54 protein-coding genes (2 of these 54 running past the window's edge) are annotated in these 57070 nt (G+C 64.4%); 34 read left to right on the top strand and 20 right to left on the bottom strand.

The window, feature by feature from the left end; translation table 11 throughout:
• On the top strand, positions 1-1142 hold the end of the coding sequence (locus tag ACEN9T_RS22690; protein WP_413707121.1) for a kelch repeat-containing protein. Its footprint begins 4528 nt before the window's first position; 1142 of the gene's 5670 nt are visible here — the last part of the coding sequence; its start codon lies off the left edge, out of view; the stop codon is at positions 1140-1142.
• A gap of 1176 nt (positions 1143-2318) precedes the next feature.
• On the opposite strand, the gene ACEN9T_RS22685 is transcribed toward ACEN9T_RS22690, so the two are convergent.
• The 10 genes from ACEN9T_RS22685 to ACEN9T_RS22640 form a co-directional block, all read right to left on the bottom strand.
• Positions 2319-2579 carry a hypothetical protein gene (locus ACEN9T_RS22685; RefSeq protein WP_024976699.1) on the bottom strand — a complete coding sequence of 87 codons (261 nt, stop codon included), beginning with the start codon at positions 2577-2579 and terminating at the stop codon, positions 2319-2321.
• A 23-nt stretch (positions 2580-2602) separates the two neighbouring features.
• Complete coding sequence (locus ACEN9T_RS22680; RefSeq protein ID WP_092973388.1) at positions 2603-3064, bottom strand: hotdog family protein; 462 nt, start codon at positions 3062-3064, stop codon at positions 2603-2605.
• Positions 3061-3864 (bottom strand): beta-ketoacyl synthase chain length factor, encoded by an 804-nt coding sequence (locus ACEN9T_RS22675; protein ID WP_413707120.1) that lies wholly within the window; start codon positions 3862-3864, stop codon positions 3061-3063. Before ACEN9T_RS22675 ends, ACEN9T_RS22680 begins: the two co-directional genes overlap by 4 nt.
• The gene (locus ACEN9T_RS22670) at positions 3861-5078 is read right to left on the bottom strand and encodes a beta-ketoacyl-[acyl-carrier-protein] synthase family protein (protein WP_413707119.1); all 1218 of its coding nucleotides are present in this window, start codon (positions 5076-5078) and stop codon (positions 3861-3863) included. Before ACEN9T_RS22670 ends, ACEN9T_RS22675 begins: the two co-directional genes overlap by 4 nt.
• A gap of 72 nt (positions 5079-5150) precedes the next feature.
• A complete protein-coding gene (locus ACEN9T_RS22665) occupies positions 5151-6014 on the bottom strand; it encodes a polysaccharide deacetylase family protein (protein WP_413707118.1) in 864 nt (287 codons plus the stop codon).
• Positions 6011-8431 carry an MMPL family transporter gene (locus tag ACEN9T_RS22660; RefSeq protein ID WP_413707117.1) on the bottom strand — a complete coding sequence of 807 codons (2421 nt, stop codon included), beginning with the start codon at positions 8429-8431 and terminating at the stop codon, positions 6011-6013. The genes ACEN9T_RS22665 and ACEN9T_RS22660 overlap by 4 nt, the downstream gene beginning before the upstream one ends.
• Positions 8432-8444: 13 nt before the next feature.
• Positions 8445-9041: an outer membrane lipoprotein carrier protein LolA gene (locus ACEN9T_RS22655; RefSeq protein ID WP_413707116.1), complete on the bottom strand. Its 597-nt coding sequence runs from the start codon at positions 9039-9041 to the stop codon at positions 8445-8447.
• Positions 9038-10000 carry an acyl-CoA synthetase gene (locus tag ACEN9T_RS22650; protein ID WP_413707115.1) on the bottom strand — a complete coding sequence of 321 codons (963 nt, stop codon included), beginning with the start codon at positions 9998-10000 and terminating at the stop codon, positions 9038-9040. Before ACEN9T_RS22650 ends, ACEN9T_RS22655 begins: the two co-directional genes overlap by 4 nt.
• Positions 9997-11694, bottom strand: a complete 1698-nt coding sequence (locus ACEN9T_RS22645) for an AMP-binding protein (RefSeq protein ID WP_413707114.1) — start codon at positions 11692-11694, stop codon at positions 9997-9999. The genes ACEN9T_RS22650 and ACEN9T_RS22645 overlap by 4 nt, the downstream gene beginning before the upstream one ends.
• Before the next feature lie 26 nt (positions 11695-11720).
• The gene (locus ACEN9T_RS22640; RefSeq protein ID WP_092973372.1) at positions 11721-12395 is read right to left on the bottom strand and encodes a hypothetical protein; all 675 of its coding nucleotides are present in this window, start codon (positions 12393-12395) and stop codon (positions 11721-11723) included.
• A 411-nt stretch (positions 12396-12806) separates the two neighbouring features.
• Between ACEN9T_RS22640 and ACEN9T_RS22635 the strand changes: the two genes are divergently transcribed.
• Complete coding sequence (locus ACEN9T_RS22635) at positions 12807-13067, top strand: phosphopantetheine-binding protein (RefSeq protein ID WP_092973370.1); 261 nt, start codon at positions 12807-12809, stop codon at positions 13065-13067.
• A gap of 54 nt (positions 13068-13121) precedes the next feature.
• Positions 13122-13892, top strand: a complete 771-nt coding sequence (locus ACEN9T_RS22630) for a glycosyltransferase family 2 protein (RefSeq protein ID WP_092973368.1) — start codon at positions 13122-13124, stop codon at positions 13890-13892.
• Between the two features lie 15 nt (positions 13893-13907).
• Here the strand turns inward: ACEN9T_RS22630 and ACEN9T_RS22625 are convergent, their stop codons facing one another.
• Positions 13908-14486, bottom strand: coding sequence for a TetR/AcrR family transcriptional regulator (locus ACEN9T_RS22625; RefSeq protein WP_413707113.1), 579 nt, complete (start codon positions 14484-14486; stop codon positions 13908-13910).
• A 328-nt stretch (positions 14487-14814) separates the two neighbouring features.
• Between ACEN9T_RS22625 and ACEN9T_RS22620 the strand changes: the two genes are divergently transcribed.
• On the top strand, positions 14815-15396 hold the full coding sequence (locus tag ACEN9T_RS22620; protein WP_092973364.1) for a tetratricopeptide repeat protein: 582 nt from the start codon (positions 14815-14817) through the stop codon (positions 15394-15396).
• A gap of 153 nt (positions 15397-15549) precedes the next feature.
• Positions 15550-16383: a hypothetical protein gene (locus ACEN9T_RS22615; protein WP_092973362.1), complete on the top strand. Its 834-nt coding sequence runs from the start codon at positions 15550-15552 to the stop codon at positions 16381-16383.
• Positions 16384-16467: 84 nt separating this feature from the next.
• On the opposite strand, the gene ACEN9T_RS22610 is transcribed toward ACEN9T_RS22615, so the two are convergent.
• From ACEN9T_RS22610 to ACEN9T_RS22595, 4 genes are all read right to left on the bottom strand, one after another.
• On the bottom strand, positions 16468-17277 hold the full coding sequence (locus ACEN9T_RS22610; protein ID WP_092973360.1) for a c-type cytochrome: 810 nt from the start codon (positions 17275-17277) through the stop codon (positions 16468-16470).
• A gap of 52 nt (positions 17278-17329) precedes the next feature.
• On the bottom strand, positions 17330-17743 hold the full coding sequence (locus tag ACEN9T_RS22605; protein ID WP_413707112.1) for a DUF6691 family protein: 414 nt from the start codon (positions 17741-17743) through the stop codon (positions 17330-17332).
• A 1-nt stretch (position 17744) separates the two neighbouring features.
• Complete coding sequence (locus ACEN9T_RS22600) at positions 17745-18179, bottom strand: YeeE/YedE family protein (protein WP_092973356.1); 435 nt, start codon at positions 18177-18179, stop codon at positions 17745-17747.
• Between the two features lie 120 nt (positions 18180-18299).
• The gene (locus ACEN9T_RS22595) at positions 18300-19397 is read right to left on the bottom strand and encodes a DUF2855 family protein (protein WP_413707111.1); all 1098 of its coding nucleotides are present in this window, start codon (positions 19395-19397) and stop codon (positions 18300-18302) included.
• Positions 19398-19430: 33 nt separating this feature from the next.
• Between ACEN9T_RS22595 and ACEN9T_RS22590 the strand changes: the two genes are divergently transcribed.
• From ACEN9T_RS22590 to ACEN9T_RS22580, 3 genes are all read left to right on the top strand, one after another.
• Positions 19431-20111 (top strand): TetR/AcrR family transcriptional regulator, encoded by a 681-nt coding sequence (locus ACEN9T_RS22590; protein WP_092973352.1) that lies wholly within the window; start codon positions 19431-19433, stop codon positions 20109-20111.
• 120 nt (positions 20112-20231) lie between these two features.
• Positions 20232-21203: an alpha/beta hydrolase gene (locus ACEN9T_RS22585; RefSeq protein WP_092973350.1), complete on the top strand. Its 972-nt coding sequence runs from the start codon at positions 20232-20234 to the stop codon at positions 21201-21203.
• Between the two features lie 57 nt (positions 21204-21260).
• Entirely contained in the window at positions 21261-22055 is a 795-nt protein-coding gene (locus ACEN9T_RS22580) for a hypothetical protein (protein ID WP_092973348.1), read from the top strand.
• Positions 22056-22074: 19 nt separating this feature from the next.
• Here ACEN9T_RS22580 and ACEN9T_RS22575 read toward each other — a convergent pair whose 3' ends face one another.
• Positions 22075-22584, bottom strand: coding sequence for a gluconokinase (locus ACEN9T_RS22575; protein ID WP_413708501.1), 510 nt, complete (start codon positions 22582-22584; stop codon positions 22075-22077).
• A 232-nt stretch (positions 22585-22816) separates the two neighbouring features.
• Between ACEN9T_RS22575 and ACEN9T_RS22570 the strand changes: the two genes are divergently transcribed.
• From ACEN9T_RS22570 to ACEN9T_RS22550, 5 genes are all read left to right on the top strand, one after another.
• On the top strand, positions 22817-24532 hold the full coding sequence (locus tag ACEN9T_RS22570) for an AMP-binding protein (RefSeq protein ID WP_413707110.1): 1716 nt from the start codon (positions 22817-22819) through the stop codon (positions 24530-24532).
• A gap of 702 nt (positions 24533-25234) precedes the next feature.
• Positions 25235-26524: a hypothetical protein gene (locus tag ACEN9T_RS22565; RefSeq protein WP_092973344.1), complete on the top strand. Its 1290-nt coding sequence runs from the start codon at positions 25235-25237 to the stop codon at positions 26522-26524.
• 123 nt (positions 26525-26647) lie between these two features.
• Positions 26648-27082, top strand: coding sequence for a hypothetical protein (locus ACEN9T_RS22560; RefSeq protein WP_413707109.1), 435 nt, complete (start codon positions 26648-26650; stop codon positions 27080-27082).
• A 16-nt stretch (positions 27083-27098) separates the two neighbouring features.
• A complete protein-coding gene (locus ACEN9T_RS22555; protein ID WP_413707108.1) occupies positions 27099-27782 on the top strand; it encodes a C39 family peptidase in 684 nt (227 codons plus the stop codon).
• A gap of 41 nt (positions 27783-27823) precedes the next feature.
• The gene (locus ACEN9T_RS22550) at positions 27824-28357 is read left to right on the top strand and encodes a hypothetical protein (RefSeq protein ID WP_413707107.1); all 534 of its coding nucleotides are present in this window, start codon (positions 27824-27826) and stop codon (positions 28355-28357) included.
• Between the two features lies 1 nt (position 28358).
• On the opposite strand, the gene ACEN9T_RS22545 is transcribed toward ACEN9T_RS22550, so the two are convergent.
• From ACEN9T_RS22545 to ACEN9T_RS22530, 4 genes are all read right to left on the bottom strand, one after another.
• Complete coding sequence (locus tag ACEN9T_RS22545; protein ID WP_092973338.1) at positions 28359-29681, bottom strand: acetate kinase; 1323 nt, start codon at positions 29679-29681, stop codon at positions 28359-28361.
• A gap of 224 nt (positions 29682-29905) precedes the next feature.
• Positions 29906-30742 carry an NADPH-dependent 7-cyano-7-deazaguanine reductase QueF gene (queF, locus tag ACEN9T_RS22540; protein ID WP_413707106.1) on the bottom strand — a complete coding sequence of 279 codons (837 nt, stop codon included), beginning with the start codon at positions 30740-30742 and terminating at the stop codon, positions 29906-29908.
• The gene (gene ilvA / locus ACEN9T_RS22535; RefSeq protein ID WP_092973334.1) at positions 30742-32262 is read right to left on the bottom strand and encodes a threonine ammonia-lyase, biosynthetic; all 1521 of its coding nucleotides are present in this window, start codon (positions 32260-32262) and stop codon (positions 30742-30744) included. The genes queF and ilvA overlap by 1 nt, the downstream gene beginning before the upstream one ends.
• Positions 32263-32392: 130 nt before the next feature.
• Positions 32393-32842 carry an Lrp/AsnC family transcriptional regulator gene (locus ACEN9T_RS22530; protein WP_092973332.1) on the bottom strand — a complete coding sequence of 150 codons (450 nt, stop codon included), beginning with the start codon at positions 32840-32842 and terminating at the stop codon, positions 32393-32395.
• 117 nt (positions 32843-32959) lie between these two features.
• Here ACEN9T_RS22530 and ACEN9T_RS22525 point away from each other — a divergent pair, with 117 nt between their 5' ends.
• From ACEN9T_RS22525 to clsB, 21 genes are all read left to right on the top strand, one after another.
• Positions 32960-33619: a LysE family translocator gene (locus tag ACEN9T_RS22525; RefSeq protein ID WP_092973764.1), complete on the top strand. Its 660-nt coding sequence runs from the start codon at positions 32960-32962 to the stop codon at positions 33617-33619.
• Between the two features lie 177 nt (positions 33620-33796).
• On the top strand, positions 33797-34714 hold the full coding sequence (locus ACEN9T_RS22520; protein WP_092973330.1) for an ion channel: 918 nt from the start codon (positions 33797-33799) through the stop codon (positions 34712-34714).
• 31 nt (positions 34715-34745) lie between these two features.
• Entirely contained in the window at positions 34746-35993 is a 1248-nt protein-coding gene (locus tag ACEN9T_RS22515; protein WP_413707105.1) for a nucleoside recognition domain-containing protein, read from the top strand.
• Positions 35994-36050: 57 nt separating this feature from the next.
• Positions 36051-36632: a YqaA family protein gene (locus ACEN9T_RS22510; protein ID WP_092973326.1), complete on the top strand. Its 582-nt coding sequence runs from the start codon at positions 36051-36053 to the stop codon at positions 36630-36632.
• A gap of 201 nt (positions 36633-36833) precedes the next feature.
• Positions 36834-40871 carry a DUF3683 domain-containing protein gene (locus tag ACEN9T_RS22505; RefSeq protein ID WP_413707104.1) on the top strand — a complete coding sequence of 1346 codons (4038 nt, stop codon included), beginning with the start codon at positions 36834-36836 and terminating at the stop codon, positions 40869-40871.
• Positions 40872-40873: 2 nt separating this feature from the next.
• Positions 40874-41311, top strand: coding sequence for an HIT family protein (locus ACEN9T_RS22500; RefSeq protein WP_413707103.1), 438 nt, complete (start codon positions 40874-40876; stop codon positions 41309-41311).
• 115 nt (positions 41312-41426) lie between these two features.
• On the top strand, positions 41427-43271 hold the full coding sequence (locus ACEN9T_RS22495; RefSeq protein ID WP_092973320.1) for an ABC transporter ATP-binding protein/permease: 1845 nt from the start codon (positions 41427-41429) through the stop codon (positions 43269-43271).
• Positions 43272-43304: 33 nt separating this feature from the next.
• The gene (locus ACEN9T_RS22490; protein WP_092973318.1) at positions 43305-43721 is read left to right on the top strand and encodes a gamma-butyrobetaine hydroxylase-like domain-containing protein; all 417 of its coding nucleotides are present in this window, start codon (positions 43305-43307) and stop codon (positions 43719-43721) included.
• A gap of 52 nt (positions 43722-43773) precedes the next feature.
• Positions 43774-44505 (top strand): bifunctional demethylmenaquinone methyltransferase/2-methoxy-6-polyprenyl-1,4-benzoquinol methylase UbiE, encoded by a 732-nt coding sequence (gene ubiE / locus ACEN9T_RS22485; protein WP_413707102.1) that lies wholly within the window; start codon positions 43774-43776, stop codon positions 44503-44505.
• Between the two features lie 127 nt (positions 44506-44632).
• Complete coding sequence (locus tag ACEN9T_RS22480) at positions 44633-45682, top strand: Tim44 domain-containing protein (protein ID WP_413707101.1); 1050 nt, start codon at positions 44633-44635, stop codon at positions 45680-45682.
• Between the two features lie 145 nt (positions 45683-45827).
• Complete coding sequence (locus tag ACEN9T_RS22475) at positions 45828-46484, top strand: SCP2 domain-containing protein (protein WP_092973314.1); 657 nt, start codon at positions 45828-45830, stop codon at positions 46482-46484.
• The gene (ubiB, locus tag ACEN9T_RS22470) at positions 46481-48058 is read left to right on the top strand and encodes a ubiquinone biosynthesis regulatory protein kinase UbiB (protein ID WP_413707100.1); all 1578 of its coding nucleotides are present in this window, start codon (positions 46481-46483) and stop codon (positions 48056-48058) included. Before ACEN9T_RS22475 ends, ubiB begins: the two co-directional genes overlap by 4 nt.
• Positions 48059-48081: 23 nt before the next feature.
• On the top strand, positions 48082-48711 hold the full coding sequence (locus ACEN9T_RS22465) for a methyltransferase domain-containing protein (RefSeq protein WP_092973310.1): 630 nt from the start codon (positions 48082-48084) through the stop codon (positions 48709-48711).
• 231 nt (positions 48712-48942) lie between these two features.
• Positions 48943-50382, top strand: coding sequence for a sodium:solute symporter family protein (locus ACEN9T_RS22460; protein WP_413707099.1), 1440 nt, complete (start codon positions 48943-48945; stop codon positions 50380-50382).
• 247 nt (positions 50383-50629) lie between these two features.
• Positions 50630-50980 carry an FmdB family zinc ribbon protein gene (locus ACEN9T_RS22455; RefSeq protein WP_413707098.1) on the top strand — a complete coding sequence of 117 codons (351 nt, stop codon included), beginning with the start codon at positions 50630-50632 and terminating at the stop codon, positions 50978-50980.
• A gap of 31 nt (positions 50981-51011) precedes the next feature.
• Positions 51012-51749 carry a DUF502 domain-containing protein gene (locus ACEN9T_RS22450; protein WP_037027596.1) on the top strand — a complete coding sequence of 246 codons (738 nt, stop codon included), beginning with the start codon at positions 51012-51014 and terminating at the stop codon, positions 51747-51749.
• A 51-nt stretch (positions 51750-51800) separates the two neighbouring features.
• A complete protein-coding gene (aspS, locus tag ACEN9T_RS22445) occupies positions 51801-53672 on the top strand; it encodes an aspartate--tRNA ligase (RefSeq protein WP_092973306.1) in 1872 nt (623 codons plus the stop codon).
• A gap of 160 nt (positions 53673-53832) precedes the next feature.
• A complete protein-coding gene (locus tag ACEN9T_RS22440; protein ID WP_413707097.1) occupies positions 53833-54693 on the top strand; it encodes a hypothetical protein in 861 nt (286 codons plus the stop codon).
• 116 nt (positions 54694-54809) lie between these two features.
• The gene (gene nudB, locus ACEN9T_RS22435; RefSeq protein ID WP_413707096.1) at positions 54810-55295 is read left to right on the top strand and encodes a dihydroneopterin triphosphate diphosphatase; all 486 of its coding nucleotides are present in this window, start codon (positions 54810-54812) and stop codon (positions 55293-55295) included.
• Between the two features lies 1 nt (position 55296).
• Complete coding sequence (locus tag ACEN9T_RS22430) at positions 55297-56043, top strand: endonuclease/exonuclease/phosphatase family protein (RefSeq protein WP_092973300.1); 747 nt, start codon at positions 55297-55299, stop codon at positions 56041-56043.
• Positions 56040-57070, top strand: partial view of a cardiolipin synthase ClsB gene (clsB, locus tag ACEN9T_RS22425; RefSeq protein WP_092973298.1) — the 5' portion only. 238 nt of this gene lie beyond the right edge of the window; 1031 of the gene's 1269 nt are visible here — the first part of the coding sequence; the start codon lies at positions 56040-56042; the stop codon falls past the right edge of the window. The genes ACEN9T_RS22430 and clsB overlap by 4 nt, the downstream gene beginning before the upstream one ends.

Here is a 57070-nt window from a genome sequence, read left to right as displayed (position 1 = left end):
GCTATACCTACGACGCCAACGGCCAGCGCACCAACATGGGCGGCAGCCTCGCGCAGGTCAATCCCGGCACCGCAGTCGGCAGCACCCAGTTCAATGCCAACAATCAGCTGACGAACTGGAACGGTCGGAGCCTGACGTATGACGCCAACGGCAACCTCACGAGCGATGGCACCAACACCTACGTGTGGGACGAGCGCAATCAGTTGCGCAGCATTGGCGGGGCCGTCACGGCCAGCTTCCAGTACGACGCACTGGGACGGCGCACCGGCAAAACCATTGGCAGCAATTCCACCGGATACTTGTACGACGGGGCGAACTTCGTGCAGGAGCAGAGTGGCGGTGCTGTCACGGCCAATGTGGTTACTAGCCGCAGAATGGACGAGACCTACCTGCGCGAGAGTAGCGCGGGCACGCACAGTCTGTTACCGGATGGGCTGGGCAGCATCTTGCTGGCAACGGATGCCACGCAGGCGACCGTGACGAGCTACAGCTATGACATCTACGGCGGAACCATGCAGATGGGGACGAACGACAATAGCCAGCAATACACGGGGCGGGAGAACGACGGGACCGGGCTGTACTACTACCGGGCGCGGTACTACAGTCCGCAGTTTGCGCGGTTCATCTCGCAGGATCCGATTGGATGGGCCAGCGGACAGACGAACAACTACGCATATGTGCGTGGGAACCCAGTTTCTCTGACTGATCGTCTGGGTCTAGCCACGAGTGAACAAATCAACCTCGCAGTCCAAATACTCCATGATACGTTTCCTGAGGTCTTGCCTGTGTTGCCAAATTCGGTAACAGGGGTCGCTGGTCTTTCCGGTGTAGTGGGAAATACTCTTGCGGGGAAGACAGACTTGTCAGGAAATATCCAATACAACGCAGACCTATATGGCGGTGACGGGGTGCCAGTCAAGGATTGTGAGCTAGACAATTTCCTGCAAACTATGGCTCACGAGATGCAGCATTTAAATGAGGGATGGCAGGATCGAGCTGGGTTAAATATCGGCGAGATGCTTAGAAATCTTACCCGGGATGATCGTTGGAGCATTGAAGATCAGATTGACCACAATGCGGATATGATGTACCAGCGAACCCGAGAGAGATTCAGGCAGCAGCTTGGTGGTTTCCGAAACTAATTTGATGTGAAGTGGGTTTTGTGACGAGATTCGTATGCGTGAAAGGATGCAAGGGAGGTTAATGTCTCGCGGTATGGTTTTTGCACTTGTCATCATAGGGGCGCTCGTCTGGGTGGTTGTTTTTGGGAATTTCGAGAAACCTATTCCGGACGATCGTGCCGCGGCAATGGTTTTAATACACAAGATGGGCGATTCGAATTCGCTTCTATCAGGCTGTGAGTTCGATTCAGCTGGTCATTTATCTAAGTGCCAAGAGCTTGATAAAAAGTTGGGGCTGATCAGAAAGGAGGGGGAGGAAATCATCGCCACAAGGGGCGGGGAACTGGTAGGCGTGAATTTCCAACGTCGGGTGGTAGTGGTGCTTAAACCGATAAGGGGATCCGATGGGCGCATCGGTTTATCCTGTTCAGTGTGGCCCGAAAATGCCACACCGCGGGGATGTGGGGACGCGGAGCGAAAATAGGTACACGGAGGGGGCTCAGTTGTGCGGGAACAGCGGAATGTTCGCGGCCACGCGCTTGTCTGCTCATCCAGGAAAGGTTGCAGGTACAAGGTTCCGGAGGCGACAGAGGGTCCTGTGGCTTCTTGTATGCTACCTGCGCTGCTTTGGTGTCGTCTGGGCCACCGGCTTGGGCATAGCCGATTTTTGAGATATCATGCTTTTAGCCATTGGATTGGCAGGGTCTCGCGCCCAAATCTACTTCCTTGCAACACGGCGCCGCCGGCGCCTATTGCGTTCGGAATGTGTCTTGCAGCGGGTTGGCAGTGGGTAAGCTTGGTGCGGTCCCCCGCGATATCACAAGTAGCCTCGATCGGTCCTGAGGCTTAGTTCCGTTGATCGGAACTAGGTTCGCAGTTCAATCGACTAGATCGGCTGTTGAACTACCTATTTGACTTACTGTGGGTCGCCCACGCGCTGTCACCGTTCGCCTCGGCCTACCTCGGGCCGTTGGACAGGCGCAAAAGTGTAAACAAGAGCAAGCTCAAGCCGCCCGTTGTTTACAATTTCGGCGCGGCGATTAGCGCAGGAGAGCGTCCCGTCTCACGACGCGACTTTGTTTACGTCTCGTAGTGCCCACAACCCTTTTAAGTCCATCTCGCCCGACAACAAAAACCCGGCAGTCCGCCCAGGACGCCGGGTTTTTGTTGCCTTCAGCGGGCAGACCTGCCGCCGTTCTAGTCACTCTCACACGGCTTCTTGAAGACGTGCTTCACCCCGCATTTGGTCGCGTGCGCCGCGTTCTTCACACCATGCCCCACGGCTCGTGCAGCGTTGGCCGTCGCATGCCCAGCTTCCTTTGCCGCATGGCCGGTCTTGCGGGCGGCTTCCTTCGTGTCCTGCTTGATGTTCTCCTTGGTCTCAGACAAATCGGCATGGGCCAGGGGGCTGAGCAGCGCCAGCAGCAGCGCAGGGATCAAAAGTAGACGACCTTTCACGGCGGGAATCCTCACAAACAGGTTCATGCAACGGACGCGTCGAGCACCACAGCGGCGCGGCCGGTCAACAGGATGCGTGCGCCGCTGCGCACGGTGAATCGGTACAGCACGTTGTTGCCGTCGCCACCGATGCGTTCGGCTTCGATGTCGAGCGGCGAGTCGATGGTGTCGAGCCGGGGGACGTGGGCTTCAACGCTGCGCACGCTGGCGAGAAAGCCGGCGCGTGGGCGGGCTTGCGCAGCATCGCACAGAGCGCCATGCACGGCCATCGCCTGAGCGGCGTATTCGATGCCACAGACCGCGGCCAATTGACCGTGCGAGCGCAACGGGTTGGCAGTGTCACGATGGCTCGTGGCGCTGCAATGGATGTGTGCGTCGTCCCATGCGACGACCGCGTCCAGCAGGCACATCGTGCCGCTGTGCGGAATGCGCGCTGCGATCCAGTTGCGGTCGAGCGGCGGAGATGGCTGCGCGCTTGACGTCATGGCGTGCCGAAGATGATGTCGACCTGCACGCGGGTCTCGGGCAGACAGTCGAGCACGACGTTGGCTGCTCGCCCTGCGGCCAACGCTTCCAGCAGCGGTAGCGCGCGCGCCGCGGCGTTGCCGTGCCACAGCGCTCCGAGCCCGGGTTGTGCCAATGCAGTCGACGCCGCGTCGGTCAGCGCGACGTCAATGCGCGCGAGCGTGCGCGGGCCAGCTTCGGGCGCAAGGACCATCGCCACCGCAAACGTATCGGGCACGGGCCGCACCGCGTTCAACGGTTCCGGGTACTCGCCGTCATATGCGATCAGCAGGGTGGGCGTGGCGTCAATCGCGACCTGACAGAGGCTGTCCAGCAGCCCAGCGGCAAAACTGCCGTCGTACGCGCACAGCACATTGGACGGCGCCATCGCGTGTGTGGCGATGCTCCAGTAGCCGGCCGGCGCGTTGTGCACGGAGTTGTGGAAGCGCGTGGGCGAAAGCTTGCGATCGTCGCCCGCCAGGGTTTCGCAGATGGCGTGGCAGTTCTGGCCATCGCCGCCGGACGAACTGAAGACCGTGGCCAGCGTGGCGGCATCGCGTCCGCTGGCTGCGACGGCTTCGTGGCCGACTGCCAGCGCCAGCTTGACTACGGGCCCCGTGCGGCGGCGCTCGACCGCCGGCAGCCCGGCCGGCGGCGGCAACTCGGTCGGTGCGTGCGCGTATGGTGTTCGACCGGTGAGCACGTCAGCGGTGTGCGGCCAATCCCGCAGACCGGGGCCCAGCACGCCGATGCTCTCGATGAAGGCGCTTAGTCGGGTCATGATGACAGGCCCACGTGGTCTGCGCGGCCGAAGACCAGGCTGCAATTCGTGCCACCAAATCCAAAGGCGTTGCTGAGCGCTGTGCGAACAGGAGCGTGGCGGCTCGACGTCAGGTAGTTGATGGCCAAGGTCGGGTCCGGCTGCGTGGTGTTGATGCCGGCCGGCATCAATTGATGGCGCAGCGCCAGCGCTGCGATTACCGCTTCCAATGCACCCGCCGCGCCCAGTGTGTGGCCGGTCGCACCCTTGGTCGAGCTGCACGCCGTGCCGTCGAACATCGCCTGGATGGCGCGCGCCTCCGCTGCGTCATTGCTGGGCGTGCCAGTGCCGTGCAGGTTGATGTAGTCGATGTCTGTTGCGGCCAAGCCGCTTGTGGCCAGCGCTTGCATCATGGCAGCACGTGCGCCCAGCCCTTCTGGATGCGGCGATGACATGTGATGCGCGTCGCTCGATTCGCCAATGCCGAGCAGCAGGATGGCATCGTCGTCCAACGCGCCTTTCGCCTCGGGGGGGCGCTCCAGCAGCGCAAAGGCTGCGGCCTCGCCGATGGAGATGCCATCGCGCGCCGCATCGTACGGCCGGCACGGTTGCCGCGACAGCAGTTCCAGCGAGTTGAACCCGTACAGCGCAGTCAGGCACAGCGAATCGACGCCGCCCACCACCGCCGCATCGATGAGCCCCGCGGCCAGCATGCGCCGCGCCGAGGCAAACACCTTGGCCCCCGACGAACACGCCGACGAGATCACCATGGCCGGTCCGCTCAATCCAAAGTACGCCCGCACAAACGCGGCGGACGAATAAATGTTGTGCGTCTGCGCGTAGTGAAAGCTCGCCGGCAGGGCGCCCGTTTGCGGATCGCGCTGCTGGTAGGCGCGTTCGGTTTCGAGAATGCCCGACGTGCTGGTGCCAAGGAACACGCCGACGCGTGCGGCGCCATGGCGTGCCTTGGCGGCTTCAACAGCTTCGGCAAAACCGTCTTGTGTGAGGCCGATCTGCGCAAGCCGGTTGTTGCGGCAGTCGAACTCGCGCAGGTCTGCACGCACGGGCGTGGCATCCGCGCCAGGCACTTCGCCGATCCACGTGTCGAGTTCGGCGCGCGGGAAGTGACACGGCGCGAGCCCGCCACGTTGCCCGCGCAACGCGTCGAGCGTGGCGTCAAGGCCACGTCCGAGGCAGCTTGTGGCGGTGAAATGTGTGAGCAGGACGGGCTTCACTGGAGAGATTGTCGCGGCAATTGTGGGGTGAGCTGACGGAGCAGACGGGGCGCCAATCGTTGACAAATTTTATCAAATGGCCATTTGCGAGCGGGTGGCCTGCGCGGGCTCCTGCGCGAGGGCAGCTCGCAAGGTCGTGCACTGCAATCGCGCGCGGGCGGCGGCTTCGAGCACCTTCGGCAATACAGTCAATATGACGGGCGTGCCGTGTGCATCGCGCGCCGCATGCCCATCGTGGAGCAGCAGGATGTCTTGCGGCGCCAGACCGTGCAGCAGGCGCTCGGCGATGGCGTCGGCGTTATGCGAGCGGGTGTCGAAGCCGCGGCGCGTCCAGCTCGCCAGCTGCAAGCCAAGCTGACACAGCACCGGTTCGAGAAACGGATTGCGCAGTCCGGCCGGCGCCCGAAAAAACAGCGGGCGCGTGCTGGTGATCTGCGCGAGCGTGTCCTGCGCGGCAGCAATCTCGCGCCGCAACGCGCCCGGCCCCTGCAGCGAGAACGTATGCCGATGGCGCTGACTGTGGTTTTCCACCGCATGCCCACGGGCGACGATGGCCTCGACGCAGCGCGGGTGCCGCTGCGCCAATTCACCGATGCAGAAGAAGGTGGCTTTGGCGCCGTGCTGGTCGAGCACGTCCAGCACGCGTGGCGTGACATCGGGGTCAGGACCGTCATCGATAGTCAACGCGATCTGCTGGCCGGCCGTGGCGGGCAGATGCGTCCAGTTCGGGCCGAGCCATGCGCTGCGCGGCCACAGTCCACCGGCCATCAGCACCAGATGCGAGGCGATGACGCTGCAGCCCGCCCATGGCCATGTTGAGGGGGCGGCCGCAACGGCAACCGCCGCGCCCGCGTGCAGCGCGAGCGTGCCGCTGATCAGCGGCGTCGGCGTCCAGCGGCGGGCGGTGCCAAGTGGTGGGGTGATCGGCGTGTTCATGCTGCAGCGTGCTGTTCGTGATTGGTGCGTGGCGCGAGGATGGCAGCAAACACCAGCGCGAGCATGGCGCCGGGCCCGACGGTCAACCCGAACGTTTCCAACATCGGCACCCGCGAGAATGCCAGCAGGCCGAAGCCGGCCACGGTCGCCAGGTTAGCCACCAGCAATGACACCAGCGTCTGCGGCGCAATGGCCTGCGTGCGTTGGTTGAAAAACAGCGCGTAGTTCGATCCCACCGCCACGATCAGCAGCATGCCCACCAGATGCAGGATGGTCAGCGGCACGCGTGCCAGCGCAAAGCCGGCCGTCACCACCAGCACCGCCGCCACCAGGGGCGCCAACGCGCGGAGCGTCCGCTGCGGTGAGCGTAACGCCACGAGCAGCAGCAAGGCGATCGCCGCGAAACCGGCCAGCGACAGGCGAAGGTCTTCCCGCACGTAGTTCACGTACAGCCGATCAGCCTCGGCCTTCATGTCGACGAAGAGCGCGCCCGGCACGGCTGCATGCTCGACGGCGGCACGAATCGGCGCGGCATCCAGGCTGGATGAGTTGGGTGCGTTCTTCGTGGCGGCCGGCGCGGCTGATGGTGCGCGCAATGGCAGCATGGCGCTCCATTGGCCGGCGCGTTCTGTCAGCAGTGCGTCCACCGCCAATGCCATCGATGTGCCCTTCAGGTCTGCGCGCCGCAATAGGGGCTGGGTGCGTGCCGCGTCCACATCGGCGATAAACGGGGCGAAGAGATCAGGCTTCACGCGGATCGGCTGATCTTCAACGGCGCTGCGCATGCGGGCGGCCAGTGCATCCGCAGGGGGCAGGCTTGCGAGGCGCGCGCGCTGCGTAGCAGCGCTCGGCAGATAGCGCGCAGGGTTCTCGACGCCGGCCAGCACGCCGCTGTCCACCAACGGTTGCAGTTGCGCGGCGACCTTTTCGGCGCCTTCAAGCGCGGCCTGCTCGGTCGCGGCCGGAATCACCACCAGATAGCGCACGTCGGGCGCCCCCACGTCGGCGCGCAGACTGGCGTCGAGCGCCTGGCTTTTCGCGGGCACGGGGCTCAGCGCAGCGAGTTCGCGGCTCCACAGGCCATCGCGATGCAGCGCGAGCGCCGCACATGCGCCCACGAGCACCATCGCCAACACCCAGCGCAGACGTGGCGCAGCATGCGTGGCCCGTGCGAGCCACGCCCCCACACGCGACACATCCCGCGTCGCCACTTCTGCACCACGCAGATGCGGCAACACGTAGCGCGTGACAAGTGCCGCCGTCACCAACCCGACAATCGAATACAGCCCTAACTGCACGAGCCCCGGAAAGCCTGAGAACAGCATCGACGCAAAGCCGCATACCGAGGTCAGCACACCCAGGCGGATGGTCGGCCAGTACGTGGCAATCCATGCACGCAGGCTGTCATTGGAAGTGGCAACGCGCAGGCGGGCGGATTGCACGAAAAGGTAGATCGAATAGTCGACCGCCTCGCCGATGAGCGTGGTGCCGAATCCGAGAGTGAGCCCGTGCACGGCCCCAAACGTGAGGCTGACCGCTGCCACGCCGGCCGCCACGCCGGACAGCACCGGCAGCAATCCCAGCAACACCGTGCGCGGCGAGCGGTACACCGTCAGCAGCAGCGCCACCACGAGCACGAGGCTGACGGTGGAAAGCCGTTCGACGTCGCGCTTGATGGTGTCGCGCGATTCAACGGAAAACACGCCTGGGCCGGTCAGGAGGATGCGCGCGGATGCGGCGTTCGGCACCGTGCGTGCAACCGCATCGAACGCGCGGTGCACGGTATCGATGGCCTGCGCCTGAGCGTCGGTGTCGGACCCGGCGGCCGTTGTCTGCACGACCAGCACGGCACGCTGGCCATCGCGCGACGCCCACACGCCATGCATGGACGAGGGTAGCGCGGTGTTGTCCAACTGGCTGACGAGCGCCGCCACCTCGCCGGTCGGATCGCGCGGCAGCATGTTCTTGGCAAATAGCCCGGCTGACGAACTGAGCAGGTCCAGGCTCTCGCCCAGCGCCGCGTGCAGACCTTCGGCGGAAAAGCGCTGCGGCGTGACAGCGGGACTGAGCACGTAGCGGTGGTCGAAGACGAACTGCCGGTCGCGCGCTTCGCTCACGGGCTGCCCGTTATTGACGGCACTGAACCGTGCGTCGGCACGCAGCGTGGCGGCGAGCTGCTTCGACAGCGTTGCACGGGTGGCCGCGTCACTGCCCTCGATGCCGACGAGGATGAGTCGTGACACCAGCCCCTCGCGCAACTGGTCGACCAGCACGCGTTGCTCGGCACTCGGCGAGCGCGGAAGAAACGCCGACAGGTCCGCTGTAAAGCTTGTACGCCCGATCACGATCGCGCACAGCAGCAGGCCGGTCAACCAAACCAGCAGAGCGGGCCGTCGCAGGGCGTGCAAGCGTTTCATGTGCGCGGCGTCCTTAGTTGCCCGGCACGCGTTGAAGGCGCATCAGCGAATGATCGCCATCGGCCTGGCGGATGGCGACGCTGCGCAGCACATCGCGCGTGCCCTCCAGCGTGATGGTGCGGACCACCTGCTGCATGCGCGTGTCGATGGGCGAAAGCGTGAGCGTCCAGTCATCGCCGTGGCCAGCGATGGCGACCTTGTAGATCGCTTCGAGCGCGTAGCGGTTACCGGCCAGCGTGGCGCGGATGCTTTCGATGAAGGCGCCCAGTTCCGGGTATTGCGACAGCGGCATCGTGAACTTGCGCTGGTTGCGCTCGACGGTCAGCTTGTCGCCGTCAATCACGAGGTGTTCTGGCTTGGGAGCCAGCGTGTGCTTTTCCAGATGATCGGGCGCCACGAACACCAGCTCGCCGGACGATTCAATGGGCTGTGCCGCAATCGACAGCGTCTTTGTTTCCGTGAATGTGGCACGCCCCGACTTGTTGCGTGCGAGCGTGGACATGAGGCGGTCGAGCGTCCAGGCGGTATCCGCGGCGTGGGCGGCTGTTGCCAACATGCTGGCTGCGAGCAGGGCCAGAAGGGCGTGTAGGAAGGGGCGCGTTGCAGTCATGGCGTTTGGGTGGTCTGGCGCTCGGCCGGGGTGGGATTCTGCGCGCCGGCCGCGTCGGCATCCTGCCAGAAGTCGAAGTAATTGAACCAGTTGTATGGCGCGGCGCGGCAGTAATGTTCAACGCGTTCCACATAGCGGCCGAGCGCGGCTTGCACGGCGGCGGCGCGATCTTCGCGGTGCACATCAGTGAAATCCGCCAACGGATCGAAATGCACGGCGTAGCGATTGCCGCCCAGGTGCAGCCCCGTCATGAATAGCACGGGGCGCTTCAGCATGGCGGCCATGTGCAGCGGCCCGAGCGGAAACGCTGCCGGGCTGCCGAGAAAATCCCTGCGCTGGATGGATGGCCCCGCGTCGCGCAACAGCGTGCGATCGGCCAGCATGCCGACCAGCCGGTTGTCGTCCAGCGCCTCGCGCACTTGCAGCATGGCGTCTACACGCCCCAGCGGAATGACCTCCGGCGCCGCCGTCGGGTTGATGGCGGCAACCGCGGCGTTGATGTTGCGCGCGTTCTCTTCATACATGGCGACGGCCACGCGCAGGTTTGGCACCGTACGGCCAAGCGCACGCACCACCTCGAAGCTGCCCAGGTGCGCGCCGAGCAGGAATGCACCGCGCCCCCGCGCCAGCACGTCGTGTATGTGCTGCTGGCCCTGCAACTCGACGTCGAACAGGTCGAAGCGCCCGCTGATCAGGTAAATGCGGTCGTGGATGGTCGTGCCAAAGGTGAACATGTGATGGAATACGTCGCGCAGCGTTGCCGGCCGGCCGAGCGCGCGGCGCAGATAGTCACGCGAGGCACGCCGCGCCGCCGGCGAGGCCGCCACGAAATACACCGCAATCAGCCACAGCAGAGCCCTGCCGAATGGCCGCCCAAGCCGCAGCGAAAGCCACGTCATCACGCGCAGCAGCGCGAGGTTGCTGCGCTCCGGACGCTCGGCCCAGTCGGTGCGCTTCATGCAGCAACGCCCTCCGGCGCTGATGCGGACAGTACGCCGCTGGCCACTTCGCGCTCGCCCGCGCGGATCGTGAAGCGGACGGCGTTGCTCGCCGTCGTCTCGAACGCGAGGTCGAGCAACTCCCCGGGTGCCGCAGGGCTGAGAAACTTGGCCGAACTGATCTTGCAAGCATCAAGCGAGCGGCCCAGCGCCGCACCGATCGTGTGGAGCGCGTGGTCAAGCAGCACCACCCCCGGCACGATTGGGTGGCCGGGAAAGTGCCCCGGCAGCGCCGGGTGATCAGCAGGAATGGTGAAGCGCATGGCGGGCATTTGTGCGTTGCGGTGCGAATGTTGTGCGACCAGCGCGGCTAGCACATCGCGCGCCAGTTTGCCGGTTTCGTTGCGCGGCAGCGCGTCTACCAGCAGCAGCGGGCGTGGCAGGAATGCTGCATCGATGCGGTCATGCAGGGCACGCAGTACGTCCGCCGCGCTAAGGCTCGGCGCCACAACGAGTGCCACTAGGCGCGTGACTGCGGCGCTGCCCTGCGTATGCGGGGCGGCAGGCGCATCGTCCGGCATGTAGAACACGCCGTCCTCCACACCTGCGATCGCGTTGAGCTGATGGTTCAGATACGCCAGCGACGAGCGCTTGCCGGCAATGTTGATCAGATCGGTCTTACGGCCGTGCAGCAGAAAGTGCGTGTCGTCGATCAGTTCAATCACATCGCTCATCGGCACCGCGGTTTCGACGTGCCCACCCTGGACCCACACCGTTGGGCCGTCGTCTTCCGGCGTGCCGGCGCGCGATTCCATGCGGACGCCGGGGTATAGATGCCACGCGGTTTCCTGCGCGGTACGGCGCGTCGCGACCTGGCCGGTTTCGGTGCTGCCGTAGATTTCCAGGAGCGGTGCAGACAGGCGCGTCTCGGCCTCCCGCGCCAGCGCCTCCGACAGCGGCGCAGTGGCCGACAGCACGAGCGATGCGCTTGGCAACGCGGGTTCTGATGCCAGCAGCGCCCGCAGATGCACCGGCGAGGTCACCAGCACGCGCGGTTGCGGCACGGCCTGCAGCGCCTCGCGAATGTCCGCCGGATAGAACGGCCGCTGGTTGCTGACGGCCAGACCGCCCTGCAGCGCGAGCAGTACCGTCACCTCAAAGCCATACATGTGCTGCGGCGGCACGGTGCCGACCAGCGTGAAGGCGCGCCCATCGTCCAGGCCAAGGTGTGCGACTGCCGCGAGCATGCAACGCACCAGCGCGCCCCATGTCTTGCGATGCGGCACCGGCGTGCCGGTTGATCCGGACGTGAACAACACCGCCATGACTTGCGACGCGTCGATCTGCGGCACGTCGATGAGCGTTGTGTCGGCCGTCAACGCATCGGGGTAACGGAAGCCCGGCAGGTCGACCGGGCAGGCGGGCGCATCGTGCAGGCAAAACACATCGGGCGCGAACGCCGAAAGCTGGCGCACCATTTGCGGCGTCTGCATGGGCGGCAGCAGGCTGACTTTGCCGGCCACCAGCGTCGCGCACAGCGCGACGGCAAAGCGGTAACGGTCTGAACAGGCGTTGAACACGTGACCGCCCGGCGGCAGCATCGCGGCCAGCGCCATCACATCGGCCAGGAACGCACGTGCGGAGACGGGTGCGCCGTCACGCCAGGCGAGCGTGTGGTCGAGTGTTGGATGGGAGACCAGCGGGTAAGTCGGCATGACGCAAATCGTGGAGGCGTGTGGGCTCAGCGGGAGCGTTCTGTGGCGGGGCGCGTGGATTGCTGCGACGGCCCCGATTGTCGATACGCGCGCACCGCATCGAACAGGCTGGAATGTGGCTCGCCGCGCAGCACGACGCGTCGGCAGAGGTATTCCGCCACAAACATCACGCCCACCAGCGGCAGCGACAGGTAGTTCGCAAACGTCGACCACGTTACGGTCGATGCCGTGGCAAACAACAGGGTGGATACGACGGCGGTTGCCAGAAAAAACAGCGTCCATGCCAGCGTGACCTGCCGCGAATAACGCGTAATGCGCGGCGTGAGCGTGCCGTGCACCATGTGGGCAAAGCGCGTGCACAGTGGCTCGCGGCCCGCCACCAACGTGCGGCCGAATACGTAGGCCATCATCAGGTTGAAGCTTGCATGTTCGAGGTACAGGCCCCAGTCAAAATGCGCGGCGAGCGGTGCGCGCGCCATCCACAGCACTCCACAGACGAGCAGCCACAGTGGCAACAGCCATGCACGATGCTTGGAACGTGTGGCCGCGACCAGCGCAACTGTCAACGGCGGCACCAGAGCCATCGCCAAGCCCACGCCATGCGCGCCTGGCGTGGCCGCTGCGTAATGCGCACCCACCTGATACGCTACGACCGCACCCACCCCCGCTGCGCCCCGCGCAAAGCTGGTCAGTCGCTGCATGGCAGAGCAAGTTGGGGGGAGCGGCGCTGCATGGTTCGTAGGAGGGGCCGGGCAGTTTCATCATAGGGCGGGGGCACATTCTAGGGCCCCGCGCCTGTCTCGCCTGATCCGGCGGCGGCGTGTTTGTAACCGGATGTACGGCGCCCGGGCAGCCCTGTTGTGGCGCCCCTTGCCGCTTTGCGGCGCCACACAAGCCGTTGAATCGTTTGCGTCACTTCGTGCATGCGCCGCGACATGCGGTCTTTGTCACGGTTTCGCGCTATACGGGGTGTAACCCTTCGTCTAGAATCCGCGTAGCTTAAACGACCCCCTTCACAGGCTGGGCTGGACAAGGCAGGAGCTTCGGGCAAGGAGAACGTCGTTGGCTCTGGCCGCAATCCCCGCTGTACGCCGCCTGTGGCTGCAAGACCGATGAACGACCTGGAAAAAGAGCTCGCCGCGCTCATGATCGGCGAACTGAATCTCGAAGACATTCAACTCGATACCCTGACCGCCGACACACCGCTGTATGGCGAAGGGTTCGGGCTCGATTCCATCGATATCCTCGAAGTTGCGCTGCTGATCTCCAAGAAATACGGCTTCGAGCTGCGCTCGGGCGATCCCGACAACCAGAAGATCTTCGCCTCGCTTGGCTCGCTCGCAGCCTACGTGGCAGAACACCGCACGCGATAGGCTCGCGCCAGCGCCCAACGCATTCCGCTTTCAACGTTTGGCCGGACCGACGCCATGCCGATGACCGGCGCTTCCACCTCGCACCTCGTTCTGATTCCAAGCTACAACCCTGGCTCCAAGGTTGACGACACCGTACGCAGCGCGCGCGCGCAGTGGAACCCGGTCTGGGTCGTGGCGGACGGCAGCACCGACGGCAGCACCGAACGCTTGCAGGCCATGGCAGCGCAAGACCCAGGGCTGCGCGTGATTGTGCTGCCGCGCAATCGCGGCAAGGGTGTGGCCGTGCTGACCGGCCTGGAAGCCGCTGCCGCAGCAGGTTTTACCTACGTGCTGACCATGGACGCCGACGGCCAGCATCCCGCAGAGCTCATCCCCGAATTCATGGCGGCCTCACAGGCTGCGCCCGACGCGATGATCCTCGGCCAGCCGGTGTTTGATGCAACGGCGCCGCAGGTGCGCGTGCAGGGCCGGCGCCTGTCCAACGGCTGTGCGGACATCGAAACCCTGTGGGCCGGAATTGGCGATACGTTGTTCGGTTTTCGCGTCTACCCGATTGCGCCGCTGGCCGAGATCATGCGCCGGCAGACTTGGATGCGCGGTTTCGACTTCGACCCGGAAGCGGCGGTGCGCCTGTGCTGGGCCGGTGTGCGTCCGATCCGGCTGGCGGCGCCGGTGCGCTACTTCCGCGCGCACGAGGGCGGCGTGTCGCATTTCCGGTATCTGCGAGACAACATCCTGCTGGTTGGGATGCATCTGCGCCTGGCGGCCGAGGGCATGCTGCGCTTGCCTTCGATGATTGCGCGGCGGGTGCAGCGCGGCTGGTAGGCTGCGGCGGCTGGTTCAGGCAGCTTCGGTGGCGGCCCTGGCCTGATTCAGAAGGGTTTCTGCGGCGTGCCAGGCCTGTGACGCGGCGGACGGATCGCCAATTGCGCGGGCGTCGGCCGTGGCGCCCGACAGCAGCATCACGTACACCCCGGCAAGCTGCCGCGCCGTATTGGCAGGCACCACATCCTTGAGCAGCGTTTCCATCATGGCGAGCAGATCGTCGCGGTAGCGCACCGCCACGTCGGTCACCTTGGGGCAGGTGGCGCCAAACTCAGCCAGCGCGCGCTCGAACAGGCAGCCCGCAAATTCGGGAGTGCGGAACCATGCGCCGTACCACTCGAAGATGCCCTTGAGGCGGGCGGTGGCGTCGTGCATGGGGCTGAGCTTTTCGGCAATGCTGCCCATGACGAAGGTATAGCGCTGCTCCAGCACTTCCTTGATCAGATCTTCCTTGCCGGCAAAGTGCCGGTACAGCGTCATACGGGCGACGCCGGATTCGTCGATGATCCAATCGACGCCCACGGGGTGAAAGCCGTGCTTGGAAAACAGTTCGCTGGCCTTGTCCACCACCTGTTGGCGCTTGCTTGCGCGCATTGCCACCTCTCCTGATTGCTGAGCCGCATCTTAGCATCGGCCCCTTATTGCGGCCTGGGGATTGGGCCCAAACACGGTCGGTTGCAGAGTGTTGTTGCCGCGTCAGCTTTACGCTTTGATAACACAACGGCACGCGCTTCCCGCTAAAGTAGACCGATCTATATCATGTGCCCGCAAATCCTATGGGCACGCGGAAGAGAAAGCGTTGTGCAGCCAATATTGGGGGCGCCGGTTTTGCGGACGGGATCGCAAAAACCACCGGCACTGACCCGGTTGTCAGCGGAGTTTCTCTCGATCAACAGCAACAATAAAAGAAAGGGTCAGGCGAATGCGGAATCGTTTGCTGATGTTGGGAGTCGTGTCACTGCTGGCAGCGTGTGCCCAGCCGCAGCCGCCCAGCGATGTGGTACGGGTGTGCGACGACCGTGGCTGTGCCGATCGGCCGAAAGCCCAGGTGGCGTTTGACCAGGCGAATATCCCTGACGAAGATCCGCGCATTACTGCGCTCAAGGAAGTTGCCAAGCGAGAGCCCAAGGCCGCTTACGACCTGGGTCTGCGCTATTTCCGCGGTGACGGCGTCCGCCAGGACAGCTACCAGGCACTGAACTGGATGCGCGAGGCGGCCGAGCACGGCAACCTGCAGGCGCAGAAGGCGCTCGGCGCGTTCTACCTGTTCGGGCTGGAAGAGATGGGCTCCGACCCGCGCGAAGCCGAAAAATGGCTCTCGATTGCCGTGAGCCGTGGCGACAAGGAATCCAAGAAGCTGCTTGAGCAAGCACGCGCCGCCAAGAAATCCGACGAAGACGACTACAAGTGGCGCGCGCAATGGCGCAGCACCTACTACGGCTATTGGTATTCCGGTTATCCGTACCTCGGCGTCTGGCGCCAGACGAGCTGGTACTGGTACTGAGAGAGGCACCGCAGTCATCCGTTTCAAAGCGTTTCAAGGCAGTTCGGGGAGGGGGAAAGCCTGTTGCACACCTCGCACGCCTGATCAAGGGGGGCTTATTGAGTCGCAGGACGCATAAGCCGAACATCGACTCAATGTGAGCCACACAACAATATGAACACCAATCTTCTTAGCCGCACTGCCAAGGCCGCAGGCGTGGCATTGATCACCGCTTCCCTGGCTGCGTGCGCAGGCGGCGGCATGGTGACGCCGGGCGGCCAGAACGCCGGCGTGAGCGGTGCTGCGGCCGGCGGCTCCAGCGTGGGTGCAGACCCGACGCTCGAGCGTTGCGCCTCGCCGCTGGGCACCATCGCCATGGATGATGGCCGCAACGCCGACTGGTACGGCCAGTTTGGCAGCGCCACCAAGGTGACGACCATCGACCCGCTGCTGCGCATGGCCGTGCAGCAATCGAACTGCTTCGTGATCACGTCGATCGGCAACCAGAAGACCGACGCACGCCTGTCGCGCATCACCGATCTGCAGCGCAACTCCGGTGAATACCGTGCTGGCTCGAAGCAGCAGAAGGGCCAGCGTGTGGCGGCTGACTACTACATGGAGCCGCAGATCATCATCAACGACTCGCCGATCGGCGGCGTGGCGGGTGCCGTGGGCGGCCTGCTGGGCAACAGCGCCATCGCCGCGTTGGCTGGCAGCGTGAAGTCAAAGGCTTCGGTCGTGACGCTGACCCTATTCGACGTGCGCTCGGCCGTGCAGATCGCAGCCGCCGAAGGCAGCTCGACCGCCACGAACTACGGTGCGGTGCTGGCCGGCTTTGGCGGTGGCGTGGGCGGCGGTCTGGCCGGCTTCTCCAGCACGCCGGAAGGCAAGGCCACGGTGGTCGCCTTTATCGACGCTTGGAACAAGATGGTCGTCGCGCTGCGCAGCTACAAGGCGCAAGACGTCAAGGGCGGCCTGGGCCGTGGCGGTCAGCTCAAGGTCAACTGATCGCGTTCAGCGCTCCGAAGTGCGAAACCAAAAAAGCCTGCGGCGGTTGCGTCGCAGGCTTTTTGCTTTTGAGGCGGGAGGCGCTCAGCGCGCGTCTTTCGGCTTGTCGCCCTTGGGCCAGTCCTTGGCGCGCGCGGCATAGTCCGGGCGCGGCTGTTGGGTAAAGAAGGCGGCCACGTCCACTGCCTCCTGTGCGGTGAGCGTGCCGCCCTGGCCCAGCGGCATGTTGTGCTTCACGAAGGCAGCGGCGGTGTACATGCGCGCCATGCCCGCTCCCACGTTGAACGAATCCTTGCCCCACAACGGGGGCATCAGGTAACCCCCTTGCGGGTTGGGCAGCCCCTGGCCTTCGGCGCCATGGCAGGCTGCGCAGCGCTGGGCGTAGACGGCTTTGCCGTTCTCGCGGTTGGGCGCGAGGGACGTGTCGATCTTCTCGAAACCGCGTCCCGTCACGTTGGTGCCAACGGGTACGCCGCTGGAGAGCCATTTCATGTAGGCGAGGATGGCATTCATGTCTTCGCCATCGAAGGCGATGGGCTTGCCGTTCATCGACCGCTGGAAGCAATCATTCACGCGCTGCTGCAGCGAAATGACCGCACCGCTGCGCGATCTGTATTCCGGGAACGCGGCGGTCAGCCCGACCCATGGCGATGCGTAGGGCGTCGTGCCGCCGTTCAGGTGGCAGCTCGTGCAATTCAGGCCGTTGCCGACGTTGTGCGGCAGCTGGCGCTTGGTGTCGGTGAGGATCAGCTTGCCGCGCTTGATGGCGTCACCCATGGGCCCAGCGGGGATGGTGGCCTCGTCCGGCACTGGCAGCGTTGCCGGGGCGGTTTGTGCGAATGCGGATGTGCCAATGACCAGCGCCAATGCGGCACCGAGCTTGTGGAGCGTCATGTTGTCCCCTGTAGGTTCGTTATCGGTTTATATGCGCCGGTTCCGCGCCCCGCTAGCGCTTGCGTTGCAGCCAATTGAAGGTGGCCATGCCCGCCAGCATGGCGGCGACAAAGCCGGCGGCCTTTGGCACGCCTGCGCCCAGCGCCACCAGTGCCGGCCCTGGGCAGAAACCGGCCAGTCCCCAGCCGATGCCGAACACGGCACTGCCCAGCACGAGCCGCGTCGTCACGCCCGTGGCCGACGGCAATTGGATCAGCGTGCCAAGCCACGAGTGGCCGCGCCGCCGCGCCACGAAGAAGGCGACCACGCCGACGGCAATCGCCCCGGCCATCACGAACGCCAGTGAAGGGTCCCATTGGCCAAACAGATCGAGAAAGCCGAGCACCTTGGCCGGATTGGCCATGCCCGACACGATGAGCCCCGCGCCAAACAGCAGGCCCGCAACGAGTGCGATCACGATGGCCATGTCAGCCTCCCACCACGTGGCGTACGACGAACACGGTGACGATGCCAGCTGTCATGAAGGTGACCGTGGCCACCAGCGAGCGAACCGAGCCGCGCGACAAGCCGCAGACGCCGTGGCCGCTCGTGCAGCCACCTGCGTAGCGTGTGCCGATGCCGACCAGGAAGCCTGCCGCCAGCACCTCGCCCCAGCCGGCGGCGATGTCAGGAACCACAGGGCGACCAAGCAGTGCGGCAATCACCGGCGCCCCCATCAGGCCGATCAGGAACGCGATGCGCCAATCCATATCGCCCTGCGGACGCAACAACAGCCCGCCGAGGATGCCGCTGATGCCGGCAATGCGGCCCATGCCCAGTATCAGCACGGCCGCCGCCAGCCCGATGATGAGGCCACCGACGAGGGCCGCGCCCGGGGTGAAATGTGCGAAATCGATCGACATAGGAAAGGGGTGGGGCAGAGAACAATCTAGATTCCAATAATATATAAATTTATAGATTGTTTGTCATGTGCCGGGGCAAGGGAATGCCAAGCTCGACCTTGGCGCGATGGCAGGGCGGCCTCAAAGTCGGATGACATAACCCTCGCGTGGGTGTGTGCGGCCGGCATGCAGTGCGGCAATGCGCGCCTGAGCTGCGGGCATGCCGTGCTCCTGGATCAGCGTGAGCCAACCGTGCTTTGGGTCACGTACGTGGTGGATGAAGCGCCGCTGCGCGGCGTTGAACTTTTCGGTGACGACGGCGGGCCCCCAGTCGGCGTTGCGCTTGCGGATTTGCACGGGCGCGAAGTAGAACTGCGGCGCGGGGCCAGGCAAGTCGGCGGCCTGGATGAAATCCGTGTTGTGCGCCGATCCCGCAAAGCAGTCGTAGACGAGCGCGTCGCCAAAGTGTTCATGCACGCGCCGGCGCAACGCCGTGTCGCCGGAGAAATCGACGTAGAGCGTGGGAACGTCAGTTGTGAGCGTGTCGAGTGCATCGTACGTGACGCTATCGTGGTAGCAGCCAAGGCCATCGACAAACGCGCGATTGCCGCCAGAAGTGAGCGCGGTGAGCGTGAGCCCTTGGGTGTCTTGCAGGCAGAACGCGGTGCCGTACGCCGTTTTGCTCGATGCGCTGGAAAAGACCAGGCGCCGCGCGCCGAAGAAAGCGTTGTCCACCAGGAAATCCGCCAGCATGAACGACGTGATGAACAACGGCCGATAGAGGATCTGGTAGTCCTCCAGCGCTGCCTCGTAGGCGGCGTCTTGCGACACGCGCGTGTATTGGTTGTAGGCGGAGACGAGCGCCTGACGATGCGCGGCGCCGTCGTAGAAGCCGCGTGGCGTGACGCGTTCGGGCTGCATGCGCAGATGTGTGGCGATCGGGAAGTAGCCGTAGAAGCGCTCGCCGACGTCGACGCCTTCCACGGCGGAGCTGACCACATCGGCAAAGCCCCACACAGGCATATGGCCCCAGCCATCGTGGCCGGTGGGAAAAAACGACCAGTACTGCATGGCGTCGCCAAAGGCTGCGTAGGTGATGTTGTTGGTAGTGAGGGCAAAGCGGTCCAGGCGCAGCACGACTTCGCCGGGCGCCGCGGCGGGCGCGGTGTCGGCGCTTTCCAGGCGGCTTTCGTTTAGGGCATCCTTGCGCGTGAAGAGCCGCTGGTACGGGGCGTTCATGGTGTCTTCTCCATTCTCGGGATTGATGGGCGGATGGCTTCACTCTATCGTCGGCAGGCGGGTGCCGGGTTCGGAAACGGGCAGGCCGAAAGCGCCCGCGCCAAACCGCTGAAGCGGCCGTCGCAGCGCCGCGCCAAGTTCACCGTGCAGGCCATCTACGAGGCATTTGTTCGGATTTGGCGGCGCGACGGCGCACAGGCAGCGACCACGCGGGCGGTGGCATTGGAAGCCGGTTGCTCGGTCGGCACGCTGTATGAGTACTTCCCGAACAAGGAGGCGCTGCTCTCAGGCTACGTCCGGCACACCATCGAGGTGCTGCTGGCCCGCATTCAGAGCGAGGTGACGGAACGCATCGATGCCTCCTGGACAGCCCGCGTGCGTCACCTCGTGAGGCTGAGTTGCGGCGATCCGGCGCTCGATCCGCCGTACTTTGATCACGCCATGCTGATGCGTGAAGACCGCATTGCCGAGCCCAAGCATCATTTGCGCTTCTTCGATGAACTGAGCGCAGCCTGGCGCCAAGCGCTGGACGCGTGCCCCGATCTGCCTGCCCGGCCAGACGACGCACTCGTGCAGACGATGCTGCAAGCCATCTGGGGCGCACGTCGCTACCGCGTGCTGCTGCAGGACGGGCCGCCCGCAACCGAGGTATGGATCAGCGAGATGGAGCGCCTGTGCCTGCGTGCCCTGGCTGCGAACCCTGACGTGGTTTGACGCTACGGCCTGCGCGATGGCGTTGCCATATGGGGACACCCGCGTTCCAGCAGGGTGTGAACCGATTGTCTGGGCAGCGCATCCTCGCTAGGCTGGGACTTTGCAGCGGAGGGTTGAGCGATGAGCTGGCAGAACTGGGTCGTCTCGAGGATGGTGCGCAACCAGGTCAAGAAGCCGACCGAGCGGGAGCCGTTCGATCCCATCGCCACGCGCCTGCATGCCGAGAAGCGCAAGATGCCTTCGCCCGTGGAATTGCCGCCGGATTGGCGCATCGTGCCGGCTCTTGGGACCCACGACGATGGCCTCACCGGCGAATGGATCGAACCCGCTGATCCGGACCTGCATGAAGACGCGCCCGTCGTCCTTTATCTGCATGGCGGAGGCTATTTTTTCTGCAGCCCCCGCACACATCGCCCGATCACCATTGGTCTTGCCACCCATGCGCAGGCCCGTGTGTGCGTGCCGGACTACCGGTTGGCACCTGAGCATCCATTTCCCGCGCCGGTGGAAGATGCGCTCTTTACGTATCGCACGCTGCTGGCGCAGGGCGTGGCACCATCGCGCATTGTGGTGGCGGGCGATTCTGCGGGGGGAGGGCTGGCGTTGGCGCTGCTGGTGGCCTTGCGCGATGCGGCGGACCCGCTGCCGGCCGGCGCGGTGCTGTATTCGCCGTGGACGGACCTGGCAGCCACCGGCCAGAGCCTGATCGACAACGATGAATCCGACGTGATGTTTCGCGGCGCGTGGATGGCGCATGGTGCGGCGTTGTACCTTGGCGATTCGGGCGCACCGACGGACCATCCGCTCGCCTCGCCGCTGTACGCCGATTTCACGGGCCTGCCCACACTGCACTGCTATGTCAGCACCAGCGAGGTGCTACGCGACGATACCCTCCGAATGGCCGAGCGCGCGCGGGCGGCCGGGGTATCCGTTTCGGTAGAAATGGGGCGGCGGCTTCCGCACGTGTGGCCGATCTTCTATCCTTTCCTTCCAGAGGCGCGCGTAGCGCTCAAACGATCGGGCGAGCAGATCAGACGACTGATTGCCGCCCAACATGAGAATCGAGAACCGGTGGCACTGACACCGGCATGACCTGACCTGCGGCGCCCCTGCGTAGCCCAGTCGGGATGCGCAAACGGGGAGCCCAGCATGCGTCGGGTGGTGGTATTGGGTGTGGTGCTGGCCGTGGCGGTCGGCGCTTGGCAGTGGAGTCGGCTGCATCGGCTGAGGCTCGCCGACGTGCGTTTTGCGCCGATCGAAAATGTCGCCGCCGCAACCGGCGCGGCGGGCGCATCCGCACTCAATGCCAACAAATCGCACTGGCTAAAGGCATGCGACCAGGCGCTCGGCCCGATGCGCGTGGAGGTGCGTGCCATCGAAACGCCGCTGTCCTTCTCCAACGATCGCTCGGTGGAACAACTCACCGCGGAGGCACCGCCATACGACCGCTCAGCGCGCGTGCTGGGCAAGACGTACGCGACGCTGGTCGCGCGCTTCGACGTCAACAGCCGCTACATGGCCATCGCCACCCAGCCAGCCACGACCTGCCTGCGGCCGTCTATCTCAGTCGAGCTGTTGCTGAACAATTTTCGGGTCACCGTGGCGCGCGAATTCGCGCCGGGCACATGTGCATACAACGCTATCCGCGAGCACGAATTGCGGCACGTCGCTGTGAACCGCGCGGTGCTGCCGCACGCCGCCGAGGTGATCCGCAAGGAGATCGAGAGCGAATACGGCGGCCGGCTCTACTTTGGAGACCCGGACCGCATTGCCGCAGATTTGCAGGCAGCGCTCACGCGCCATTGGCTGCCCCGCGCGCAATCGCTGATCGAACTCGGCTTGCAGGCGCACGAACAGATCGATACCCCGCGCGAGCAGGAGCGCATGAGCCGCGTGTGCAACGGCGAGGTGCAGGCCGTGTTGCAACAACTCACGCGCAGTTAGCGCGCGAACACGTGCGAGTTCAGGCGGCCGGGCGGTGCGCGGCGCGTGCCTGCAGTTGCGTGATGGCCTCGTCGACGATGGCTTCGGGCGGCAGCGCGATGTCGACGATGACGGCGTCGGTCGGCTCTTCCAGCGCGTCGAACTGGCTGCGCAGCAGGTTCGGGTTGAAGAAGTGGTCTTTCCGCGCGGCGAGACGGCCCTGCAGCAGGTCGAAGTCGCCCTTCAGGTAGACGAACTCGGCATTGCCGGCCGGGCCGCGTAGCACGTCGCGATAGCGCTGCTTGAGAGCAGAGCAGGCCACCACCAGCGATTGCCCGGTGCTCGTCTTCTCGTCCATGTAGGCGCGGATGGATTCGAGCCAGGGTTTGCGGTCGTCATCGTTCAGGGGGATGCCGGCGTGCATCTTGGCGCGGTTGGCCTCGGAGTGGAACTCGTCGCCATCACGGAAAGCGCAGCCCAGCCGCTCGGCAATCTTCTGGCCCACCGTGGATTTGCCGCAACCCGAAACACCCATCACTACTACGATCATCGTCATTCCCTACGTGCAAGAAAGCGCAAAACATCAGGCCGGCATGTTAGCGCGTTGATGACGGCGCCCGCCGATTTTTGCTGCTGCAGCGCAGCAATTGTTCCGCGTCATTGTTCGTCCGGCAACGGATTGCCAAATACGTCAAGCTGCGTCAAATTGCGGTGGAAGCAGCGGTTACAAATCATTCAGAACAAGGCCCCAAAAAGGCCAACGTTGATTGGAGGAGACATCCATGGCTGGTGAGGTTTTCGACGCGCGACCGCGCAACGGTGCGTCGTATGTGGTGGGCGACACGGCGGTGCCGCTGGCACACGTGACGGTCTCGGCGCTGCTCGCGGAAACCGTGCGCCGCTGGCCCAACGACGAGGCGGTCGTGTTTCGCGAACAGAACGTGCGCTGGACGTGGCGTGCCTTTGCCGAACAGATCGATGCGCTGGCCGCCGGCCTGCACGCGCTGGGGCTCGAGCGGGGCGACCGCATCGGCATCTGGTCCCCCAACCGCGTCGAATGGGTGCTCACGCAGTTCGCGACAGCCCGCCTGGGGCTCATCCTCGTCAACATCAATCCGGCGTATCGGCTGTCGGAACTGGAATACGCGCTTAACAAGGTCGGCTGCAAGGCCATCGTGGCGGCTGAGGCCTTCAAGACCTCGCGCTATCTGGAAATGTTGCAGACGCTCGCGCCCGAACTGGCGACCGCGCAGCCCGGCGCATTGAATGCCGCCAAGCTGCCGGCGCTGCGCTGGGTCATCCGCATGGGCGAGGCCGAAACGCCTGGCATGCTCAACTTTGCCCACGTCATTGCGCGCGGAAAAAGCGTACCCATTGATGCGCTGGATGCCATCACGGCCACGCTGTCGCCCGACGACGCCATCAATATTCAATTCACCAGCGGCACGACCGGCGCACCCAAGGGCGCCACGCTCACGCACATGAACGTCGTCAACAACGCCCGCTTCGTTGCCATGGCGATGAATCTGCAAGAGGGCGATCGGCTGTGCATTCCCGTGCCGCTGTATCACTGCTTCGGCATGGTCATGTCGGTGCTCACCTGCACGGCCACCGGCGCTTGCATGGTGTTCCCGGGCGAGGCGTTCGATCCGCTGGCCACGCTGCGCACGGTGGCGGAAGAACGCTGCACGCAACTGCACGGCGTGCCGACGATGTTCATCGCGCAGCTCGATCATCCGGATTTCAAGAGCTTTGACGTATCGACGCTGCGCGGCGGCATCATGGCCGGATCGCCGTGCCCCATCGAGGTGATGAAGCGCGTCGTGTCGGAGCTGAACCTGCGCGAAGTCACCATCGCGTACGGCATGACCGAGACGAGCCCGGTGTCTTTCCAGAGCGCCGTGACCGACCCGCTCGACAAGCGCGTGACCACCGTCGGCCGCATCCAGCCGCATTTGCAGGTCAAGCTGGTGGACGGCGCGGGAGAGGTGGTGCCCGTGGGCGAGAAGGGCGAGCTGTGCACCAAGGGCTATTCGGTCATGCTCGGCTACTGGGACGACGAAGCCAAGACCGCCGATTCCATCCATGACGGCTGGATGCGCACGGGCGATCTGGCAACGTTCGACGCCGAGGGCTACTGCAACATCGTCGGCCGCGTGAAGGACATGCTCATTCGCGGCGGCGAGAATGTCTACCCGCGCGAGATCGAAGAATTCCTCTTCCGGCATCCGAAGGTGCAGGCCGTCAACGTATTTGGCGTGCCCGACCCGAAGTACGGCGAAGAGGTCTGCGCGTGGATCGTCCTCAAGCCCGGCCAGCAGGCCACGGAAGATGAGATCCGTACGTTCTGCCAGGGCCAGATCGCGCACTACAAGATTCCGCGCTACATCCGCTTCGTCACCGAGATGCCGATGACGGTGACGGGCAAGGTGCAGAAGTTCGTCATGCGCGATCGCATGATCGAAGAACTCAAGCTGACGGTGGCTGCCACGGCGTGAGTTTGAGCGCGCGGTTTCGCGATTGAAATGCGAACGGGTTGCGCGCGGCTTTTCGTTGCCATGACGATGCTTGCCGCGCGCAGTTTTTTTCGCCTGCCTGGGCAACGCCCGACGTAGAAATCGAGACGCGTTTCCCGCATGCGTCTTGCCGATAGGGGGCGCTCGCAATCCGGCCGCCACGCGCGGCTGCGTGTGAGCGGTGCGTACGCCCTCAAGGCGCGCAACCCGAGGGGACGTGCGCCGCGGCATGCTTGCCCAACGCGACCAACCGCTCACGCAATGTGAGCGACGATGCGCCGATGTATCACGCCCGAAACACCCAGCCAATCGCTCCTCTCAAACACCCACACTGAGCGCATGCGTGCGCGTGGTTTGCGTCTTGGCGAGAAGGCCTTGCATGCCATGGGTGCCCGCGCGTCACGACGGTGTATCAGCGCTGTAACCGAAGGGCCGCAAACAGACCTCCAAAAGTTGCATGTCCCGCCACGATTGCCCGGCATGGCGAGCGCTTGTGTACGCGCGTGCCGGCGAAACTTTTGCGTTTTCAAACGCTTAGAACAGTTCTGTCGAGCGGGCCCGGAAGTTGGCACCGTTTATGCGAACGAGCCGCCCCGGGGTGGGTCACGTTTTTCCCACAGGCAGAGCGCGCCGGCCTTACTGGCTGCGTTTCCAGCCGTCCCTCTCACCTTTATGGAGTGCGTTATGAAGAAGACCTTACTGGCCACCGCGATCGCCATGGGATTGGGGGTCTCTGGCGTGGCATTGGCCGACATCGGGAATACGGCGTCTGGGGCGGGTGACAAGACCCAAACCAACACGTCGACTATCACCAGAACCAACACCAGCACAGACACGACGACGAATACCGCAACGACCACAACCACAACGGCAACGGATAACTCGAATCAACACAACAACCAAAGCCAGGGCAGCAACCGCGACAACAGCGGCTGGGCCAACGCTGACGGCTATGGCACCGCCGCTGCCAACAATGGCGGCATGGCAACGGCAACATTCACCAACTCCTTCAACACAAGCAAGGCAATTGCTGTCTCCAAGCTGGATGGCACCGTCACCAACATCAGCGTGTCGGGCATCGGCAACGTCGCCACCAACAATGGCGGCACGGCCAATGGCGGCGCCGGCGGGCGTGGCGGATACGGCTACGGCGGCACAGGCGCTGGCGGCAACGGTGGCGCTGGCGGTGCAGGCGGCAGCGGTGGCGCTGGCGGTAGCTCCGGCAGCGTCACGCACGGCAGCGCGACCAACGGTGGCGCGATGGCCGGCAACGGCGGCAATGGCGGAGCCGCTGGCGGCAATGCGGGCGGCGGCGGTACCGGCGGCAGCTCCGGCACGCTGTCGGCGAGCCTGGGTGCAGGCCTTGGCGGCGCAGCGGGCAGCACGAGCGCAGCCGGCGGCGGTGGCGGCGGTGCGGGCGGTACGTCCAGCGCCAGCGGTGGCGATGCGAACCGCCATCAGGGCAGCGGCGCAGCCACGGGCGGCGGCAGTGCCTCGGCAGGCGGTGCAGGCGGCGCTGGCGGCTCCACCACCAGCGGTACGTCAACGGCATCGGCCGGTGCGGGCACGGGCACGAGCAGTGCCACCGGTAGCAGCACGGGCGGCGCGGCAGGCGCGGGCGGTGCAGCTACCAATGTGGCAGGCAATGGCGGCGCAGGCGGTAGCGCCACCAACGGCAGCGCCACCAACGGCGCAGCATCGTCCACGGCAGGCAATGGCGCCGTGGGTGCAGTCGGTGCGGCCGGCGGTGCAGGCGGCGTGGGCAATGGCGGTGTCGGCAATGGTGCGGTGGGCGGCACGGGCGGTGCAGGCGGTACGGTCATGGTGGACGCAGGAACGTTCAACATGTCCAACGCCATGACCAGCGTCGGCCAGTCTGCAGCAGGCGTGATGGTGGCGAACCAGAACAGCGGCTTTGCTTCCCTCATCCAGCAAAGCATCAACGTGCAGGCGAACCTGAATGTGGGCAAATAGCCCGGTATGGGCATGAGCGGGGAAGTGCCGCGGCGCAAGCGATGAAGCTTCGCGCATGACGGTGGATGGGGCCGGACTGCATCGGTGGTCCGGCCCGCAGTTGGAGCGTAGAGGAGATATTCGATGCGATCCGACAGAAGAACCACAGCAGGATGGGCGGCATGGTGGTTGGCATGCGGCCTGGCAGTGTGGCCAGCGGCAGCGGCGATGGCGGCGGACGATGCGTCAATCGCAGACGGTGCTCAGACAGCCAATACGGAAGCGGTGCGTCCCCCGGTCGCCGCGGCCGTGTCGGTGCCTGGGTTCGGTCATGCGGTGGGAGCAGATCGGCTCGACAGCTTTCGCGGCGGCACGCAGGATCTCTACCAGACCGTCAATGACGCGCGCCTGTCGGGCACCGTGAGCGACAACGCCGCCGTGAATGTGGCGACGGGGTCGAACATCGTGCGCGACGGCTCGTTTGCCAATGCCAGCGGGATCCCCACGGTCATCCAGAACAGCGGAGCGAACGTGCTGATCCAGAACGCCACCATCGTCAACGTGCAGTTCCGGCCTTGAGCTTGCGAAGGACGGAATGATGCACAAGACGTGCGGCGCAGTGCTGATGGCACTGATGTGCGGGCCCGCGTTGGCGGGCGCGATCGACATGCTCGGCACGGGCGGGGGCACCTATGCCGTGCCGGTGACGAGCATGAAGGCCGAGCGCTATCTGCGTACCGTGCATCAGCGTTTCGACTTCAGTTGCGGGTCGGCCGCGGTGGCGACGCTGCTTACGTATCAGTACGGCTATCCGGTGAGCGAGCAGACCGTGTTCCAGGCCATGTACGAACATGGCAACCAGGAGAAGATCCGGCGAGAAGGCTTTTCGCTGCTCGACATCAAACGCTATCTGGCTTCTCTGGGCTTTGAGGCCGATGGTTTCGAGCAGCCGCTGGATGCATTGAAGGACGCGCACTTGCCGGCCATCGTGCTGTTGACCGAGAACGGCTATCACCACTTCGTGGTGGTCAAGGGCGTGCAGGAAGGGCGTGTGCTCGTGGGCGATCCGGCCATGGGCACGCGTGCGATTTCGCGTGCGAGTTTCGAGAGCATGTGGGACAACCATTTGCTGTTCGTCGTCCACAACCGCGAGTCGGGGGCGACGTTCAACGCTTCATCGGACTGGCGCGTGGCACCGCGTGCGCCGCTGGAGGAAGGCATGGATCGCAGCGGCCTGGGCAACATCGTCGTTCCCAAGCATGGTCCGTCCGACTTTTGAGCGTCATGTGCGGGATGGCGGTAGTCCGGCAGGAGGGCATCATGAAGCGGTTTGGCAAGGTAGCGTGGGCCGGGTGGTTCGTGCTGACTGCGGCCGGGCATGCTTGCGCGTCCAGCATTGATGGCACGGACAACAATCCCGTCCATGCCTGGCAAGCCGTGTCCGAAGACAAGCTCGACGACATGCGCGGCGGCTTCGATGTGCCCTCGCTTGCGGGGCTGCACATCTCGTTTGGCATCGACCGAGCGGTCTACGTCAACGGCGATCTGGTGGCGAGCGCATCGGTCAACATCCCCGATGTGGCACGCATGACGGCCACGCAGGCGCAGCAACTGGCCTCGGTGGTCAACACGGTCAATCTTGTGCAGAACGGCCCGAACAATGTTGCGCCGCCCGATGTGGCGGCGGGGGCGGCAGCGGCGGCCACGGTCATCCAGAACAGTCTGAACAACCAGACGCTGCAAGCGGTGACGACCATCAACGCGGCGGTCAACAGCCTGCCGCAGTTCCGTCAGCTGAATCTCTCCAACGTGCTGCAGGGCGCCCTGGCCAACGTCGTCACCCTGCTGCACTGAGCTAGAACTGGATCGGCAGACGCAGCGTGACGGTCAGGTCCGGCGTGTCGCGCGTCAGGCCTGCCCCCACCGAAAGGTTCAGCGTCATTTTGGGCGAGAGCCGGTACGAATAGCCAACCAGCAACGTGCCGAGAATCGTGCGCACCGAGCCAGGCACGCGCTGGCCGTTCTGCGTGGTCGGCGCGATGATGCTCTGGTCGTAGCCAATCGAGAACGATGCCTTCTCGTTCAGCGCCAGCCCCATGCCGAAGTTCAGGCCGATGATGTCGCCGGCCTTTACGTTCCCCAGGAACTGCTTCGAGCCGTCCACCAGGTTCAGGCTGACATCCTTGCGCTCGAAATTGTGCAGGTAGCTGATGCTGCCGAAGAACACAGCCGGGTCTGTCGGGAACAGCCACGTCAGCCCCGGCTGAACGGCGAAGAAGCCCGAGCCCGTGGGCTGCTGCAGAGGCAGGCCGGTGCCCGTGGTATTGCTCACGCAGCGCGTCACGCAATCGGTGGTGACGTCAAACGGATCCTTGCCGGTGCGCGTCTTGAAGCGCAGCCAGCCGATGTAGAACGGCTTGTCGACGCCGCCCGCATTGATCTGGTAGCGCGCGGTCAGTTCCACATCGCCGATGCCGCGCCCGTGCGAGCTGAAGGCGTTGTCCGTGGCCGTGCCGGTGAACAATTCGCGGCTGACGGTGTCGCTCGCGCTGTAAACATAGGGCACGCGCGCTTCCAGTTCCCAGCGCCGTGCCAGGCCATAGCGCACCGCCACCGTGCCGGTGAGCGTGGTGGTCTTGACCTGCCGTACGTCGATCAGCCCGATCAGCAGCGCGGGGATGATGGTGTAGCCCACCAGCGCCACGCGGTCGGACGACGAATACGCCATCTGCAATGACGGCTCGACGACCACCTTGCCCGGCGGTGTGAGTGCGCTGGGCTCATCGAAGATCTGCGCGATGCGTGGCGGGCGGTCAGGCGGCTCCGGCGGTTTGCCGACTGGCGTGGTGCCGGTGTCGTCGTTCTGCGCAATTTGCGATGCATCGCCCGCCGCGCCGGGAGCGCCGGCACCGCGCACGGTGTCGAGTCGGCCCTCGCTCATGCCGAGCGCGCGCCGCATGCGCCGCAGGTGCGTTTCCTGTTGCTGGATCGAGCGCTTGAGTTCCTGCAGGCGCGCCTGCGTATCGGCAAGCTCGCGCTGCAGCGCTTCCAGGCTGGGTGGCTTGTCGTCCACCGGCTCGTTGGTCTGTGCGAGGACCGGCCCGCCGCAGAGCAGCAGGCATGCGCACGTAACCGCGTGGGTTGACCCACCTTGCGGCTTCCATGGCGTTTTCGTCATGGTATGTCCCCCGTCGAGAGCGCCCTGTCCACCAAAAGTGGATGGGCCCTTCACGATTTCCCCCGGGTGGCGCACTGCGGATACCACTATAGGCGAGCGAACGTGAAACGACAGGGCGTTGGCGTCCACAAAATGGACGAGGGGCGTATGCCCGTTTGGCGGATCGCCCAGGCAAGAAAAAAGGCGCCCGAAGGCGCCTCGTATGTCTTGCGTAGCGTCAGCGCTTACTGACGTGCATTGCGCAGGTTATCTGGCCACGGCGTGTTGTAGTTGGTGCGGAACGGGTTGATGTCCAGGCCGCCGCGCCGCGTGTAGCGCGCATACACGGCCAGCTTGACGGGCCGGCACTGGCGCAGGATGTCGGTAAAGATCCGCTCCACGCATTGTTCGTGAAACTCGTTGTGCTCGCGGAACGAGATCAGATACTTCAGCAGCCCTTCCTGATTGATCGGCGCACCCACATAGCGGATTTGCACGCTGCCCCAGTCCGGCTGACCCGTCACAAGGCAATTGGACTTCAGCAGGTGCGACACCAGCGTTTCTTCGACTGGGCTTTCTTCCTCATCGGCATGCAGCAGCTCGGGCGTGGGCTGGTAGACGTCGGTTTCGATGTCCAGGCGATCGAGCAGCAGGCCGTCGAGTTCGCCCATGCGTTGCCGGGCAAATTCCTCGTGCGTGACGATGCGGACCTGCACCGGCGCGCCGCACGCTTCCGACAGATCGTGGTGGATCAACTGCTGCAGCGCTTCGTGCGACGCCACCTTCGTCTGGTTGAACGAATTCAGATACAGCTTGAACGACTTCGATTCAACGATGTTGGGCGAATCGGCCGGCACGATCACGGTGCCAAGCGCCACCTGCGGCTTGCCGCGCAGGTTCAGCCACGACAGCTCGTACAGGTTCCAGAGGTCCACGCCGAAAAAGGGCAGAGGCGTGCCGGCGGCCAGGCCGATCTCGTCGCGCTTGCCCTGGCGCGGGATCGGAAACAGCAGGCTCGGGTCGTACTCCGTTTTGTAGGCGGAGGCCTTGCCCAGCGGCGAATGTTCGGGTTGGTTGCTCATCACAAAAACAGGCTGTAGACGGGGTTCTCGCTTTCGTCCCAATAGGTATAGCCCAGCGTGGCGAGGAACGCCTTGAACTCGCGCTTCTCGTTCTTCGGTACCTGGATGCCGACGAGGATGTTGCTCGAATCCGCGCCCTGATTCCGGTAGTGGAACAGACTGATGTTCCAGTTCGGGCTCATGCTCGAGAGGAACTTCATCAGCGCGCCGGGCCGCTCTGGAAATTCGAAGCGGTAGAGATGCTCGTTTTCTGCCAGCGGCGAGCGGCCGCCCACCATGTAGCGGATGTGCTGCTTGGCCAGTTCGTCGTTCGACAGGTCGAGCGTGGGGAAACCGTGCTTGCGGAAGTTCTCGGCAATCTTGTCGCCCTCTGCGCGCGACGCAATTTGCACGCCCACGAAGATATGCGCGGCGTCCTTGCTGGCAATGCGGTAGTTGAACTCCGTCACGTTGCGCGACCAGCCGACCAACTCGCAGAAGCGCTTGAAGCTGCCGCGCTCTTCCGGAATCGTCACGGCAAACACGGCTTCACGCGCCTCGCCCACTTCGGCGCGTTCGGCCACGAAGCGCAGGCGGTCGAAGTTCATGTTCGCGCCGCTGGCCACGGCCACGAGCGATTCGTTCTTCAGCTTGTGGGTCTCGGCATACTGCTTGAGGCCGGCCAGCGCCAGCGCGCCCGACGGCTCCAGCAGGCTGCGCGTGTCCTGGAACACGTCCTTGAGCGCCGCGCAGATGGCATCTGTATCCACGGTGATGATCTCGTCGACGAGTTCCCGTGTCAGGCGGAACGTCTCCTTGCCGACCAGCTTCACCGCCGTGCCGTCCGCAAACAGTCCGACCTCCTTCAGTTCGACGCGTTTGCCGGCGGCCACCGAGCGCGCCATCGCGTCGGAATCCACGCTCTGCACGCCGATGACCTTGACGTCTGGCCGCACGGCCTTCACGTAGGCCGCAACACCCGAGATCAACCCGCCGCCGCCGATCGAGCAGAAGATGGCATGCAGGGGCTGCGGATGCTGACGCAGGATTTCCATGGCGATGGTGCCCTGGCCGGCAATCACGTCGGGATCGTCGAACGGGTGCACGAAGGTGTAGCCGTGCTTTTCCTGCAGCTTGGCGGCGTGGCTGTACGCGTCGGAATAGCTCTCGCCGTGCAGCACGACATCGACCCATTCGCCGCCACGGGAGCGCACGCCGTCGATCTTCAGCTGCGGCGTCGTCACCGGCATGCAGATCACGGCCTTGCACTCCATTCGGGCCGCGCTGAAGGCCACGCCCTGCGCGTGGTTGCCCGCCGATGCCGTAATCACCCCGCGCTTGCGCTCGGCCGCTGTGAGCGAGGCCATCTTGTTGTAGGCGCCGCGCAGCTTGAACGAGAACACCGGCTGGTCATCCTCGCGCTTGAGGTAGACGCGGTTGCCGGTGCGCGCCGACAGGTTAGGCGCGAACTTCAGCTCGGTTTCCAGCGCGACGTCATAGACCTTCGCGGTCAGGATTTTCTTGAGGTAATCGATGGCCATGGTGCGGACCGGGTTGGACGTGAACAGAGCCCGTAAGCCTATCACGCGGCGTCTTTTGCACTGGCGCGCCCGCTGTTGGTGCGGCTCAGGGGCTGACGGGTGCGAGCCGAAGACGGCCGCGTCGGCAATGTCATGCCTGTGTCGTGCGCGGTCGTCCAAGCGCACGCGCTGCGATTGGCGTCGACATCATGATCGAGGTGCGTGTTTCACCATACAGGTTGATCCGTTCGATCAACCGCTCCAGATCCGCGACGCTCCTCGCTGCAAGCCGCATCACGTAGGAATCTGCGCCGGTCACATGGTGGCATTCCAATACTTCGGGAATCGTCTCGAGCAGCTTGAGGAACTTGGCCTTCGCGGGTTGCGCAACGGTGATACCAATTAGCGCGCTGACCGGGTAGCCCGCGGCAACGGGATTCACACGCGCCACGTAGCCTTCAATCACGCCGGCGTCTTCCAGACGCTTCACGCGCTCCGTGACGGTCGGCACCGACAGCTTCACGTGTCTCGCAAGCTCTGTATACGTCATGCGGCCGTTGTGCTGCAGCAGATCTAGCAGCTTCCAGTCCAGATCGTCCATTGTGGTTGCAATTTTTAAGGGGAATGGGCGATTTTGCCTTAAAAACATGATTCCGCCAGGATGCCGCGGTGCCTACGATGAGACCTACACAACAAACCACTGTGGGAGGGCGTGCAAGTGCTGTTCATCAAGGCCACCATGATCGGGTTCTGTATTGCCGCGCCGGTCGGCCCGATCGGTATGCTGTGCATCCAGCGCAGCCTGAACCGTGGGTTCCGCTCGGGACTGGCGACGGGCCTCGGCGCCGCGTGCGCAGATGCCCTGTACGGACTGCTTGGTGCGCTCGGTGTCGCCGGCATCGTTGCTGCGCTCCCTGCGCTGACGCTGGTGCTCAAAATAGCAGGCGGTGCGTTTCTCGTATGGCTGGCGTGGTCGACCGCGCGCGCATCCTCCACCGGGCTTGCTGCGACGGATGCCGCAGGTGATACGCAGGCCGTCGCCAATGCGCGCGAATTCCTGACGACATTCGTACTGACCCTGTCGAACCCGCTGACGATCCTATCGTTCGTGGCGATCTTCGCAGCGCTCGGGCCGTCGGCCGAGGCACATGCGTCGGCCGAAGGTGCGGGATGGCTCACCGTTGCGCAGATGGTCGTCGGCGTCTTCGCCGGCTCGGCTGCATGGTGGCTTTGCCTGAGTGGCGCGACCGCGGCGCTGCGCGTGAGGATGCCAGCGTCATTCATCCCCGGCATCACGCGGCTGTCCGCGCTCGCCATCGCGGGGTTCGGCGCCGTGCAGGTCATCGCGGGACTGCGCAGCGTTGTCCAGGTGGTGTAAGCCCCAGTCAAGCCATCGGCCATCGCGCAGGCGCACGTCATACCGGTCGCCTCGGCCAAGGCCAGGCGATTCTTGATCGAGACCTGGGGTGATCTGTACACTTGCCCGGCACTGTCAGCGGCGCCGACGACGTCGATAGCGGACGCAGCTAAAAGCACACTCGGGCGAGAGGCCACCATGAACACCCCGTCGTCTTCCTCCGAGCGTGCCGGACGCGCGCGTCGGGGCCGAAAAGTCTGGTCCGGCACCCAGCACGTCATTGCCTACGGCATGCCGCCGCTAGGCTGGCGTGACCTCTATCACCACGCGCTTGAAGTCAACTGGCCGACCTTCTTCGCGCTGCTGGCCACGCTGTTCCTGGCGCTCAATGCGGTATTCGCGGGGTTGTATTCGTTGGGTGACGGCGCGATTGCGAACCAGTCGCCGCCCGGCTTCGTGGGGGCATTCTTCTTCAGCGTCGAGACCCTGGCCACGGTCGGTTACGGCGACATGCACCCGCAAACGCTCTACGCCCACGTCATCGCCACACTGGAGATCTTCATCGGCATGTCGGGCATTGCCATGGCGACGGGGCTGGTATTTGCGCGCTTCTCGCGCCCGCGCGCCAAGATCATGTTTGCGCGCAATGTTGTCGTGCGGCCGCTCAACGGCAGATCCACGCTGATGCTGCGGGCGGCCAATGCGCGCCAGAATGTCATCGCAGAGGCCACCGCCCGGCTGCGCCTGATGCAGGACGAGGTTTCGCCCGAGGGCTACTCGATCTACAAGATTCACGACCTGAAGCTTGAGCGCAGCGAGCATCCGATCTTCCTGCTGGGCTGGGTGATGATGCACGTGATCGACGAAGCCAGCCCGCTGCATGGCGCCACAGCAGAATCGCTCGCGGCGGGTGATGCCTTGCTTCTGCTCACCATCGAGGGCGCCGACGAAACCGCCGCGCAAACCGTGCAGGCGCGCTATTCCTGGCGGCATGACGAGATCCGCTGGAACTATCGCTATGCCGACCTGATCCGCGACGAGGGCGGCGTCACGTCAGTCGACTACGACAACTTCCACCTGATCCATCCGATCGAGACGCCGCCGCAGGCACAATGACCGGCTTGTCCGATTCCAACGCGCAACCTCCGTGGCCCTGAACCTCGTCTGGCTCGCCTTCTTCCTCGTTGCCTTCGTTACCGCATGCGTGCAGGTCGTGCAGGGCGACATGGAGGTTTTCTCCCGCATGCTGACCGGCATGTTCGATGCCGCGCGCACCGGCTTCGAAATTGCGATCGGCCTGACCGGCATGATGGCGTTGTGGCTGGGCATCATGCGCGTGGGCGAGCGCGCTGGCGTGGTCGATCTGTTCGCGCGGCTCGTGAACCCGCTGATGCGGTACCTGTTTCCTTCCGTGCCGGCCGGCCACCCCGCCAACGGCGCGATGATGATGAACGTGTCGGCCAACGTGCTCGGCCTGGACAACGCCGCCACGCCGCTCGGCCTGCAGGCCATGCGCGAGTTGCAGCAGATCAACCCCCAGCCGCAGCGCGCCAGCGATGCGCAGTTGATGTTCGTGGTGCTCAACACGGCGGGGGTGACGCTGGTGCCGACGTCCGTCATCGCCATCCGGCAGGCCATGGCAGTCAAGCAGGGCCTGGTCGGTTTCAACGCGGCAGACATCTTTCTGCCGACCTTGCTGTCCACGTTCATCGGCTTCTGCGCGGGCATTGCGGCGGTGGCGTGGTATCAGCGCATCAACCTGTTCAAACCAGCCCTGCTGGCGTATTTCGGGGGCTTCGTCGCGCTAATGGGGCTGCTGTTTGCCTGGCTGCGCCAGTTTCCGCCGCAGCAGATGGCGGCCTGGATCGGCCTGATCGGCGCGGGCGCCATCCTCACCATCGTGGTGGCGTTCCTGGTATGCGGGGCAATTCGTCGCATCAACGTTTACGAAACGTTTGTCGATGGCGCCAAGGACGGCTTCCAGGTGGCGATCGGCATCGTCCCGTATCTGGTGGCGGTGCTGGTGGGCATCGCCGTGTTTCGTGCGGCGGGTTGCATGGATTTTCTGATGCAAGGGCTTTCTGCGCTGTTCGCGCACCTGGGCATCGACACGCGGTTTGTGCCCGCGCTGCCCGTGGGGCTGATGAAGACGCTGTCCGGTGCCGGTGCGCGCGGCCTGATGGTTGACGTGATGACCACTTACGGCGTCGATTCCTTCCAGGGCAAGCTGGCCGCCATCATCCAGGGCTCGACCGAGACCACGTTCTACGTGCTGGCCGTGTACTTCGGCAGCGTCGGCATCAAGGACACCCGTTACGCACTGGTCTGCGGGCTGTGGGCCGACTTGGTCGGTCTGATCGGCGCCGTGCTTGTCGCCTATCTGTTCTTCGCCTGAGCGGCTAGGGCGGCCCCCAAGCGACGCCGCGGCCGCTCGCCCTCTACAATCGATTGCATGGAACAGTGGATTGACACGCTTTTTGCCACGCTCGCCCTGCCAAAGGTCGGGCTACCTGCCATCTTCGTCGTCAGTTTCGTCTCGGCGACCCTCTTGCCGCTGGGCTCCGAACCGGCGGTTTTTGCGTACATCAAGCTCAATCCGGACATGTTCTGGCCGGCCATCGTAGTGGCCACGCTCGGCAACACGCTGGGCGGCGTGGTCGACTGGTGGATGGGCTACGCGGCCAAGCTGGCGCTGGTGCGCTACCACCTTGCGCGCCGCCGCCGTGAGCACAACGCCGAGCACGCCCAGCACGTGCCGCATCCCAAGCGCCACCGTGAGCCCCCGCTCGACAAAAAATACTTCCGCTGGATGCGCCGCATCGGGCCGATGTCGCTGCTGGTGTCGTGGCTGCCAGGCATCGGCGACCCGCTCTGCACGCTGGCCGGCTGGCTGCGCCTGAAGTTCTGGCCCAGCGTCATGTACATGGCGATCGGCAAATTCCTACGCTATCTGGCCATGACTGCGGCCCTGATGACGCTGCCCGACGGCTTCTGGCACGGCATCCTGGGCTGGATCAAGAGCGTGATGATGTGACGTTTGCGTGGTTCTTGCATCACTTGGGCCGTCTTGTGCTTTTCGCAAGCTATTGAAAACGCGACGGTTTTGCCGCCCATATCACTGGCAGGGATACCGTTGCTGCGACGCATCAACGACGCGCGTTGCAGTACAATCGCCCTTTAAAGACCGCGCGGCTTGGGTCCTCTTTGCCGCGCCCTCCCTCCCCAGCGGCACGCCATGAATGCCCCACTTCTGATCGACGCCAAACTCACGGCGCAGGACGCTGCGCCCCGGCTGCGCGAGATTCCCTACAACTACACCTCGTTCTCGGATCGGGAAATCGTCATCCGTTTGCTGGGCGAGTCTGCGTGGCAGATCCTGGACGAACTGCGCGCCGAGCGTCGCACCGGCCGATCGGCACGCATGCTGTACGAAGTGCTGGGCGACGTCTGGGTGGTGCGCCGCAACCCGTATCTGCAGGACGACCTGCTCGACAACCCGAAGCGCCGGCAGATGCTGATCGACGCACTCAATCACCGCTTGGCGGAGATCGAGAAGCGCCGCGTGGCCGATCACGATTCGCACCACGACCCGGTGGGCGACGAGCGCGCCAGCAAGGTCGAGCAACTGGTTGTGCACGCCCGCCGCGCCGTCAAGGCGTTCCAGGAAGAATTCGCCCAGGTGTATGACCTGCGCCGCCGCGCCCAGAAAGTGCTCGGCCGCGTCACCGCCAAGGACAACATCAAGTTCGACGGCCTGTCGCGCGTGTCGCACGTGACCGACGCCACCGACTGGCGGGTCGAATATCCGTTCGTCGTGCTCACGCCCGATACGGAAGAAGAGATTGCCGGCATCGTCAAGGGCTGCTTCGAGCTGGGTCTGACCATCATCCCGCGCGGAGGCGGCACCGGCTACACCGGCGGCGCCGTGCCGCTCACGCCGTTCTCGGCCGTCATCAATACGGAAAAGCTGGAGCGTCTGGATGCGGTCGAGATGACCGACCTCCCTGGCGTTGACCATCCCGTGGCGACCATCTATTCGGGCGCCGGCGTGGTGACGCGCCGCGTGGCGGATGCGGCGGAGAAGGCCGGCCTCGTTTTCGCCGTGGATCCGACTTCGATCGACGCGTCGTGCATTGGCGGCAACGTTGCCATGAACGCGGGCGGCAAGAAGGCTGTGCTGTGGGGCACCGCGCTGGACAACCTCGCCTGGTGGCGCATGGTTGACCCGGACGGCAACTGGCTGGAAGTCCAGCGCCTCAATCACAACCTCGGCAAGATCCACGATGCGCCGGTCGTCACCTTCGAGCTGAAGTGGTTCGACGGCAACGCGCCGGTCGGTGCCAAGCTGCTGCGCACCGAGACGCTGACCATCGAAGGCCGCAAGTTCCGCAAGGAAGGGCTCGGCAAGGACGTCACCGACAAGTTCCTCGCCGGCCTGCCCGGCGTGCAGAAGGAAGGCTGCGACGGCATCATCACGAGCGCGCGCTGGATTCTGCACCGCATGCCCAAGTCGATTCGCACGGTGTGCCTGGAGTTCTTCGGCCAGGCGCGTGACGCGATCCCGAGCATCGTCGAGATCAAGGATTACCTCGACGCCGAGACCAAGAAGCCCGGCGGCGCGATCCTCGCGGGTCTGGAGCACCTGGACGAGCGCTATCTGCGCGCGGTCGGCTACGCCACCAAGAGCAAGCGCAACGCGTTTCCGAAGATGGTGCTGATCGGTGACATCGTCGGCGACGACGATGATGCCGTGGCGCGCGCCACGTCGGAGGTGATCCGCCTGGCCAACGGCAAGAGCGGCGAAGGTTTCGTGGCCGTGAGCCCCGAGGCACGCAAGAAATTCTGGCTGGACCGCTCGCGTACGGCGGCGATTGCGAAGCACACCAACGCCTTCAAGATCAACGAAGACGTGGTGATTCCGCTTAATCGCATGGGCGAGTACACCGACGGGATCGAGCGCATCAACATCGAGCTGTCGATCAAGAGCAAGCTCAAGCTGACCGACGCGCTGCTCGATTTCTTTGCTGGCAGCAACCTGCCGCTAGGCCGCACCGACGACGCCAACGAGATCCCCAGCGCAGAACTGCTGGAAGACCGCGTGCAACAGGCGCAGCAACTGCTGCGTGCCACGCGTGCGCGTTGGCAATATCTGCTGGACCATCTCGACACGCCGGTCACCACGGCGCGCGCCAGCCTCATTGGCCTCGGCCTGGGTTACCTCGCGCAGATCATCGATGACCGTCTGGTGAATCAGCCCGAGGCGAACCTGTTCCACCTGCTGCAGGATCGTACGATCCGCGTGTCGTGGAAAGCGGAGATTCGCGCCGAGCTGCGCAAGATCTTCAACGGCGGCGAGTTCAAGCCGATCCTTGACGAGGCCCAGGCGATCCACAAGAAAGTGCTGCGCGGCCGCGTGTTCGTGGCGCTGCACATGCACGCCGGTGACGGCAACGTGCACACCAACATCCCCGTCAACTCGGATGACTACGACATGCTGCAGGACGCCCACAAGGCGGTGGCCCGCATCATGACGCTGGCGCGTTCGCTGGACGGCGTGATCTCCGGCGAGCACGGGATCGGCATTACCAAGCTGGAATTCCTGACCGACGAAGAAATCGCCGACTTTGCTGCCTACAAGCGCCGTGTCGACCCGAATGGGCGCTTCAACAAGGGCAAGCTGCTGCGCGACATCAACGACCCGCAAGGTCTGGCTGCTGATCTGCGCAACGCCTATACGCCGTCGTTCGGCCTAATGGGGCACGAGTCGATCATCATGCAGCAGAGCGACATCGGCGCCATCTCGGAGTCGATCAAGGACTGCCTGCGCTGCGGCAAGTGCAAGCCGGTGTGCGCCACGCACGTGCCGCGCGCCAACTTGCTGTACAGCCCGCGCAACAAGATCCTCGCCACATCGCTGCTCATCGAGGCCTTCCTGTACGAAGAACAGACGCGCCGCGGCGTGTCGGTCAAGCACTGGGAAGAGTTTGCCGACGTGGGCGACCACTGCACGGTGTGCCACAAGTGCGTGACGCCGTGCCCGGTCAAGATCGACTTCGGCGATGTGTCGATGAACATGCGCAACCTGCTGCGCAAGATGGGGCAGAAGAAGTTCAATCCCGGCACCGCAGCAGCGATGTTCTATTTGAACGCGACCAACCCCGAGACGATCAACTTCACGCGCAAGGTGATGTTTGACTGGGGCTACAAGGCGCAGCGTCTGGGCAACGACATCCTGAAGAAGTTCGCCAAGAAGCAGACCGCTCGTCCGCCCGCCACGGTGGGCAAGCCGCCGGTGCGCGAGCAGGTGATTCACTTCATCAACAAGAAGATGCCGGGCAACCTGCCCAAGAAGACCGCGCGCGCGTTGCTGGATATCGAGGACAACGAGATCGTCCCGATCATCCGCAACCCCAAGGCGACCACGCCGGATAGCGAGGCGGTTTTCTACTTCCCGGGCTGCGGCTCGGAGCGCTTGTTCTCGCAGGTGGGCTTGGCCACGCAGGCAATGCTGTGGCACGCCGGCGTGCAAACGGTGCTGCCGCCGGGCTACCTGTGCTGCGGTTATCCGCAGCGCGGCACCGGTCAGTTCGACAAGGCCGAGAAGATCGTCACCGACAACCGCGTGCTGTTCCATCGCGTGGCCAACACGCTCAACTACCTCGACATCAAGACGGTGGTGGTGAGCTGCGGCACTTGCTACGACCAGCTGGCCGGGTATGAATTCGACAAGATATTCCCGGGCTGCCGGATCATCGACATTCACGAATACCTGCTGGAGAAGGGCGTGAAGATCGACGGTGTGCAGGGCACGCGGTACATGTACCACGACCCCTGCCACACCCCGATCAAGACCATGGACCCCACCAAGCTGGTCAACCAGCTGATGGGCGGCAACATCGGTGCCGATGGCCAGACCCGCGCGATCGAGAAGAACGATCGCTGCTGCGGTGAGTCGGGCACGCTGGCGATTTCGCGCCCCGACATTTCCACGCAGGTCCGCTTCCGCAAGGAAGAGGAGATGCAGAAGGGCGCGGACAAGCTGCGCAGTCTCGGCCAGACCAGCGGCCAGAGCGGCGAGGCATTCAACGGCGACGTAAAGATCCTCACGAGCTGCCCGGCATGTCTGCAGGGCCTGTCGCGCTACACCGAGGATGTCTCGGTGCAGGCCGACTACATCGTGGTCGAGATGGCGCGTCACGTGCTCGGCGAAACCTGGCTGCAGGACTACGTTGCCCAGGCCAACGCCGGCGGCATCGAACGAGTGCTGGTTTGACGATGAGCGAGCGGACGCCCGGCTGCGCGCTGTGCGAGGCGGACGGCGGTGAGCCCGTCTGGCGTAATGCCAAGGCGCGCGTGGTGCTGGTCGAGCACGCGCGCTTTCCGGGCTTCTGCCGCGTTATCTGGAACGACCACGTGGCCGAGCAGACCGATTTGTCCGATGCCGATCGGTACTGGCTGATGGAAGTCGTCGCCCGCATTGAGCGTGTGCTGCGCGCCGAACTGGCGCCGGACAAGATCAACCTCGCCAGCTTCGGCAATTTCGTGCCGCATCTGCATTGGCACGTCATCCCGCGCTATCGGTGGGATACGCATTTTCCAGAAGCCGTGTGGGGCCCCGAGCAGCGCTCGCCCGATACCGCGCGCATGGCCGAGATCACGGCCAAGTTGCCGGCACTGTCGTACGCGCTGCAGGCGGCGCTGGCTGACGCTTGAGCCCATCGCCCCGTCGCTCCGGGTAACGCTCGGTAACGCATCGCCACGTCGTGCGCGGAACCCCAGTGGCGCGCACGACGTCTGATTCTCTTTCTGTTGCGCCAACGCCCTCGCCATGACGACACCGCGCACCGCCGCCACGCCCGATTCTCACAAGGATTCCATCTCCGAACTGACCGTCCACCATGGGCGGTTGAATCTCTCGGAGACTTGGCAACTGATTCGCCCGTACTGGTTTTCGGAAGATCGCCACAAGGCCTGGGGGCTGCTGGCGCTGGTGATTGGCCTGAACCTGTTCCTGGTGTTCATGAACGTGTTGTTCACCGATTGGAACCGGCTTTTCTACAACGCGCTCGAGCAGAAAAACTACGCCGAGTTTTGGGCGCAGTTGCTGCGTTTCTCATGGATTGCCGCGCTGCTGATCATTGGTTCGATCATGCGGCTGTACTACTCGATGATGTTGCAGATGCGCTGGCGGACGTGGATTACCGGCAGCTTTCTCGACGACTGGCTTGGCAAGCAGGCGTTCTACCGCCTGGAACAGACGCACAGCGCTGACAACCCCGACCAGCGGATTGCCGACGACCTGCGTACCTTCACCGATGCGACGCTCACCTTGGCGCTGGGCTTCCTGAATTCGGCCGTTACGCTGGTGTCGTTCTTCGGCATCCTGTGGGCGGTGTCGGGGCCCCTGGCGTTCAGCCTGGGCGGGCACGACTTTGTGATTCCTGGCTACATGGTGTGGTTTGCGCTGCTGTACTCGATCGTGGGCTCGGTCATCATCCACTTCGTGGGGCGGCCGCTGATCGGGCTGTCGTTCCAGCAGGAACGTTACGAAGCGTACTTCCGCTTCCTGCTCGTGCGCGTGCGCGAAAATAGCGAGAGCATCGCCCTGTACCGCGGCGAGCCCACCGAGAAAGCCATCCTGCGGGGCCGTTTCGAACGCATTCGCACCAACTGGAATCAGTTGATGGATTACACGCGGCGCCTGACCTTCGCCAGTTCCGGCTACGCGCAGTTCGCCATCATCTTCCCGTTTCTGGTGTCGGCGCCGCGCTACTTTGGCGGCACGCTCACGCTGGGTGGGATGATGCAGGTCGCGACGGCCTTCGGACAGGTGCAGGACGCGATGTCGTGGTTTGTCACGAACTACCGCACGCTGGTGACCTGGAAAGCCTCCACCAACCGTCTGATCGAATTCCAGCGCGCCATCCGTGCAGCCGAGCGTGAAGAAGAGCACCGCGCCGGTGTCCGCGACGTCGAGGTCGAGATCGCAGCCGTACCCGCCATCGAAGCCCGCGCCCTTGCGCTGAACCTCCCAAACCGCAAGCCCGAAGATTTGCTGGTCGAGCCCTTCGACATGACGCTCGCACGCGGTGAGCGTGTGCTTGTCAGCGGTCCGTCCGGTTGCGGCAAAAGCACGCTGGTGCGCGCCGTGGCCGGTATCTGGCCCTATGGCAGCGGCCGCATCGAGGTCCCCGACGATGCCCGCGTGCTGTTTCTGCCGCAGCGCAGCTATCTCCCCTCCGGCACGCTGGCCGATGCGCTGTCGTATCCGGATTTGGCCACTCAATACACCGCAGAGCGTCTGACCCAGGTCCTGACCGCCTGTCGCTTGCCGGCGCTCGCCGGCCTCTTGGACGAGGTGAGCAACTGGAGCCTGCGCCTGTCCCCCGGCGAGCAGCAGCGCCTGGCTTTTGCGCGGGCTTTGCTGCAGCGCCCCGACTACCTCTTCCTCGACGAGGCTACCAGCGCACTCGACGAAGATACCGAGGCGTTCATGTACAGCCTGATGCTCGAATCGATGCCTGATGTGACCATCGTCAGCGTGGCACACCGCAGCACCGTGGCACGATTCCACCATCGCCGCTTGCGCTACATCCCCGAGGGCGATCCGTTGACTGCGGTAAGCTATCGGGTGGTGGAAGAGCCTGCGCACATGGCGCTGGCGGCTTCCTGAAACGCAGTTTTTAGACTCGACTAGACGTTTTCCATGGCCGGACTTTCCGCCGACACCCCGCACCCGACCGGCATCACCGTGCACACGCAATCGCGTGTGCTGGAGATCGCCTTTGCCGATGGCAAGCAGTTCAGCCTGCCGTTCGAATACTTGCGCGTGCTGTCGCCGTCGGCCGAAGTGCAGGGGCATGGACCTGGTCAGGAGGTTCTGCAGACCGGCAAGCGCGAGGTGGGCATCGTCGGCGTCGAGCCAGTGGGCAACTACGCGATCCGGCCGCTGTTCTCCGACGGCCACGATTCCGGCATCTTCGATTGGGCCTACCTGTACCGCCTCGGCGTTGAGCAAGCCACGCTCTGGCAGGCGTATCTCGATCGTCTGGCCGCAGCCGGCGTCGACCGTGACGCCCCGATGGCAGAGAACGCCGGCCACGCCTGCGGCCACAGCCACTGATTCCCGATTCACTTTGCGGCGCCTGTGCGCTGCATCCGTATCCCTTTCTGTCATGAGCCAAACCCACTTCGGATTCCAGCAGGTCGATGAGCAGGAGAAGGCCGGCAAGGTCGCCGGTGTGTTCCATTCCGTCGCCAGCAAGTACGACGTGATGAACGACCTGATGTCCGGCGGCCTGCACCGCGTGTGGAAAATGTTCACCATCGCCCAGGCAGCGGTGCGCCCCGGCTACAAAGTCCTCGACATTGCCGGCGGCACAGGTGATCTGGCCAAGGCCTTTGCGCGCCAAGCCGGCCCCACCGGCGAGGTGTGGCTGACCGACATCAACGAGTCGATGCTGCGCGTCGGCCGGGACCGCCTGCTCGATGCCGGGGTGCTCACCCCCACCACGCTGTGCGACGCCGAGCACATTCCCTTTCCGAATGCTTACTTCGATGTGGTGACAGTGGCATTCGGCTTGCGCAACATGACGCACAAGGATCGCGCGCTCGCAGAAATGCGTCGCGTAGTGAAGCCAGGCGGCAAGGTCATGGTGCTGGAGTTCTCCAAGGTGTGGCAGCCGCTGGAGAAGGCCTACGATGTGTACTCATTCAAGGTGCTGCCGTGGCTGGGAAGCAAAGTGGCGGGCGACCCCGAGAGCTACCGCTACCTGGCCGAGTCCATCCGCATGCACCCGGATCAGGAAACGCTCAAGCAGATGATGGAACAGGCCGGATTGGACTCGGTCGAATACTTCAATCTGACAGCGGGTGTCGTGGCGCTGCACGTTGGCCGTCGCCTCTAAGTGTTTCGGTCATTCCACCAGATGGGCGATGTAGTGCGCTGCGGCGATATGCCACGATCCTTCACATTGAATTTCCGCATTGACGTCTTCATCTAATGGCGTCACTGCCATTGGAGAGAAGACAGCGATGAGTTTGCATTGGGGTGGAAAATTGATGGCGGGCGCGCTGGTCGCGACGCTCGCACTGGGCACGGCGATTGACGCCAACGCCAAACGCATAGGCGGCAGTCGCAGCGTCGGCAAACAGTCGTCCACCGTGACGCAACGCCAACAGACGCCGCCGGCCACAACGCCGTCGCCGACACAGCAGGCCGCACCGGCTGCGCAACCTTCGCCGGTCGCACCGGCTCCGGCCGCGCCGGCGGCAAAGCCTGGACGTAACTGGGGCGGCATGCTGGGCGGCCTGGCAGCCGGTCTAGGTATCGGTTATCTGCTGTCGAAGTTCGGTCTGGGCGCGGGCCTTGCCTCGCTGCTGTCGAACCTGATCCTGATCGCGCTCGTCGCTTTCGTGGTGATGTGGATCATCCGCAAGGTGCGCGGCAGCCGTCCGCAGGGTCCTGCCTACGCCACGGGTGGCCCGTCGCTGGGCGGCGACCGTGAGCCGTACGTGCCGCAACCTGCCGCACCGGCCCCGCAGGCTTCCGCACCGGCAGCCGCATCGGTCAATACCGGCAACACGTCCGGCCTGGGCGCTGGCGCGGCAACCGCTGCGCAGTCATGGAACCTGGGTGGTCCGGCCGCTTCTGGCGCGCAGGCCGTCAACGCTCAACCTGCCGCGGCCGCACCGCAGCAGCCGTGGGGCGTGCCGGCAGATTTTGATACGCAAGCTTTCCTGCGCAACGCGAAGGTCTACTTCATTCGCCTGCAGGCAGCCTGGGATGCCGGCAATCTCAACGACATTCGCGAGTTCACCACGCCGGAGATGTTTGCCGAGATCAAGATGGACCTGGCTGACCGCGGCACGTCGCCCAACAAGACCGACGTGGTCTCGGTCGAAGCGGAAATGCTGGGCATCGAAACGCAGGCCGCCGAGTATCTCGCGAGCGTGCGCTTCTCCGGCATGATCCGCGAAGAAGCCAATGCGCCCGCACAGCCGTTTGCCGAGGTGTGGAACCTGACCAAGCCGACGCAGGGTGCGGGTGGTTGGGTGCTGGCGGGTATCCAGCAGTTGCAGTGATGCTGTAACAACTTGAAGCGCCGCAAAACGGCCGTTTCAGCATTCCCCGTAAAATAGGGCCCGACCGTCTGGTTCGGGCCCTTTTGCTGCCCGCCGCCAGCCCGCTTCTTGCTGCTTCCTTGCTGTTTTTGCGCACCATCACCGCATGTCCTCGACAGCCTCTTCGTCTCCGTTTCCGCTTGTGCTGATGCAGCCGCTGCTGCTCGCACTCAACCATCTGCTGCGCCAGGAGCCCTGGGCGCAGGAGACACTGCGGCCGTTCGCGGGTCGCGTCGCACGCTTTAACTTGGCGCCCATGTCGATGACGTTGCAGGTGGATGCCACCGGCTTGGTGACCGCTCCCGACCCTGGTGTTGAACCGGCCGTGACTGTTGTCGTGCCGCTGGCGGCCGCTGCCAGCGATTACGCAACGGGCGGACAGGCCGCTGTGCTCAAGCACGTGCGTATCGAGGGCGAGGCAGAGTTCGCCAACGTGCTGTCCACGCTGCTGCGCAATCTGCGCTGGGATGCGGCGGAAGACCTCTCGCGCGTGTTTGGCGACGTCATCGCGCAGCGTATGGTGAGCGGCGCGCAGGCCGCCCGCACAGAGGCCACGCGCGTCAGCCGTTCGCTGGCGGAATCTGTGGCGTCGTATCTGACCGATGAGCAACCGACGCTCGTACGCCATGCGCGTCTCGCGCAGTTCGCCGCCGATGTGGCGGCACTGCGTGATGCCGAAGCGCGTCTGACCAAGCGGCTGGAGCGGCTCGAAAAATCCCAACGACCGGCCGTCCGGACCGTCCGTCAGGGTGACTCGGCATGACGCGCTTATTCCGACTGGGCAAGATCGTTTTCGTCATCCTCTATTACGGGCTGGATCAGCTCGCGTTGTCGGGCTTCAAGAGCCGCCGCATTCGCGCGCTGGTCTGGCTGCTGACGCTGGGTCGCAAGCCGAAGCTGCCCCGCGGCGAGCGCCTGCGCTTGGCGCTGGAGCAGCTTGGGCCCATCTTCGTGAAGTTCGGGCAGGTGCTGTCGACGCGGCGCGATCTGCTGCCGCCAGATGTGGCCGACGAACTCGCCAAGCTGCAGGATCGCGTGCCGCCGTTCGACCCGAAGGTGGCGGCAGCCATCGTAGAGAAATCGCTCGGCAAGCCGCTGTCGGCGCTGTTCCATCGTTTTGACCATCATCCTGTGGCGAGTGCGTCGATTGCTCAGGTGCATTTCGCCACGCTGCGCGGCGGCCCGGACGACGGCCGCGAGGTGGCAGTCAAGGTTCTGCGCCCGGGCATGCTGCCCGTGATCGACAGCGACCTCGCGCTCATGCGGGACCTCGCTACCTGGATGGAAAAACTGTGGGCCGACGCCAAGCGCCTGAAGCCGCGCGAGGTGGTCGCCGAGTTCGACAAGTACCTGCACGACGAGCTTGACCTGATGCGCGAGGCGGCCAACGCCAGCCAGTTGCGCCGCAATTTCGCCAAGTCCGACCTGCTGCTGGTGCCCGAGGTTTTCTGGGATTGGTGCACGTCTGAGGTGTTCGTGATGGAGCGCATGCACGGCATGCGGATCTCGCACACCGAAGAACTGCGCGCCGCCGGCGTCGACATGCACAAGCTCGCGCGCGACGGCGTGGAGATTTTCTTCACGCAGGTCTTCCGCGACGGGTTTTTCCATGCCGACATGCACCCCGGCAACATCCTCGTGAGCGTGGCACCCGAGACGCTGGGCCGCTATATCGCGCTGGATTTCGGCATCGTCGGGGCGCTCTCGGAGTTCGATAAGAACTACCTGGCGCAGAACTTCCTGGCATTTTTCCAGCGCGACTACCACCGCGTGGCGGTGCTTCACATCGAGTCTGGCTGGGCGCCGGAAGAGACGCGCGTGGAAGAGCTGGAAGGCGCCATCCGTGCGTGCTGCGAGCCGTATTTCGATCGGCCGCTGGGTGAAATTTCGCTGGGTCTGGTGCTGATGCGGCTGTTCCAGACCTCGCGCCGCTTCAACGTGGAAGTGCAGCCGCAGCTCGTCCTGCTGCAGAAGACCCTGTTGAACGTGGAAGGCCTTGGCCGCCAGCTCGATCCGGATCTGGACCTGTGGAAGACGGCCAAGCCATTCCTCGAACGCTGGATGCACGAGCAGATCGGCTGGCGCGGCTTTATCGAACGCCTGAAGGTCGAGGCACCGCAATGGGCCAACAAGCTGCCGGACTTCCCGCGCCTGGTGTACCAGATTCTGGATCGCCGCTCCCGCGAGGACGGCAACGCGCAGACCGCGGCGCTCACTGCGCTGCTTGCCGAGCAAAAGCGCACGAACCGGCTGTTGTCTGCCGCGCTGTTGTTCGTCGGTGGTTTCGCGGTCGGCATCGTCGCGACGCATGTTCTGGCCTGGATGGCCCACTACTGATCCGTTTTCACCCTCCGACTGTCATGGCCCAACCGCCCGTCTTCCAATCCCGTGACGCCGCCGATCCCGCCTTTTGGGACGAGCGCTTTAGCCGCGAGCACACGCCCTGGGATGCCGCCGGTGTGCCCGCGGCGTTCCGGCAATTCTGCGAAGCGCAGCCTGCGCCGCTTCCCACGCTGATTCCCGGTTGCGGCAACGCCTACGAAGCCGGCTGGCTGGCGGACCGCGGTTGGCCGGTCACGGCCATCGACTTCGCGCCCAGTGCCGTGGCGTCGGCCAAGACCCTGCTGGGCCCGCATGCCGATGTGGTGCAGTTGGCGGATTTCTTTCGTTTTTCGCCGCCGCATCCGGTGCAATGGATCTACGAACGCGCATTTCTGTGTGCGATGCCGCGTCGTCTGTGGCCCGACTACGCCGTGCAGGTGGCGAAACTGCTTTCGCCAGGCGGGTTGCTGGCTGGCTTCTTTGCCGTGGTGGAAGGCAGGGAGGCGGTCCCCAAAGGGCCGCCGTTCGAGACCACGCAAACCGAGCTGGATGGGCTGCTGTCGCCCGCGTTTGAGCGCATCAGCGATATGCCCATCGCCGAAGCCGATTCGATTCCGGTGTTCGCCGGGCGCGAGCGTTGGCAAGTCTGGCGCCGCCGCGCCGATTGATCCGTTTTCCCGGCCAGTGTTGGCGCGAAGCAACATGGGTCGTCATCAACAAAAAGCCTGCTGGCGCCCGTTGCGGGCCGTCGCCCAGAAATCTGGCAAACGGGGCGGCGTTCGTGGTCGCGCCGATGCCCCGGCGGGCGGTCCCATCGCTATAATCCGGCCACTTTGCCCGGCGCCCCGGGGCCCAAAACCGGGCCACCATGGGGTTTTCCAGCTTCTTTCCGCGCTGCCATGCTGATCTGGTTTGTCATTGTTTACTGGGTGATTTCGGTCGGGATCGGCCTGTGGGCTGCACTGCGGGTGCGCAGTACCGCCGATTTCGCCGTGGCTGGCCGCAGCCTGCCGTTCTACGTCGTGACGGCAACGGTGTTCGCGACCTGGTTCGGTTCCGAGGCGGTGCTCGGGATTCCCGCAGAATTTCTCAAGGACGGCCTGCACGGTGTGGTGGCCGATCCGTTCGGTTCGTCGCTGTGCCTGATCTTGGTGGGTCTGTTCTTCGCCAAGCCGCTGTACCGGATGAATCTGCTCACCATTGGTGACTTCTATCGCAACCGCTTTGGCCGCGCTGCCGAAACGCTGACGACCCTGTGCATCGTCGTGTCGTACCTGGGCTGGGTGGCGGCGCAGATCAAGGCGCTGGGCTTGGTGTTCTACACCGTATCTGACGGCGCGGTTTCGCAAGACCTCGGGATGATGATCGGCGCGGGCAGCGTGCTCGTCTACACGCTGTTCGGCGGCATGTGGTCGGTGGCGGTGACGGACTTCATCCAGATGATCATCATCGTGATCGGCATGCTGTACATCGGCTGGGAGGTGTCGGGTCAGGCCGGTGGCGTGGGCACGGTGGTGGCGCACGCGGCAGCTTCGGGCAAGTTCTCGTTTTGGCCGGCGTTCAACCCGATCGAGGTCATCGGCTTTGTGACAGCGTGGATCACCATGATGCTCGGCTCGATCCCGCAACAGGACGTGTTCCAGCGGGTGACCTCATCGCGCACCGAGCGCATCGCCGGTACGGCATCGGTGCTGGGCGGCGTGCTGTACTTCATGTTTGCGTTCGTGCCGATGTTCCTGGCGTATTCCGCCACGCTCATTGACCCGGGGATGGTCGCAAAGTACATCGATACCGATTCGCAGATGATCTTGCCGAACCTGGTGCTCCAGCATGCGCCGATCTTCGCGCAGGTGATGTTCTTCGGCGCGCTGCTCTCGGCCATCAAGAGCTGCGCGAGCGCGACGCTGCTGGCGCCGTCCGTGACGTTTGCCGAAAACGTGCTGCGCCCGCTGTTGCCGAACATGGACGACAAGCGTTTCCTGCGCGTCATGCAGGCAGTGGTGCTGACATTCACAGTGCTGGTGACGCTGTTTGCGCTGAACTCGCACCTGTCGATCTTCCATATGGTCGAAAGTGCTTACAAGGTAACTTTGGTGGCCGCGTTCGTGCCGCTGGCCTTCGGTCTGTTCTGGAAGCGCGCGACGAAGCAGGGTGGTCTGCTGGCCATCATCCTGGGCCTCGCGGCATGGATCTGGTGCGAAGTGTTCCTGCCCGGTGCGATGCTTCCGCCACAATTGGTTGGCCTCTTGGCAAGCTTCGGTGCGATGGTCCTGGGCTCGCTCGGACCGCAGTGGATCGCGAACCGCGCGCCGACCACCAAGGCGGCCACGCAAGCTTGAGCGTCTCGCTGCAGGCGTGCGCGGTGTGCCACTTTGGCGCGCATCGCCATCGCCCGCCCCGAATCTGCGGTCGGGAATTCCCCTAAAAGGGTTTATAATTCAAGGCTTTGCGCGCCAGCACTTGTATGGCGCGCGGCTGCCCCAATCTTGCGTGAGCCCATGTGCGTATTTCCCGCACCGCGCTCTCGGGATGCGCGGGCAATCCAATCGCTTTCTTGTCATTTGTTTGTTTCAGGGTGAGGACACCATGCCGATCTATGCTTATCGATGCGACGCCTGCGGCCACGCCAAAGATGTGCTGCAGAAGATGAGCGACGCCCCGCTGACGGATTGCCCCGCATGCGGCGCGCCGGCGTTCAAGAAGCAGCTCACCGCTGCCGGCTTCCAGCTCAAGGGTTCGGGCTGGTATGTGACGGATTTCCGCGGCGGCTCGGGCGGCGCATCGGCTGCAGCAGCCGGAACCGGTACGGCGGCCAAGGTAGATGCCGCAGCACCAGCCGCTGCTGCCGCGCCCGCCGCGTCGTCGTCCAGCGCGTCGTCCAGCGCCAGCACGCCGGCGGCGTCCGGTGGCTGCGGCACGTCGTGCGCTTGCCACTGATCGCATCGCTTACCTTTCGGCCCATCGCCCCATGAAACAGAAAACCAGCGCACTCAAGACATGGTTCCTGACCGGTCTTCTGGTGCTTGTCCCGCTTGCGATCACGCTGTGGGTGCTGTCGCTCATCATCGGCACGATGGACCAGAGCCTGGCGCTGCTGCCGTCGGCATGGCAGCCGGATCAGCTATTTGGCCGGCGCATTCCTGGCGTGGGCGCGATTCTCACGCTGGCGTTCATCCTCATTGTGGGCGTGCTGGCGCACAACTTCATCGGCCAGAAGCTGGTGCTGTGGTGGGAGGCGCTCGTGGGCCGCATTCCTGTGGTCGGCCCGATCTATTCGAGCGTGAAGCAGGTGTCGGACACACTGCTGTCGTCCAACGGCAATGCATTCCGCAAGGCGTTGCTGGTGCAATACCCGCGCGAAGGCTCGTGGACGATCGCCTTCCTGACCGGCCGCCCCGGCGGTGATGTCGAGAACCACCTGCAGGGCGAGTACGTCAGCGTGTACGTGCCGACCACGCCCAATCCGACGTCGGGCTTCTTCCTGATGATGCCCAAGGCTGACACCATCGAGCTGGACATGACGGTGGACGCGGCGCTCAAGTACATCGTGTCGATGGGTGTGGTGGCGCCTGAAGCGCTGCCGCGCCGCATGGACCCGCCCGACGCCTCGCCACAGACGGAGGACCGGTCGCCGGCTCAAGGGCCGCGCGACCCTTCGAATCCGACCGCGCTGCCTGCAGAGGGCGGCGCCATCGCGGCACCCTGAGCCGGCGATACGAACGAAGTCGAATCGACCCCGGCCCCCCAATCAACTTTCATGCGCGACGTTTTCTTGGCGGCGCGCTTCGCGGAAAACCACAACATGCAAATGCGTACTCAATACTGCGGTCAGGTCACCGAACAACTGCTCGGCCAGAGCGTCACGCTGTCGGGCTGGGCCCATCGTCGTCGTGACCACGGTGGCGTGATCTTCATCGATTTGCGCGACCGTGAAGGCCTGGTGCAGGTCGTGTGCGACCCGGACCGCCCAGAGATGTTCAAGGTGGCCGAAGGTGTGCGCAACGAGTTCTGCCTGCAGGTAAAGGGCGTCGTGCGTGCCCGCCCGGAAGGCACCACTAACGCCAACCTGACCAGCGGCAAGGTCGAAGTGCTGTGCCACGAGCTGACGGTGCTCAACGCCTCCGTCACGCCTCCGTTCCAGCTGGATGACGACAACCTGTCGGAAACCACCCGCCTGACGCATCGCGTGCTGGACCTGCGTCGCCCGCAGATGCAGTACAACCTGCGCCTGCGCTACAAGGTCGCGATGGAAGTGCGCAAGTATCTGGACGACAAGGGCTTCATCGACATCGAAACGCCGATGCTGACCAAGAGCACGCCGGAAGGCGCGCGCGATTACCTCGTGCCGTCGCGCGTGAACGCTGGCCAGTTCTTCGCGCTGCCGCAATCGCCGCAGCTCTTCAAGCAGATGCTGATGGTGTCGGGCTTCGACCGCTACTACCAGATCACCAAATGCTTCCGCGACGAAGACCTGCGTGCTGACCGCCAGCCCGAATTCACCCAGATCGACTGCGAAACGTCGTTCCTGAGCGAGCAGGAAATCCGAGACCTGTTTGAAGAGATGATCCGCACGGTGTTCAAGAACACCATGTCGGTCGAGCTGGATGCCAAGTTCCCGGTGATGGAATTCCGTGAGGCGATGGCCCGCTTCGGTTCGGACAAGCCCGACCTGCGCGTCAAGCTGGAATTCACCGAGCTGACCGACGCCATGAAGGACGTTGACTTCAAGGTGTTCTCGAGCCCGGCCAACGCTGAAGGCGGTCGCGTCGTGGCACTGCGCGTGCCGGGTGGTGCTTCCCTGTCGCGTGGCGATATCGACGCCTACACCAAGTTCGTCGAAATCTACGGTGCTAAGGGCCTGGCCTGGATCAAGGTCAACGAAGTGGCCAAGGGCCGCGACGGCCTGCAATCGCCGATCGTGAAGAACCTGCACGATGCGGCCATCGCCGAGATCCTCAAGCGCAGCGGCGCACAAGATGGCGACATCCTGTTCTTCGGCGCCGACCGCGCCAAGGTGGTCAACGACGCGATGGGTGCACTGCGCCTGAAGGTGGGCCATTCGGACTTTGCGAAGAGCAACGGGCTGTTCGAAGACGCTTGGAAGCCGCTGTGGGTGATCGACTTCCCGATGTTCGAGTACGACGAGGAAGACGCACGCTGGGTGGCCATGCACCATCCGTTCACGAGCCCGAAAGACGAGCACCTGGAATACCTGGAAACCGATCCGGGCAAGTGCATCGCCAAGGCTTACGACATGGTGCTCAACGGCTGGGAAATCGGCGGCGGCTCGGTACGGATTTACCGCGAAGAAGTGCAGAGCAAGGTGTTCCGCGCGCTGAAGATCAACGATGAAGAAGCGCGTGCCAAGTTCGGTTTCCTGCTCGACGCACTGCAGTACGGTGCGCCTCCGCACGGCGGTATCGCGTTCGGTCTGGACCGCGTTGTCACGATGATGGCCGGTGCGGATTCGATCCGCGACGTGATCGCCTTCCCGAAGACGCAGCGTGCGCAGGATCTGCTGACGCAGGCACCGAGCCCGGTCGACGAAAAGCAATTGCGCGAGCTGCATATCCGCTTGCGCGCTGCCGAGGCCAAAGTGGCCGCACCGACGGCTGCAACGACTGCCTAAGCGCCCGCGCTGACGCTCCACAACAGACCGCGCCGCCTGATAAGGGCGGCGCGTTTTTTTTGCGCCTGCTGGAGCAACTCGCAGCAATCGGGAACATTGGGTGCTAAACCGAATCTTTCGTTTCTGTCACGTTGGGTGACAACGAAGGAGGAGTGTTTAGATGGACTACGTCGACTTTGCGCGCACATGGATCGCCGCACATGCCGAGTTCCTGTTGACTTGGCTAATGGCCGCGCTAGTGGTGATGCTGCTGGCCTGGATCGAAATCCGCCGCGCCACGCGGCGTGCCGCCATGGCCATGACCGAGGCCGTAGCCACCACGGTAGCGGCTTGCGTGCCCGAAATCGTAGCTGCGGCGCAGAGCGCACATCCACCGGGGCCCGCCTCGGCGTCGCCTCCGGGTTTGGCCGAGGGGATGCGTGCGTTGGGTCACCTTGCGGCGGAGCGGATGCATTGGCTGCACGCGGTCGCCAACCTGCGTCTGCCCGAAACGGCGTTGCCGCCAGCCGCACCAGGCATGCCCGTGCATCCGCTCGTATATGACACACCGCGCTCGCTGGCCGAAGCGCATTTGGCGGCAGAACTCCGCTTTGCCGATCACGCGCGTGTCTTGCAGGCCGAGCGCCGCGCCCTGCAAGCGTTGGAGACCGCTGAGCGCGAAGGCACCAGCGAACTGCATCGCATCGAGCGTGAGACCTCGGCCATCGTTGAACGCTTCGACCAAGCCAACGCGCAATCCGAACAGACCGATGTGCAGCGCTTCCTCATTCAGAAATTCAACACGCTGGGCAACCGCGAACGCGAGTTGACCGCACAGCTCGCTGCGCTGCGCCAACAGCTCGGCGAGCGTACAGAGGCGTTGTGGGCGCAATCACAGCGCGCAGCCGATGACTATGCTGCGATGCTCGATCCGCTGCTGGCCGTCGCCCGCCGCGAGTTTGGTCACGAAACGGCGACGGATGAGACGGCGCTGTGGCTTGCCCGCACGCGCACAGGCCAAGGGCCGTTGCGCGCTGCCTGATCGCTGCCACGGCATGGCAGCACGCTGAGCGTCACGGTGGCACGCTTCTGGCTGCGGTAAGCTATTGCCTTGCAGCGCGATCGCGCCGCCCATCGAAGCACGCAGCAACCGCACCCATGTCGCACAAGATTCCCGTCTCCGTCCTCGTCGTCATTCACACGCCCGATTTGCATGTGTTGGTGATGGAGCGGGCAGATCATCCGGGTTTCTGGCAATCCGTGACGGGCAGTTGCGACGCACTTGACGAACCCTTGGTCGATACGGCCGCCCGGGAGGTGCTGGAAGAAACCGGCATCGACGCGGCCCAGCATCATCTGATCGACTGGGGCCACCACATCGAATACGAAATCTACCCACACTGGCGGCACCGCTACGCGCCGGGCATCACGCGCAACACCGAGCATTGGTTCGGCCTGCTGGTGAGCGGCAAGGTACCGGTGCGGATGTCCCCGCGCGAGCATGTGCAGGCCGAGTGGTTGCCTTACCGAGAGGCCGCCGCGCGGTGCTTCTCGCGCAGCAATGCCGAGGCCATCCTGCAGCTGCCCGAACGCCTCGCTGCCTATCATGCTCGTCAGGCGGCGCTGACAAAGGACCAGGCCTGACATGCTGCGTTTGCGCGTTGCCACCTACAACATCCACAAGGGCGTGACAGGCATCGCCCGGCGCGTGCGCGTGCATGACGTGCGGCAGGGCCTGCACACCATGGACGCCGACATCGTCTTCCTGCAGGAAGTGCAGGACCGCAACGATCACCTCGTCGCCGCCGAGCTGTTCGACCCGAACTACACGCAGCTGCGCTACCTCGCGACCGACGTCTATCCGCACACGGTTTATGGCCGCAATGCTGTTTACGAGCACGGGCACCACGGCAACGCCATCCTGTCGCGGTATCCGATCCTGCTGTCGGAAAACCTCGATATCTCTGATCACCGTTTCGAGCAGCGCGGCCTGCTGCACGCCGTGACGGATCTCGGCTTCGGCGAGGTGCATCTGCTGTGCGCGCACTTCGGCCTGTTTGCACGCAGCCGGCAACGGCAGGCGGAGGCGCTCGTTGACCGCGTGCGTTCGGTCGTGCCACCGGATGCGCCGCTCGTGGTGGCAGGGGATTTCAACGATTGGAACAACCGGCTTGACCGCATGATCTGTCAGGCGCTCGGTGCGACCGAAGTGGCTGACAAGGCTGCGGATGCACGCCCGGTGCGCACCTTCCCGAGCCATATGCCTTGGTTGCGACTAGACCGCATCTACGTGCGCGGTTTCGACATCGAACGTGCGCACGCGCTGACTGGCCGCGAATGGGCGCAGCGCTCCGATCACGTGCCCCTCCTGGCGGAACTGGCGCATCCATGAGGGTCGCGCGCGATGCAGGTCCGCTGCGCTCCGAGTGGCGCCGGGGTAAGCCCCTGCCGGGCAACGACGTCGACCTGCTGTGCGGCGGTGCTGAGTTCTTCCCAGCCTTGATCGAGGCCATCGATGCCGCGCAACGCCGCGTCGCGCTCGAAACCTACATCTACACCGACGACGCTGCCGCCCGCAGCGTGACCGAGGCGCTCGCCCGCGCGGCCCGCCGCGGTGTGGATGTCCACTTGACCATCGACGGCTTCGGCACCGGCCTGCTGCCTGCCAACATCGCCGCGATGCTCGAGACGGCGGGCGTGATCTTGCGCATCTATCGTCCGGTGCGCGGTTTTCGTCTGCAACGCCGCTACCTGCGACGGCTGCATCGGAAGATCGTTGTCATCGATGACGACGTCGCGTTCGTGGGCGGCATCAACATCATTGATGACCTGAACCACGCGCCATTTCACGATGTTGCGCTGGGACCGCGTTACGACTTTGCCGTGCGAGTACGCGGGCCGCTGGTCGCGCAGATTGCGCTGACCGTCGACCGGCTCTGGTGGCAGATGGGCGTGCGCGCCGGCATGCGGGAGGTGGGCGTCACGGGCGTCGCCGCCGAGTTTCCGGTGATGACCGATACGCCGCGACCACGGCATCGCGGCGCGTCCGGACGAGAAAGTGAGCGCGCACCGGGCACCGTGTTGGCTTCGTTGGTGCTGCGTGACAACGTCCGCAACCGGCGTGCGATCGAACGAGAATATCTGCGCGCGCTGGGTGCGGCGCGGCACGAGGTGATCATCGCCAATGCGTACTTCCTGCCGGGCGTGCGTTTCATGCGGGCCCTGGCAGCATGCCGACGGCGCGGTGTGCGCGTTCGCCTGTTGTTGCAGGGGCAGGTCGAATACCGGCTGCAGCACTACGCGACGCGCTCGCTGTACCACATGCTGCTGCGCGACAACGTCGAGATCAACGAATACACGGCCAGCTTCCTGCACGCCAAGGTGGCTGTGGTGGACGACCGATGGGCCACCGTCGGCTC

This window comes from Ralstonia sp. Ralssp110, assembly GCF_047325135.1.
Lineage (GTDB): Bacteria > Pseudomonadota > Gammaproteobacteria > Burkholderiales > Burkholderiaceae > Ralstonia > Ralstonia mojiangensis.
Note: the sequence above shows the minus strand (reverse complement) of the source record. Positions and strands in the feature narration are given on the sequence as shown.

Coding starts and splice junctions, on each gene's coding strand:
- ACEN9T_RS22680 (WP_092973388.1), bottom strand. CDS start 3,064: ATGACGTCAAGCGCGCAGCCATCTCCGCCGCTCGACCGCAACTGGATC.
- ACEN9T_RS22675 (WP_413707120.1), bottom strand. CDS start 3,864: ATGACCCGACTAAGCGCCTTCATCGAGAGCATCGGCGTGCTGGGCCCC.
- ACEN9T_RS22665 (WP_413707118.1), bottom strand. CDS start 6,014: ATGAACACGCCGATCACCCCACCACTTGGCACCGCCCGCCGCTGGACG.
- ACEN9T_RS22660 (WP_413707117.1), bottom strand. CDS start 8,431: ATGAAACGCTTGCACGCCCTGCGACGGCCCGCTCTGCTGGTTTGGTTG.
- ACEN9T_RS22655 (WP_413707116.1), bottom strand. CDS start 9,041: ATGACTGCAACGCGCCCCTTCCTACACGCCCTTCTGGCCCTGCTCGCA.
- ACEN9T_RS22650 (WP_413707115.1), bottom strand. CDS start 10,000: ATGAAGCGCACCGACTGGGCCGAGCGTCCGGAGCGCAGCAACCTCGCG.
- ACEN9T_RS22645 (WP_413707114.1), bottom strand. CDS start 11,694: ATGCCGACTTACCCGCTGGTCTCCCATCCAACACTCGACCACACGCTC.
- ACEN9T_RS22640 (WP_092973372.1), bottom strand. CDS start 12,395: ATGCAGCGACTGACCAGCTTTGCGCGGGGCGCAGCGGGGGTGGGTGCG.
- ACEN9T_RS22635 (WP_092973370.1), top strand. CDS start 12,807: ATGAACGACCTGGAAAAAGAGCTCGCCGCGCTCATGATCGGCGAACTG.
- ACEN9T_RS22630 (WP_092973368.1), top strand. CDS start 13,122: ATGCCGATGACCGGCGCTTCCACCTCGCACCTCGTTCTGATTCCAAGC.
- ACEN9T_RS22625 (WP_413707113.1), bottom strand. CDS start 14,486: ATGCGCGCAAGCAAGCGCCAACAGGTGGTGGACAAGGCCAGCGAACTG.
- ACEN9T_RS22620 (WP_092973364.1), top strand. CDS start 14,815: ATGCGGAATCGTTTGCTGATGTTGGGAGTCGTGTCACTGCTGGCAGCG.
- ACEN9T_RS22615 (WP_092973362.1), top strand. CDS start 15,550: ATGAACACCAATCTTCTTAGCCGCACTGCCAAGGCCGCAGGCGTGGCA.
- ACEN9T_RS22610 (WP_092973360.1), bottom strand. CDS start 17,277: ATGACGCTCCACAAGCTCGGTGCCGCATTGGCGCTGGTCATTGGCACA.
- ACEN9T_RS22605 (WP_413707112.1), bottom strand. CDS start 17,743: ATGGCCATCGTGATCGCACTCGTTGCGGGCCTGCTGTTTGGCGCGGGG.
- ACEN9T_RS22600 (WP_092973356.1), bottom strand. CDS start 18,179: ATGTCGATCGATTTCGCACATTTCACCCCGGGCGCGGCCCTCGTCGGT.
- ACEN9T_RS22595 (WP_413707111.1), bottom strand. CDS start 19,397: ATGAACGCCCCGTACCAGCGGCTCTTCACGCGCAAGGATGCCCTAAAC.
- ACEN9T_RS22590 (WP_092973352.1), top strand. CDS start 19,431: ATGGCTTCACTCTATCGTCGGCAGGCGGGTGCCGGGTTCGGAAACGGG.
- ACEN9T_RS22585 (WP_092973350.1), top strand. CDS start 20,232: ATGAGCTGGCAGAACTGGGTCGTCTCGAGGATGGTGCGCAACCAGGTC.
- ACEN9T_RS22580 (WP_092973348.1), top strand. CDS start 21,261: ATGCGTCGGGTGGTGGTATTGGGTGTGGTGCTGGCCGTGGCGGTCGGC.
- ACEN9T_RS22575 (WP_413708501.1), bottom strand. CDS start 22,584: ATGATCGTAGTAGTGATGGGTGTTTCGGGTTGCGGCAAATCCACGGTG.
- ACEN9T_RS22570 (WP_413707110.1), top strand. CDS start 22,817: ATGGCTGGTGAGGTTTTCGACGCGCGACCGCGCAACGGTGCGTCGTAT.
- ACEN9T_RS22565 (WP_092973344.1), top strand. CDS start 25,235: ATGAAGAAGACCTTACTGGCCACCGCGATCGCCATGGGATTGGGGGTC.
- ACEN9T_RS22560 (WP_413707109.1), top strand. CDS start 26,648: ATGCGATCCGACAGAAGAACCACAGCAGGATGGGCGGCATGGTGGTTG.
- ACEN9T_RS22555 (WP_413707108.1), top strand. CDS start 27,099: ATGATGCACAAGACGTGCGGCGCAGTGCTGATGGCACTGATGTGCGGG.
- ACEN9T_RS22550 (WP_413707107.1), top strand. CDS start 27,824: ATGAAGCGGTTTGGCAAGGTAGCGTGGGCCGGGTGGTTCGTGCTGACT.
- ACEN9T_RS22545 (WP_092973338.1), bottom strand. CDS start 29,681: ATGACGAAAACGCCATGGAAGCCGCAAGGTGGGTCAACCCACGCGGTT.
- queF (WP_413707106.1), bottom strand. CDS start 30,742: ATGAGCAACCAACCCGAACATTCGCCGCTGGGCAAGGCCTCCGCCTAC.
- ilvA (WP_092973334.1), bottom strand. CDS start 32,262: ATGGCCATCGATTACCTCAAGAAAATCCTGACCGCGAAGGTCTATGAC.
- ACEN9T_RS22530 (WP_092973332.1), bottom strand. CDS start 32,842: ATGGACGATCTGGACTGGAAGCTGCTAGATCTGCTGCAGCACAACGGC.
- ACEN9T_RS22520 (WP_092973330.1), top strand. CDS start 33,797: ATGAACACCCCGTCGTCTTCCTCCGAGCGTGCCGGACGCGCGCGTCGG.
- ACEN9T_RS22510 (WP_092973326.1), top strand. CDS start 36,051: ATGGAACAGTGGATTGACACGCTTTTTGCCACGCTCGCCCTGCCAAAG.
- ACEN9T_RS22505 (WP_413707104.1), top strand. CDS start 36,834: ATGAATGCCCCACTTCTGATCGACGCCAAACTCACGGCGCAGGACGCT.
- ACEN9T_RS22500 (WP_413707103.1), top strand. CDS start 40,874: ATGAGCGAGCGGACGCCCGGCTGCGCGCTGTGCGAGGCGGACGGCGGT.
- ACEN9T_RS22495 (WP_092973320.1), top strand. CDS start 41,427: ATGACGACACCGCGCACCGCCGCCACGCCCGATTCTCACAAGGATTCC.
- ACEN9T_RS22490 (WP_092973318.1), top strand. CDS start 43,305: ATGGCCGGACTTTCCGCCGACACCCCGCACCCGACCGGCATCACCGTG.
- ubiE (WP_413707102.1), top strand. CDS start 43,774: ATGAGCCAAACCCACTTCGGATTCCAGCAGGTCGATGAGCAGGAGAAG.
- ACEN9T_RS22480 (WP_413707101.1), top strand. CDS start 44,633: ATGAGTTTGCATTGGGGTGGAAAATTGATGGCGGGCGCGCTGGTCGCG.
- ACEN9T_RS22475 (WP_092973314.1), top strand. CDS start 45,828: ATGTCCTCGACAGCCTCTTCGTCTCCGTTTCCGCTTGTGCTGATGCAG.
- ubiB (WP_413707100.1), top strand. CDS start 46,481: ATGACGCGCTTATTCCGACTGGGCAAGATCGTTTTCGTCATCCTCTAT.
- ACEN9T_RS22465 (WP_092973310.1), top strand. CDS start 48,082: ATGGCCCAACCGCCCGTCTTCCAATCCCGTGACGCCGCCGATCCCGCC.
- ACEN9T_RS22460 (WP_413707099.1), top strand. CDS start 48,943: ATGCTGATCTGGTTTGTCATTGTTTACTGGGTGATTTCGGTCGGGATC.
- ACEN9T_RS22455 (WP_413707098.1), top strand. CDS start 50,630: ATGCCGATCTATGCTTATCGATGCGACGCCTGCGGCCACGCCAAAGAT.
- ACEN9T_RS22450 (WP_037027596.1), top strand. CDS start 51,012: ATGAAACAGAAAACCAGCGCACTCAAGACATGGTTCCTGACCGGTCTT.
- aspS (WP_092973306.1), top strand. CDS start 51,801: ATGCGCGACGTTTTCTTGGCGGCGCGCTTCGCGGAAAACCACAACATG.
- ACEN9T_RS22440 (WP_413707097.1), top strand. CDS start 53,833: ATGGACTACGTCGACTTTGCGCGCACATGGATCGCCGCACATGCCGAG.
- nudB (WP_413707096.1), top strand. CDS start 54,810: ATGTCGCACAAGATTCCCGTCTCCGTCCTCGTCGTCATTCACACGCCC.
- ACEN9T_RS22430 (WP_092973300.1), top strand. CDS start 55,297: ATGCTGCGTTTGCGCGTTGCCACCTACAACATCCACAAGGGCGTGACA.